This window comes from Brevibacterium marinum (genome assembly GCF_011927955.1).
Lineage (GTDB): Bacteria > Actinomycetota > Actinomycetes > Actinomycetales > Brevibacteriaceae > Brevibacterium > Brevibacterium marinum.
In genome coordinates this window covers 2,764,841-2,819,749 of the sequence record NZ_JAATJN010000001.1, presented here as the reverse complement: position 1 = coordinate 2,819,749, position 54,909 = coordinate 2,764,841, and the positions used below count along the sequence as shown (strand labels likewise).

At 65.4% G+C, this 54,909-nt stretch carries 58 protein-coding genes and 1 tRNA gene (2 of these 59 only partly in view); 40 read left to right on the top strand and 19 right to left on the bottom strand.

The window, feature by feature from the left end; genetic code table 11:
- Positions 1 to 909, bottom strand: the 5' portion of a protein-coding gene (locus BKA07_RS12540; protein WP_167951182.1) for an ATP-binding cassette domain-containing protein. It extends 18 nt beyond the left edge of the window; 909 of the gene's 927 nt are visible here — the first part of the coding sequence; it begins with the start codon at positions 907 to 909; its stop codon lies off the left edge, out of view.
- 103 nt (positions 910 to 1,012) lie between these two features.
- Between BKA07_RS12540 and BKA07_RS12535 the strand changes: the two genes are divergently transcribed.
- The 10 genes from BKA07_RS12535 to BKA07_RS12490 all read left to right on the top strand — a co-directional run bounded on the left by BKA07_RS12535 (position 1,013) and on the right by BKA07_RS12490 (position 10,104).
- Positions 1,013 to 1,732, top strand: coding sequence for a helix-turn-helix transcriptional regulator (locus tag BKA07_RS12535; protein ID WP_167951181.1), 720 nt, complete (start codon positions 1,013 to 1,015; stop codon positions 1,730 to 1,732).
- Entirely contained in the window at positions 1,729 to 3,159 is a 1,431-nt protein-coding gene (sufB, locus tag BKA07_RS12530) for a Fe-S cluster assembly protein SufB (protein WP_167951180.1), read from the top strand. The genes BKA07_RS12535 and sufB overlap by 4 nt, the downstream gene beginning before the upstream one ends.
- A gap of 35 nt (positions 3,160 to 3,194) precedes the next feature.
- Complete coding sequence (gene sufD, locus BKA07_RS12525) at positions 3,195 to 4,370, top strand: Fe-S cluster assembly protein SufD (protein ID WP_167951179.1); 1,176 nt, start codon at positions 3,195 to 3,197, stop codon at positions 4,368 to 4,370.
- A complete protein-coding gene (locus BKA07_RS12520; RefSeq protein ID WP_167951178.1) occupies positions 4,367 to 4,690 on the top strand; it encodes a Rieske 2Fe-2S domain-containing protein in 324 nt (107 codons plus the stop codon). The genes sufD and BKA07_RS12520 overlap by 4 nt, the downstream gene beginning before the upstream one ends.
- A 49-nt stretch (positions 4,691 to 4,739) precedes the next feature.
- A complete protein-coding gene (sufC, locus tag BKA07_RS12515; protein WP_167951177.1) occupies positions 4,740 to 5,498 on the top strand; it encodes a Fe-S cluster assembly ATPase SufC in 759 nt (252 codons plus the stop codon).
- A complete protein-coding gene (locus tag BKA07_RS12510; RefSeq protein WP_167951176.1) occupies positions 5,498 to 6,748 on the top strand; it encodes a SufS family cysteine desulfurase in 1,251 nt (416 codons plus the stop codon). Before sufC ends, BKA07_RS12510 begins: the two co-directional genes overlap by 1 nt.
- Before the next feature lie 10 nt (positions 6,749 to 6,758).
- A complete protein-coding gene (gene sufU / locus BKA07_RS12505; protein ID WP_167951175.1) occupies positions 6,759 to 7,226 on the top strand; it encodes a Fe-S cluster assembly sulfur transfer protein SufU in 468 nt (155 codons plus the stop codon).
- 2 nt (positions 7,227 to 7,228) lie between these two features.
- Positions 7,229 to 7,564 (top strand): metal-sulfur cluster assembly factor, encoded by a 336-nt coding sequence (locus BKA07_RS12500; RefSeq protein WP_167951174.1) that lies wholly within the window; start codon positions 7,229 to 7,231, stop codon positions 7,562 to 7,564.
- 255 nt (positions 7,565 to 7,819) lie between these two features.
- Positions 7,820 to 8,509, top strand: coding sequence for an RNase H family protein (locus BKA07_RS12495; RefSeq protein WP_167951173.1), 690 nt, complete (start codon positions 7,820 to 7,822; stop codon positions 8,507 to 8,509).
- Complete coding sequence (locus BKA07_RS12490) at positions 8,506 to 10,104, top strand: ABC-F family ATP-binding cassette domain-containing protein (RefSeq protein WP_167951172.1); 1,599 nt, start codon at positions 8,506 to 8,508, stop codon at positions 10,102 to 10,104. Before BKA07_RS12495 ends, BKA07_RS12490 begins: the two co-directional genes overlap by 4 nt.
- 45 nt (positions 10,105 to 10,149) lie before the next feature.
- Here BKA07_RS12490 and BKA07_RS12485 read toward each other — a convergent pair whose 3' ends face one another.
- The 3 genes from BKA07_RS12485 to BKA07_RS12475 are packed head-to-tail and all read right to left on the bottom strand — an operon-like array spanning position 10,150 to position 11,722.
- On the bottom strand, positions 10,150 to 11,055 hold the full coding sequence (locus BKA07_RS12485; RefSeq protein WP_245161942.1) for an SURF1 family cytochrome oxidase biogenesis protein: 906 nt from the start codon (positions 11,053 to 11,055) through the stop codon (positions 10,150 to 10,152).
- Complete coding sequence (locus BKA07_RS12480) at positions 11,052 to 11,264, bottom strand: hypothetical protein (protein WP_167951171.1); 213 nt, start codon at positions 11,262 to 11,264, stop codon at positions 11,052 to 11,054. Before BKA07_RS12480 ends, BKA07_RS12485 begins: the two co-directional genes overlap by 4 nt.
- Complete coding sequence (locus BKA07_RS12475; protein WP_245161941.1) at positions 11,261 to 11,722, bottom strand: DUF3099 domain-containing protein; 462 nt, start codon at positions 11,720 to 11,722, stop codon at positions 11,261 to 11,263. The genes BKA07_RS12480 and BKA07_RS12475 overlap by 4 nt, the downstream gene beginning before the upstream one ends.
- Positions 11,723 to 11,845: 123 nt before the next feature.
- On the opposite strand from BKA07_RS12475, the gene BKA07_RS12470 reads away from it, so the two are divergent.
- From BKA07_RS12470 to BKA07_RS12460, 3 genes are all read left to right on the top strand, one after another.
- A complete protein-coding gene (locus tag BKA07_RS12470) occupies positions 11,846 to 12,556 on the top strand; it encodes a 3-oxoacyl-ACP reductase FabG (RefSeq protein ID WP_167951170.1) in 711 nt (236 codons plus the stop codon).
- 90 nt (positions 12,557 to 12,646) lie between these two features.
- Positions 12,647 to 13,405 carry an enoyl-ACP reductase FabI gene (gene fabI / locus BKA07_RS12465; RefSeq protein ID WP_167951169.1) on the top strand — a complete coding sequence of 253 codons (759 nt, stop codon included), beginning with the start codon at positions 12,647 to 12,649 and terminating at the stop codon, positions 13,403 to 13,405.
- A gap of 3 nt (positions 13,406 to 13,408) precedes the next feature.
- On the top strand, positions 13,409 to 13,912 hold the full coding sequence (locus BKA07_RS12460) for a SixA phosphatase family protein (RefSeq protein WP_167951168.1): 504 nt from the start codon (positions 13,409 to 13,411) through the stop codon (positions 13,910 to 13,912).
- A 31-nt stretch (positions 13,913 to 13,943) separates the two neighbouring features.
- On the opposite strand, the gene serB is transcribed toward BKA07_RS12460, so the two are convergent.
- Positions 13,944 to 14,603 (bottom strand): phosphoserine phosphatase SerB, encoded by a 660-nt coding sequence (gene serB, locus BKA07_RS12455; RefSeq protein ID WP_342449056.1) that lies wholly within the window; start codon positions 14,601 to 14,603, stop codon positions 13,944 to 13,946.
- Positions 14,600 to 15,334 carry a hypothetical protein gene (locus tag BKA07_RS12450; RefSeq protein ID WP_167951167.1) on the bottom strand — a complete coding sequence of 245 codons (735 nt, stop codon included), beginning with the start codon at positions 15,332 to 15,334 and terminating at the stop codon, positions 14,600 to 14,602. The genes serB and BKA07_RS12450 overlap by 4 nt, the downstream gene beginning before the upstream one ends.
- Before the next feature lie 44 nt (positions 15,335 to 15,378).
- Between BKA07_RS12450 and BKA07_RS12445 the strand changes: the two genes are divergently transcribed.
- The 5 genes from BKA07_RS12445 to BKA07_RS12425 are packed head-to-tail and all read left to right on the top strand — an operon-like array spanning position 15,379 to position 19,712.
- A complete protein-coding gene (locus BKA07_RS12445) occupies positions 15,379 to 16,164 on the top strand; it encodes an ABC transporter ATP-binding protein (RefSeq protein ID WP_167951166.1) in 786 nt (261 codons plus the stop codon).
- 20 nt (positions 16,165 to 16,184) lie between these two features.
- On the top strand, positions 16,185 to 16,997 hold the full coding sequence (locus tag BKA07_RS12440) for a sulfite exporter TauE/SafE family protein (protein WP_167951165.1): 813 nt from the start codon (positions 16,185 to 16,187) through the stop codon (positions 16,995 to 16,997).
- A gap of 4 nt (positions 16,998 to 17,001) precedes the next feature.
- Complete coding sequence (locus BKA07_RS12435; RefSeq protein WP_167951164.1) at positions 17,002 to 17,928, top strand: TrmH family RNA methyltransferase; 927 nt, start codon at positions 17,002 to 17,004, stop codon at positions 17,926 to 17,928.
- Between the two features lie 42 nt (positions 17,929 to 17,970).
- The gene (locus BKA07_RS12430) at positions 17,971 to 18,909 is read left to right on the top strand and encodes a virulence RhuM family protein/type II toxin-antitoxin system death-on-curing family toxin (RefSeq protein ID WP_167951163.1); all 939 of its coding nucleotides are present in this window, start codon (positions 17,971 to 17,973) and stop codon (positions 18,907 to 18,909) included.
- A gap of 32 nt (positions 18,910 to 18,941) precedes the next feature.
- A complete protein-coding gene (locus BKA07_RS12425) occupies positions 18,942 to 19,712 on the top strand; it encodes a phosphatase (protein ID WP_167951162.1) in 771 nt (256 codons plus the stop codon).
- Positions 19,713 to 19,721: 9 nt separating this feature from the next.
- Here BKA07_RS12425 and BKA07_RS12420 read toward each other — a convergent pair whose 3' ends face one another.
- Complete coding sequence (locus BKA07_RS12420) at positions 19,722 to 20,273, bottom strand: YbaK/EbsC family protein (protein ID WP_167951161.1); 552 nt, start codon at positions 20,271 to 20,273, stop codon at positions 19,722 to 19,724.
- Positions 20,274 to 20,449: 176 nt separating this feature from the next.
- Between BKA07_RS12420 and BKA07_RS12415 the strand changes: the two genes are divergently transcribed.
- Positions 20,450 to 20,704: a type B 50S ribosomal protein L31 gene (locus BKA07_RS12415; RefSeq protein ID WP_167951160.1), complete on the top strand. Its 255-nt coding sequence runs from the start codon at positions 20,450 to 20,452 to the stop codon at positions 20,702 to 20,704.
- Between the two features lie 139 nt (positions 20,705 to 20,843).
- Here the strand turns inward: BKA07_RS12415 and BKA07_RS12410 are convergent, their stop codons facing one another.
- Genes BKA07_RS12410 through BKA07_RS12400 form a run of 3 tightly spaced genes read right to left on the bottom strand, consistent with a single transcriptional unit; the run spans position 20,844 to position 22,902 of the window.
- Complete coding sequence (locus BKA07_RS12410; protein ID WP_167951159.1) at positions 20,844 to 21,668, bottom strand: PfkB family carbohydrate kinase; 825 nt, start codon at positions 21,666 to 21,668, stop codon at positions 20,844 to 20,846.
- A 45-nt stretch (positions 21,669 to 21,713) separates the two neighbouring features.
- Complete coding sequence (locus BKA07_RS12405) at positions 21,714 to 22,178, bottom strand: tRNA (cytidine(34)-2'-O)-methyltransferase (protein WP_167951158.1); 465 nt, start codon at positions 22,176 to 22,178, stop codon at positions 21,714 to 21,716.
- A gap of 28 nt (positions 22,179 to 22,206) precedes the next feature.
- Complete coding sequence (locus BKA07_RS12400) at positions 22,207 to 22,902, bottom strand: class I SAM-dependent DNA methyltransferase (protein WP_167951157.1); 696 nt, start codon at positions 22,900 to 22,902, stop codon at positions 22,207 to 22,209.
- Positions 22,903 to 23,163: 261 nt separating this feature from the next.
- Between BKA07_RS12400 and BKA07_RS12395 the strand changes: the two genes are divergently transcribed.
- The 6 genes from BKA07_RS12395 (at position 23,164) to metX (ending at position 32,917) form a co-directional block, all read left to right on the top strand.
- On the top strand, positions 23,164 to 24,711 hold the full coding sequence (locus BKA07_RS12395) for an HNH endonuclease signature motif containing protein (RefSeq protein WP_167951156.1): 1,548 nt from the start codon (positions 23,164 to 23,166) through the stop codon (positions 24,709 to 24,711).
- A gap of 39 nt (positions 24,712 to 24,750) precedes the next feature.
- Positions 24,751 to 25,431, top strand: coding sequence for a DNA recombination/repair protein RecA (locus tag BKA07_RS12390; RefSeq protein ID WP_245161940.1), 681 nt, complete (start codon positions 24,751 to 24,753; stop codon positions 25,429 to 25,431).
- Positions 25,421 to 27,097, top strand: coding sequence for a Y-family DNA polymerase (locus BKA07_RS12385; RefSeq protein ID WP_167951154.1), 1,677 nt, complete (start codon positions 25,421 to 25,423; stop codon positions 27,095 to 27,097). Before BKA07_RS12390 ends, BKA07_RS12385 begins: the two co-directional genes overlap by 11 nt.
- Complete coding sequence (locus tag BKA07_RS12380; RefSeq protein WP_209043960.1) at positions 27,097 to 30,405, top strand: error-prone DNA polymerase; 3,309 nt, start codon at positions 27,097 to 27,099, stop codon at positions 30,403 to 30,405. The genes BKA07_RS12385 and BKA07_RS12380 overlap by 1 nt, the downstream gene beginning before the upstream one ends.
- A 153-nt stretch (positions 30,406 to 30,558) precedes the next feature.
- Positions 30,559 to 31,881: an O-acetylhomoserine aminocarboxypropyltransferase/cysteine synthase family protein gene (locus BKA07_RS12375; protein WP_167951153.1), complete on the top strand. Its 1,323-nt coding sequence runs from the start codon at positions 30,559 to 30,561 to the stop codon at positions 31,879 to 31,881.
- Entirely contained in the window at positions 31,814 to 32,917 is a 1,104-nt protein-coding gene (metX, locus tag BKA07_RS12370) for a homoserine O-acetyltransferase MetX (RefSeq protein ID WP_425339335.1), read from the top strand. The genes BKA07_RS12375 and metX overlap by 68 nt, the downstream gene beginning before the upstream one ends.
- A 147-nt stretch (positions 32,918 to 33,064) precedes the next feature.
- Here the strand turns inward: metX and BKA07_RS12365 are convergent, their stop codons facing one another.
- Entirely contained in the window at positions 33,065 to 35,131 is a 2,067-nt protein-coding gene (locus BKA07_RS12365; RefSeq protein WP_167951151.1) for an acyl-CoA dehydrogenase family protein, read from the bottom strand.
- Entirely contained in the window at positions 35,128 to 35,715 is a 588-nt protein-coding gene (locus tag BKA07_RS12360; RefSeq protein WP_167951150.1) for a TetR/AcrR family transcriptional regulator, read from the bottom strand. Before BKA07_RS12360 ends, BKA07_RS12365 begins: the two co-directional genes overlap by 4 nt.
- Before the next feature lie 58 nt (positions 35,716 to 35,773).
- Between BKA07_RS12360 and BKA07_RS12355 the strand changes: the two genes are divergently transcribed.
- The 5 genes from BKA07_RS12355 (at position 35,774) to BKA07_RS12335 (ending at position 40,940) form a co-directional block, all read left to right on the top strand.
- Positions 35,774 to 37,063 (top strand): acetyl-CoA C-acetyltransferase, encoded by a 1,290-nt coding sequence (locus BKA07_RS12355; protein WP_167951149.1) that lies wholly within the window; start codon positions 35,774 to 35,776, stop codon positions 37,061 to 37,063.
- Positions 37,060 to 38,412 (top strand): 3-oxoacyl-ACP reductase, encoded by a 1,353-nt coding sequence (locus tag BKA07_RS12350; RefSeq protein WP_167951148.1) that lies wholly within the window; start codon positions 37,060 to 37,062, stop codon positions 38,410 to 38,412. The genes BKA07_RS12355 and BKA07_RS12350 overlap by 4 nt, the downstream gene beginning before the upstream one ends.
- Positions 38,409 to 39,266, top strand: coding sequence for a MaoC/PaaZ C-terminal domain-containing protein (locus BKA07_RS12345; protein ID WP_245161939.1), 858 nt, complete (start codon positions 38,409 to 38,411; stop codon positions 39,264 to 39,266). The genes BKA07_RS12350 and BKA07_RS12345 overlap by 4 nt, the downstream gene beginning before the upstream one ends.
- Before the next feature lie 116 nt (positions 39,267 to 39,382).
- A tRNA-Leu gene (locus tag BKA07_RS12340) sits at positions 39,383 to 39,470 on the top strand.
- A 162-nt stretch (positions 39,471 to 39,632) separates the two neighbouring features.
- Entirely contained in the window at positions 39,633 to 40,940 is a 1,308-nt protein-coding gene (locus tag BKA07_RS12335; RefSeq protein WP_167951147.1) for a M20/M25/M40 family metallo-hydrolase, read from the top strand.
- On the opposite strand, the gene BKA07_RS12330 is transcribed toward BKA07_RS12335, so the two are convergent.
- Together BKA07_RS12330 and BKA07_RS12325 are read right to left on the bottom strand one after the other, a co-directional pair.
- On the bottom strand, positions 40,894 to 41,871 hold the full coding sequence (locus tag BKA07_RS12330) for a DMT family transporter (RefSeq protein ID WP_167951146.1): 978 nt from the start codon (positions 41,869 to 41,871) through the stop codon (positions 40,894 to 40,896). The two genes, BKA07_RS12335 and BKA07_RS12330, sit on opposite strands and share 47 nt — an antisense overlap.
- A gap of 11 nt (positions 41,872 to 41,882) precedes the next feature.
- Complete coding sequence (locus BKA07_RS12325; RefSeq protein ID WP_167951145.1) at positions 41,883 to 42,065, bottom strand: DUF5703 family protein; 183 nt, start codon at positions 42,063 to 42,065, stop codon at positions 41,883 to 41,885.
- A gap of 58 nt (positions 42,066 to 42,123) precedes the next feature.
- On the opposite strand from BKA07_RS12325, the gene BKA07_RS12320 reads away from it, so the two are divergent.
- The gene (locus tag BKA07_RS12320; RefSeq protein ID WP_167951144.1) at positions 42,124 to 42,828 is read left to right on the top strand and encodes a histidine phosphatase family protein; all 705 of its coding nucleotides are present in this window, start codon (positions 42,124 to 42,126) and stop codon (positions 42,826 to 42,828) included.
- Positions 42,829 to 42,858: 30 nt separating this feature from the next.
- On the opposite strand, the gene BKA07_RS12315 is transcribed toward BKA07_RS12320, so the two are convergent.
- Positions 42,859 to 43,692, bottom strand: coding sequence for an undecaprenyl-diphosphate phosphatase (locus BKA07_RS12315; RefSeq protein ID WP_167951143.1), 834 nt, complete (start codon positions 43,690 to 43,692; stop codon positions 42,859 to 42,861).
- A gap of 69 nt (positions 43,693 to 43,761) precedes the next feature.
- On the opposite strand from BKA07_RS12315, the gene BKA07_RS12310 reads away from it, so the two are divergent.
- Complete coding sequence (locus tag BKA07_RS12310) at positions 43,762 to 44,661, top strand: aldo/keto reductase (protein ID WP_167951142.1); 900 nt, start codon at positions 43,762 to 43,764, stop codon at positions 44,659 to 44,661.
- A 4-nt stretch (positions 44,662 to 44,665) separates the two neighbouring features.
- On the opposite strand, the gene BKA07_RS12305 is transcribed toward BKA07_RS12310, so the two are convergent.
- Entirely contained in the window at positions 44,666 to 44,947 is a 282-nt protein-coding gene (locus BKA07_RS12305; protein ID WP_167951141.1) for a hypothetical protein, read from the bottom strand.
- A gap of 57 nt (positions 44,948 to 45,004) precedes the next feature.
- Between BKA07_RS12305 and BKA07_RS12300 the strand changes: the two genes are divergently transcribed.
- The 3 genes from BKA07_RS12300 (at position 45,005) to mshC (ending at position 47,729) form a co-directional block, all read left to right on the top strand.
- Positions 45,005 to 45,568, top strand: a complete 564-nt coding sequence (locus BKA07_RS12300; protein ID WP_167951140.1) for a DUF3090 domain-containing protein — start codon at positions 45,005 to 45,007, stop codon at positions 45,566 to 45,568.
- 5 nt (positions 45,569 to 45,573) lie between these two features.
- Entirely contained in the window at positions 45,574 to 46,386 is an 813-nt protein-coding gene (locus BKA07_RS12295; protein WP_167951139.1) for an SCO1664 family protein, read from the top strand.
- An 83-nt stretch (positions 46,387 to 46,469) separates the two neighbouring features.
- Complete coding sequence (gene mshC / locus BKA07_RS12290) at positions 46,470 to 47,729, top strand: cysteine--1-D-myo-inosityl 2-amino-2-deoxy-alpha-D-glucopyranoside ligase (protein WP_167951138.1); 1,260 nt, start codon at positions 46,470 to 46,472, stop codon at positions 47,727 to 47,729.
- Between the two features lie 18 nt (positions 47,730 to 47,747).
- Here mshC and BKA07_RS12285 read toward each other — a convergent pair whose 3' ends face one another.
- Entirely contained in the window at positions 47,748 to 48,578 is an 831-nt protein-coding gene (locus BKA07_RS12285; protein ID WP_167951137.1) for a proteasome assembly chaperone family protein, read from the bottom strand.
- A 22-nt stretch (positions 48,579 to 48,600) separates the two neighbouring features.
- Here BKA07_RS12285 and BKA07_RS12280 point away from each other — a divergent pair, with 22 nt between their 5' ends.
- The gene (locus tag BKA07_RS12280) at positions 48,601 to 49,260 is read left to right on the top strand and encodes an HAD family hydrolase (protein WP_245161938.1); all 660 of its coding nucleotides are present in this window, start codon (positions 48,601 to 48,603) and stop codon (positions 49,258 to 49,260) included.
- Here BKA07_RS12280 and BKA07_RS12275 read toward each other — a convergent pair.
- Positions 49,238 to 50,047 carry a RecB family exonuclease gene (locus tag BKA07_RS12275; protein WP_167951135.1) on the bottom strand — a complete coding sequence of 270 codons (810 nt, stop codon included), beginning with the start codon at positions 50,045 to 50,047 and terminating at the stop codon, positions 49,238 to 49,240. The genes BKA07_RS12280 and BKA07_RS12275 overlap by 23 nt on opposite strands.
- 106 nt (positions 50,048 to 50,153) lie before the next feature.
- On the opposite strand from BKA07_RS12275, the gene BKA07_RS12270 reads away from it, so the two are divergent.
- The 3 genes from BKA07_RS12270 to arc are packed head-to-tail and all read left to right on the top strand — an operon-like array spanning position 50,154 to position 54,011.
- Positions 50,154 to 51,314 (top strand): site-2 protease family protein, encoded by a 1,161-nt coding sequence (locus BKA07_RS12270; protein ID WP_167951134.1) that lies wholly within the window; start codon positions 50,154 to 50,156, stop codon positions 51,312 to 51,314.
- A 46-nt stretch (positions 51,315 to 51,360) separates the two neighbouring features.
- Positions 51,361 to 52,362, top strand: coding sequence for a tRNA (adenine-N1)-methyltransferase (locus tag BKA07_RS12265; protein ID WP_167951133.1), 1,002 nt, complete (start codon positions 51,361 to 51,363; stop codon positions 52,360 to 52,362).
- Positions 52,245 to 54,011, top strand: coding sequence for a proteasome ATPase (arc, locus tag BKA07_RS12260; protein ID WP_425339334.1), 1,767 nt, complete (start codon positions 52,245 to 52,247; stop codon positions 54,009 to 54,011). The genes BKA07_RS12265 and arc overlap by 118 nt, the downstream gene beginning before the upstream one ends.
- A 40-nt stretch (positions 54,012 to 54,051) precedes the next feature.
- On the opposite strand, the gene BKA07_RS12255 is transcribed toward arc, so the two are convergent.
- On the bottom strand, positions 54,052 to 54,462 hold the full coding sequence (locus BKA07_RS12255; RefSeq protein WP_167951131.1) for a DUF3054 family protein: 411 nt from the start codon (positions 54,460 to 54,462) through the stop codon (positions 54,052 to 54,054).
- Between the two features lie 31 nt (positions 54,463 to 54,493).
- On the opposite strand from BKA07_RS12255, the gene dop reads away from it, so the two are divergent.
- Positions 54,494 to 54,909, top strand: the 5' end (the start) of a protein-coding gene (gene dop / locus BKA07_RS12250; RefSeq protein WP_167951130.1) for a depupylase/deamidase Dop. It continues 1,120 nt past the right edge of the window; only the first 416 of its 1,536 coding nucleotides appear in the window; its start codon is at positions 54,494 to 54,496; its stop codon lies off the right edge, out of view.

Below are 54,909 nucleotides of genomic sequence, written 5' to 3'. Positions count from 1 at the left end.
TGTGAGCTCGAAGAACACGTCGGCCAGCGACTGCGAGTGCATGTCGATGTCCGTGATCGCCAGGCCCGCCTCGGCGACGACCGTGCACAGGCCCGCGATCGCTGCACTGTCGAGGTCGCCGTCGACGACGAGGGCCGATCCCATCGCCGAGGTGGGGGCGATCGTGTTCATGGTCTCGATGAGTTCGCGAGGTGCGGCGTCGAGGTCCCGGTCGGTGGCGATGACGAGTCGGCGACCGGCGGGGGAGGCGTTGCGCAGGTCCTCGGGCGCTCCCTGGGCGATGATGCGGCCGCGATCGATGACGACGACCTCATCGGCGAGCTCCTCTGCCTCGGTGAGGTCATGGGTCGTCAGGACCACTGCCACCGAGGCGGCGGCCAGCTCGCGGATGTAGTCGTGGACGACGGCCCTGGCCTGGGGGTCGAGACCGGCACAGGGCTCATCGAGGAAGACCAGCCGAGGTCTGCCGATGAGCGCGGCGGCCAGAGCCACGCGCTGCTTCTGCCCACCGGAGAGGCGGCGGATCGTGCGCGAGGAGAATTCGTGTATGCCCAGCGGCCCGGCGAGTTCGTCGGCGGGGAGGGGGTCGGGATAGAGGGAGGCGAGGTGCCGCAGCACCTGCAGCGGCTTCGCGCTCATCGGCAGCCCCCCGTCCTGGAGCATGACACCGGCGAGCAGCGCTGTGCGCTCATGCTCGCGGTGGGGGTCGAAGCCGAAGATCTCGACCGTGCCGGCATCGGGGGCTCTGGTGCCCACCGCCAGTGAGATCGTCGTCGACTTGCCGGCACCATTGGGCCCGAGCACACCGAGGATGAATCCGGTGGCGGCTTCGAGGTCGATTCCGTCGACGACGTGGTGCGCGCCGTACGAGTAGTGAAGACCACGGATGGTGAGGGCCGATTCTGACACCAGTCCATTCTACGACGCGTCGAATGCTCCTGTACTTAGGCTCACCTAGTTTTACGAAACAAATTACGCAACAATAGTGTTGTGTTAGTCAAGGAGGTGGAGAATGGCAGCGAACGACACAGAAGACCGTCGGACACGGCAGAAGGTGTTCAGATCGGTGCTCGATGAAGGGCCGATCACTGCCTCCGAGCTTGCCAGGTTGCTCGACCTGACTCCTGCGGCGATCCGTCGCCATATGGATGCGCTGGAGAGCGAGGGGCTCATCGAGGTTCGCGAGCTCGCCGGCAAACAGGCAGGTCGCGGTCGACCGGCCAGGCACTATGTGGTCACCTCAGAGGGCCACGGCTCCGTCAGCCACTCCTACGACGAACTGGCGGTCAACATCCTCCGGTTCATGCAGGACCGCGTCGGGGCCGACGCCGTCGAGGACTTCACCGAGGACCTGATCGCGAAACTGCGCGACCGCCTCGGCGGGGAGCTGGACAGACGGGGAGGCACCACCGTGGCTTCCCGTTCCCGCGGGCTGGCCGCAGCGCTGACGAGGGAGGGCTACGCCGCCTCGGCGACCCCGGTGGCAGCCGGCACTCCCCTCGAAGCGATGCAGCTGTGCCAGGGCCACTGTCCGATCCAGGCGGTGGCATCCGAGTTCCCCGAGATCTGCGAAGCAGAACTTGCAATGTTCTCGGACTACCTCGGCGTCGATGTCCGCAGGCTTTCGTCTCTGGCGCACGGCGACCACGTCTGCACCACCCACATTCCGACCTCGGAACTCACCAGACCACTCATCCACAGCAATGATCGACCTCAAGGAGGTTCACGATGACTGACACAGGCAATCGGATCATCGATGCGAATCCCGAGCTCAAAGACCTCGGACAGTACGCATTCGGTTGGCACGACGAAAACGACGCGGGCGAGTTCGCGGAACGCGGGCTCTCGGAGGACGTCGTCCGCAACATCTCGAGGCTGAAGGACGAACCGGACTGGATGCTGCAGCGCCGCCTCAAGGCGCTCAAGCTGTTCGACAAGAAGCCGATGCCCAGCTGGGGTGCCGATCTCACGGGAATCCAATTCGAGGACATCAAATACTTCGTCCGTTCGACAGAGGGCCAGGCAACGTCCTGGGAGGATCTGCCCGAGGACATCCGCAAGACCTACGACAAGCTCGGCATCCCCGAAGCGGAGAAGCAGCGCCTCGTCGCCGGTGTCGCGGCTCAGTACGAGTCCGAGGTCGTCTACCACCAGATCAATGAGGAGCTCGAGGCTCAGGGTGTCATCTTCATGGACACCGACACCGGTCTGCGCGAGCACCCGGAGATCTTCGAAGAGTACTTCGGTTCGATCATCCCTGCCGGTGACAACAAGTTCTCGGCGCTCAACACCGCGGTCTGGTCCGGCGGGTCATTCGTCTACGTCCCCAAGGGCGTCCACGTCGAGATCCCTCTGCAGGCCTACTTCCGGATCAACACGGAGAACATGGGCCAGTTCGAACGCACCCTCATCATCGCCGACGAGGGCTCGTCGGTGCATTACGTCGAGGGTTGCACTGCACCGATCTACACGACCGACTCGCTGCACTCCGCAGTCGTCGAGATCGTGGCCAAGAAGGATGCGGAGGTCCGCTACACGACCATCCAGAACTGGTCGAACAACGTCTACAACCTGGTCACCAAGCGTGCGATCGCCGAAGAGGGCGCTTCGATGGAATGGGTCGACGGCAACATCGGCTCGAAGGTCACCATGAAGTACCCGGCCATCTGGCTGACCGGCGAACACGCCAGGGGCGAGACCCTGTCCGTGGCCTTCGCCGGTGAGGGACAGCACCAGGACACCGGTGCGAAGATGGTCCACGCCGCTCCGCACACACACTCTTCGATCGTGTCGAAGTCCGTGGCCCGAGGCGGCGGCCGCGCAGGCTACCGCGGACTCATCCATGTCCACCCGGGCGCCGAGGGTTCGTCGAACAACGTTCTCTGCGACGCGCTCCTGGTCGACAACGTCTCACGTTCGGACACCTACCCCTACATCGATATCCGTGAGGACGATGTGACTCTCGGTCACGAGGCCACAGTGTCGAAGGTGAGTGAGGATCAGCTCTTCTACCTCATGAGCCGCGGCATGGAGGAGACCGAGGCGATGGCGATGATCGTCCGCGGATTCGTCGAGCCGATCGCTCGCGAACTGCCGATGGAATACGCCCTCGAGCTCAACCGCCTCATCGAACTGCAGATGGAAGGTGCAGTGGGCTGACCAGGCCTGCCACCGACCGCAACAAGGAGTTTCAAGTGACTGATACCACCAATCCATTGGGCCTCGATGAGCACTCTCACGGCGCCGACGTGCAGGTCCCCGATTCGAAGCGTGACACACGCACACGCAGCTTCGACGTCTCCGCCTTCCCCGTCCCGACCGGACGCGAGGAGGAATGGCGCTTTTCGCCGGTGCGCAAGCTCGGTGACTTCTTCACCGACGCCGCCTCCGAGGCGAAGCTGAGCACGACGGGCGACCTGCCTGAGGGCATCTCGGTCGAGGAGATCTCGCTCGGGGCCGCTCAGGAGCTGGGAATCCTCGAACCCGAGGATCGGCCGGCTGCAGTGGCAGCCAGCCGCGCCTCGGCGGTGACCCACTACTCGGTTGCCGCGAACACCGAACTCGACGGTGCCGCCATCATCCATGCCGATGGCAACGGCAGCGACATCGCCCATGGGCACGTCGTCGTCTCCGTCGGCGCGAACGCCAAGGCGACCATCGTCGTCGAGCACGAAGGACTCGCCCGGTACTCCGAGCTCGTCTCCCTCGTGATCGGAGACGGCGCCGACGTCACCTTCGTGTCCCTGCAGCTCTGGGACGAGGAATCGCAGCATGTGGGCCAGCACGATGCGATCGTGGGCAAGGATGCGAAGTTCAAGCACATCAACATCAGCCTCGGTGGAGACATCGTGCGACTGAACACGAACGTGCGCTACTCGGCAGCCGGGGGAGAGGCCGAACTGCTCGGACTCTACTTCGCCGATGCCGGTCAGCACTTCGAACACCGCACCTATATCGATCACAACACGCCGAAGGCGAAGTCGAACGTCCACTACAAGGGTGCGCTTCAGGGCAAGGACGCACGCAGCGTGTGGATCGGCGATGTGCTCATCCGTCCAGAGGCCCTCGACATCGACACCTATGAGCTCAACCGCAACCTCATCCTCACGGACGGGGCGCGTGCGGACTCGGTGCCGAACCTCGAGATCGAAACCGGCGACATCGCCGGCGCCGGACACGCGTCGTCGACGGGACGCTTCGACGAGGAGCATCTCTTCTACCTGATGAGCCGCGGCATCCCGGAGGACGTCGCCCGTCAGCTCGTGGTCCGCGGATTCTTCACCGAAGTGATCCAGAAGATCAAGGTGCCTGAGATCGAGGAAGTCCTCAACGAACGAATCGAGGACGAACTCTCCCGGAGCGTTCTGTGACCATGATCGACGTTGCGGCCGCCGACGAGGTGGCCGCGGGCGCGACGATGCGGATCGACGTGGACGACTTCGAGATCTGCATCGCCCGCGACTCCGACGGCACGATCCATGCCGTCGACGATGTCTGCACCCACGGCGAGGTGTCCCTGGCCGAAGGCGAAGTGGAAGGTTGCGCCATCGAATGCTGGCTGCACGGCTCCCAGTTCGACCTGACTTCCGGTCGGCCGCTGAGCCCCCCGGCCTTCGAACCCGTTGCGGTCTACGACTGCAAAGAGATCGCCGGCCGCATCCTCCTTGACCCGAGCACAGTGGTCAACTGACCAACACGCTCGATTGATCACCACGCTTACCGAACTGAAAAGGATTGACATGTCCATTCTGAAAATCTCCGACCTGCACGTCAGCGTCAACACCGACTCCGGTCCCAAGCCGATCCTCAACGGCATCAACATGGAGATCAACTCCAACGAGACTCACGCCATCATGGGGCCCAACGGCTCCGGCAAGTCCACCTTGGCCTACTCCCTGTCCGGTCACCCGAAGTACCAGGTGACTTCCGGCTCGGTCACACTCGACGGTGTGGACGTGCTGGCGATGTCGGTCGATGAGCGCGCCAAGGCCGGACTGTTCCTGGCCATGCAGTACCCCGTCGAGGTTCCCGGCGTGACCGTGACGAACTTCCTGCGCTCGGCCAAGACCGCGATCGACGGTGAGGCTCCGAAGCTGCGTCACTGGACCAAGGATCTCAAGAACGCGATGGAGAACCTTCGTGTGGACCCGGAGTTCGCCAGCCGCAACGTCAACGAAGGATTCTCCGGTGGTGAGAAGAAGCGTCACGAGATCCTGCAGATGGAGATGCTGAAACCGAAGTTCTCGGTCCTCGACGAGACCGACTCCGGTCTCGACGTCGACGCCCTGCGTATCGTGTCCGAGGGAGTCAACCGGGTGCGGGAGTCGACCGACGTCGGCATTCTGCTCATCACCCACTACACCCGCATTCTTCAGTACGTCAAGCCCGATCACGTCCACGTGATCATCAAGGGCAAGGTCGCCGAAGAGGGCGGTCCGGAACTGGCCGATCGCCTCGAGAACGAAGGCTACGACCGTTTCCTGCAGGCCCCGGCCTGATGTTCTCCCGTCTGCGGAACGACTTCCCGATCCTCGACACGAGGATCGGGGAGTCGTCTCTGAGCTATCTCGACTCGGGTGCGACTTCGCAGAAGCCGCAGTGCGTGATCGACACGTTCACCGAGTACTATGCTCAACGCAATGCCGCCGTCCACCGCGGGGCGCATTCGCTCGCGGTGATGGCCACGGATGCGTTCGAAGCCGGACGCGAAGCCGTGGCGAACCTCGTCGGCGGATCACCGGAACAGGTGGTCTGGACGAAGAACGCCACCGAGGCGCTCAACGTGGTCGCACTCGGCCTCGACCGTGCCAGTCACGGTTTAGGGGGAGAGGCCGCACAGCGCTTCGCACTCGGACCCGATGATTCGATCGTCGTCACCGAGATGGAACACCATGCGAACCTCGTTCCCTGGCAGCAGCTGGCGCAATCGACCGGGGCCCAGCTCAGATGGATTCCGGTCACGGACTCCGGAGAACTCGATCTCAGTGATCTGGATTCCATCGTCGACGAGACCACGAAGGTCTTCGCCTTCACCCATGTCTCGAACGTCCTCGGCACCATCAACCCGGTCGAACGCCTCGTCGCCCGCGCCCGCCAGGTCGGTGCCTTCGTCGTCCTCGACGCCTGCCAGTCGGTCCCGCACATGCCGGTGAGCTTCGTCGACCTCGACGTCGACTTCGCAGCCTTCTCCGCCCACAAGGCGCTGGGCCCCACCGGCCTCGGCACCCTCTGGGGCAAGTCGGAGCTGCTGAATTCGCTGCCACCCGTCCTCACGGGCGGGTCCATGATCACCACGGTGACCATGGAGGAATCGCAGTTCATGGACGCTCCGCAGCGGTTCGAAGCAGGCACGCAGCCCGTGGCAGAGGTCGCGGCGTTCACCACTGCGGTCAACTACCTCGCCGAGGTGGGACTTGAGGAGGTCTTCGACCACGAGCGCGAACTCGCCGCCGTCCTCCTCGACGGGATCGCGACGATCCCGGGCATCACCGTGCTCGGATCCGCCGAGGACCGGATCGGGACGGTCGCGTTCGACGTCGACGGCGTCCACGCCCACGACGTCGGCCAGTACCTCGACTCCCAGGGAGTCGCGGTGCGCGTGGGCCACCACTGCGCCCAGCCGCTGCACCGGCGCTTCGGGGTCACCGCCACGACGCGGGCGAGCACCTATCTGTACAACAACACCGAGGACTGCGAGCGGTTCGTGAGCGCTCTGGCCGAGGTTCGCGGCTTCTTCGGGGCCGAGTGAGGGGCGTGTCATGAGCACCCAGATGCAGCAGCTTTACCAACAGGTCATCCTCGACCACTCGCGGGAGCGGATCGGCAACACCGACCTGCTCGGCGACGCGACCCAGGGCCCGCACGGCTCCTCTCATCAGATCAACCCCACGTGCGGGGACGAGATCGAAGTCGAAGCCGAACTGGGCGCCGACGGCGTCATCGCCGTGCGCTGGACCGGCGACGGCTGCTCGATCTCCATGGCGTCGGCATCTGTGCTGTCGGACCTCGCGGCCGAGAACACCGTCGAGGGAATGCTCGACATCGAAGCGAAGTTCCACGAACTCATGCACTCCCGTGGGACACTGGAAGGGGACGAGGAAATACTTCGCGACGCCGCTGCGTTTTCCGGAGTGTCGAAGTTCCCGGCCAGGATCAAGTGCGCGCTCCTGTCCTGGGTGGCGTTCAAGGACGCACTCAACCAAGCCCAAACGTCTCTGAAGGAGTAGAAATGCCCGACGTGATAGACGCACCGCAGAATGCCAGCATCGACGAGGTGCGCGAAGCCATGATGGACGTCGTCGATCCGGAGCTCGGCGTCAACATCGTCGACCTCGGTCTCGTCTACGGACTCTCCGTCGAAGACGACGGGACCGCCGTCGTCGAAATGACGCTGACGTCCGCGGCCTGCCCGCTCACCGACGTCATCGAGGATCAGACGGCCCAGTGCCTCGAGGGCATCGTGCCGGCCTACCGGATCAACTGGGTCTGGATGCCGCCATGGGGCCCGGAGAAGATCACCGAAGACGGACGCGAGCAGATGCGGGCGCTGGGGTTCAACATCTGAGTCCGGAGAAACTCTACAGCGACATCCCCGCGGGGACGTCGCAGGACGCGTGCAAGACGTCCGACCACCACCTCGCCGAGGTGGGTGTGCCGTTTCCGGCGCCCCCACCTCGGCGATGTTCATGGGCGGGGTCGTGGGCCGGGTACGGTGCAGCAGGTACGTGAGTCGGGGCGGGGTCGCGGAGATCACCCGCCCTGAATGCTGACGCGGGACGTCGGCGTGAAAGAATGAAGACCGACTTTCCAAGGAGAACCATTGACGATCATCGCGGCCGCAGACGGCTCTGCCCTCGGCAACCCCGGACCGGCGGGCTGGGCCTGGTACGTCGACGACGACTGCTGGCATGCCGGCGGGTGGAAGGAATCGACGAACAACCGTGGTGAGCTCATGGCCGTCCTCGATCTGCTGAACTCGACGGCCGACGCCGATGAGGACCTCAAGGTCTTCTGCGACTCCAAATACGTCATCAATGCGCTGACGAAGTGGATGCCCGGCTGGAAGCGCAAGGGATGGAAGAAGGCCGACGGCAAGGACGTGCTGAACAAGGACCTCCTCGCAGACCTCGATTCCGCTCTCAGCGGTCGCGACGTCGAATTCGAATGGGTCAAGGGCCACAGCAACCACGCGATGAACGAAGCGGCCGACGACCGTGCGCGGGCTGCGGCCACCGCCTTCCAGTCGGGTGCGAGCGTTCCGACCGGGCCGGGGTACGTCCCCTCGCGGACGTCGCTGTCGATCACCGCAGAGACCGAACCGGCCCCGGCAGCCGCCGATGCTGCGACAACGGCAGCGGCAGCCGATGATGCACCGGCGTCGACGACGCTCGTGTCCTGTCGCGTGCCCACACATATCGCAGACGAACTCGTCTCCCGGGCCCAGGCTCGGGGAATCCACCCTCAAGAATTCTTGGCCGAGATCATCGGTCGCAGTTTGGAGAACGAATGATTCAGGCATCCGACCTCGAGGTCGCCGTCGGGGCCCGCACGCTCATGTCCGAGGTCTCCTTCCGTGTGGACAAGGGCGACCGGGTCGGCCTCGTCGGACGCAACGGGGCGGGCAAGACCACCCTGACGAAGGTGATCATGGGAGGACACTCCGCCACGGCGGGCAATGTCTCCGTCTCCGGAACCGTCGGCTACCTGCCGCAGGACCCGCGCAGCGGTGACCTGCAGGCCACGGGCATGGAGCGCATCCTCTCCGTCCGCGAGCTCGATGTCCTCGTCAAGCGCCTGCGCAAGGCCGAACACCAGATGGCCTCCTCCGACGGGAACGTCGCCGCCAAGGCCCTCGATCGCTACCCGCGCATCGAATCCGAATTTCTCGCCGCTGGTGGTTACGCAGCGGAGTCCGAAGCCTATGCGATCGCTGCGAACCTCGGTCTCGACGAGGACCTCATCAACCAGGAGATCGGCACCCTCTCCGGCGGCCAGCGACGCCGGGTGGAGCTGGCACGGATCCTGTTCTCGGCCCCGGACACGATGATCCTCGATGAGCCGACGAACCACCTCGACGCGGAATCCGTGCTGTGGCTGCGCGACTACCTCAAGGGCTATGCCGGCGGTCTCATCGTCATCAGCCACGACCTCGACCTCATCGACGAAGTCGTCAACAAGGTCTTCTTCCTCGATGCCACCCGACAGACCATCGACATCTACTCGATGGGCTACCGTCTCTACCTCAAGCAGCGCGAGGATGATGAGCGCCGTCGCCGTCGCGAACGTGCCAATGCGGAGAAGAAGGCCTCGGCGCTGACGGCCCAGGCGAACAAGATGATGGCCAAGGCCACGAAGACCGTCGCCGCCCAGCAGATGGCCAAACGCGCCGAACGCCTGCTGTCCGGACTCGAGGACGAACGCAGCTCGGAGAAGGTCGCGAACCTGCGGTTCCCCGCTCCCGCCGACTGCGGCCGAGTGCCGCTGACTGCGGAGGGACTGTCCCGCAGCTACGGCTCCACCGAGGTCTTCACCGGAGTCGACCTCGCCGTCGACAAGGGCTCACGCGTGGTCATCCTCGGCTACAACGGTGCCGGCAAGACCACCCTGCTGCGCCTGCTGGCCGGCCTCGACGAACCCGATTCGGGTGACGTCGTCCCGGGCCACGGCCTCAAGCTCGGCTACTACGCGCAGGAGCATGAGACGCTCGATTTGGAGCGCAGCGTGCTCGAGAACATGAAGCGCAACTCGCCGCATCTCGACGACACCGCCGTGCGCAATGTGCTCGGTTCGTTCCTGTTCTCCGGCGATGACGTGCATAAGCCGGCGAGCGTGCTCTCCGGCGGTGAGAAGACCCGATTGGCCCTGGCCACGCTCGTGGTCTCCAGCGCGAACGTCCTCCTCCTCGACGAGCCGACGAACAACCTCGACCCTGCCTCGCGTGAGGAGATCCTCTCCGCCATCCGCCGCTACGAGGGTGCGATCATCCTCGTCACCCACGATGAGGGAGCGGTGTCCGCACTCGACCCCGACCGTGTGCTGCTGCTTCCCGACGGCGACGAGGACCTGTGGAACGACACCTACCTCGACCTCGTGACGCTGGCCTGAGGCTCAGCCACACCGGTCCGAGTCTCACTCACGCCGACCCGAGGCTCAGGAGTGCCTGAAGCGGTCCTCGATCAGTTCGTCCTCCTCGGCCTCGTCCCGCCCGTGCACACCTGGTGATCTCAGGCGATGGCGCCCGTAGCGGTTGCCCGGCTGCGAGACCTTCGCCCCTGCTCCCAGGGCCGCCTTGTCCACCACGACGTATTCGACGTCGTCCGTGGGACTGCCGGCAGCCTCGGCGGCGGCTCTGCGCTCCCGCCTCGCGGAGATCGTCACGGCGATGATGATCATGATGCCGAAGGTGAACCACTGGAGCATATAGGACAGGTGGTTGCCCGGATCGAGGTCGGGCGGGGGCAGGGGCATCAGCCCCGCATCATCGTCGGCACCGCCGCCCGTGTGGACGACCTCCGCATAGACGTTGTCGTATGCGGATCCCATGCCGGGGATCCGAGCGGGATCGATGGCCTTGATCAGCCCGTCCGGATTCTTGTCCTCCGAACCGTCCTGAGCCGGTTGCAGACGTGCGTCGATGGTCTGCTCTCCGGTGGGGGTCGGCGGAATCTGGTCCGGTTCGGCGATCCACCCCCTGACGAGGGCGATCGTGTCGCCGGACGTGAGCTCGAACGGCACGACGACGTAGTAGCCCACCTTGTCGTTGACCGTGCGGTTGCGGGCGAAGACGGTGTCCGCAGTCTGGAATTCACCGGTCAGGGACACCTGCTGCCACTCATCGGATTCGTCGAGAGTCGCCGAGGTGGTGGGCAGGACGCTGTCGATGTCGACCGGCTCCGAGGCATAGTTCGCGTTGATCGTGTCGATCTCGTGCTGCCGCTGATCCTGCCGGTCCTTCTGCCACAGTGCGAGGAAGATGCAGGCGATGACGACGATGATGGTCATGGCGATGTATTTCAGCCATCGGGGGCTGATGAGGAAGGAGTAGCGGGACTTCAACCGGCGTCCTCCGGGATCTCGTCGATGGAGACGTCGCTCAGGTAGAAGCTGCGCATGGTGAGGAACTCGCGCAGGTAATCGAGATGTTCGTCACAGGCGAGCCAGGTCTTGCGGCGTTTGGGCGTGTGCAGCCTCGGGTTGTTCCACAGAATCGCGCGTGTGGCGTTCGCTCGGCAGTCCTTCGCCGAGCACTGGAGCCTCTCGGTCATGAATCCTCACCTCGTGTCCGTCCCTCGGACCGGTCTGCGTCGTCTGCCGGTGCGGTGTCGGTGTCGTGCGCAGACGGTGCGTCCCCGGCCGACGCGCCGTCATCGGTCTCGCCGGCGATCGTGTCGCCGGAGACGGTGTCGCCAGAAGCCGGCGGAAGTTCGTCCATCGGTGCAGCGTCGAGCAGAGCCGTATCGTCATGGCGGGTGCGTTCCCGGCCGGCGTTGGCGAAGATCACGGCGGGATAGGGGAGGAACACGGCTCCGGCCACGCAGATCCACATCAGCACGACGAGATCCGCCCGGAACATGAAATAGGCCGCCACGAAGCAGAGCGTCCGAATCCCCATGGTGATCGAATATTTGATGATCCGCGACTTCATGTCGTCGTCAAGGGCCGTGTCTGCCGTGGTGATCTGCTGCGGGTGCTTGGACATAACCTTCTTCGCTCGATTACTCATACAAAATCATACTCTTCGTTTGTGTGAGTCGTATCGACACCCGATCGGACACGATAGGTTAGTCACGGTACGTTTGATCTCAATCGTCGATCAATCTGAATTGTCCACCAACAGGAGAGAGTCGTGTCAGAACCACGCACAGTCCTCGTGACCGGAGGAAACCGCGGAATCGGTCGCACCATCGCGGAGGAGTTCCTCGCCCAGGGCGACACAGTGGCGGTGACGTCCCGCAACGGCGACGCACCCGAAGGTGCACTGGCCGTGTCCGCCGACGTCACGGACGCCGAATCCCTCGATCGGGCCTTCTCCGAGATCGAGGAGAAGCTGGGCCCCGTCGAGGTGGTCGTGGCCAACGCCGGGATCAACCGCGACAACCTGCTCATGCGGATGAAGGACGATGAGTTCGAGGACGTCGTCGACACCAACCTCACCGGCACCTTCCGCACCGTCAAGCGCGCCATCACCTCGATGATCCGGGCCAAGAAGGGCCGCATCGTGCTCATCTCGTCCGTGTCCGGACTCTACGGAGTCCCCGGGCAGTCGAACTACTCGGCGTCGAAGGCCGGTCTCGTCGGGCTGGCCCGGTCGATCACCCGTGAGCTCGGTTCACGCGGCATCACTGCCAATGTCGTCGCCCCCGGCTTCATCCGCACCGATATGACGGACGAACTGCCGGAGAAGCAGCAGAAGGAATACCTCGCGACCATCCCCGCGAAGCGATTCGCCGAGCCGGACGAGGTCGCGAAGGTCGTACGCTGGGTGTCCTCGGACGAGGCCTCCTACATCTCCGGAGCCGTCATCCCCGTCGACGGCGGATTGGGGATGGGGCACTGAGCGCCCGCACCGCCTAGACTTCACAGCAAGGACGTCGACGCCAGCGGTGTCGACGACAATGATTCGTTCGAACAGTCTGAAAGGACCACCATGGGAATTCTCGATGGAAAGCGCATCCTCGTCACCGGCGTTCTGACGGAGGCGTCGATCGCCTTCGCCGCCGCCCGTCTCGCCCAGGAGCAGGGGGCCGAAGTCATCCTCTCCAGCTTCGGCCGCCAGATGAAGATCACCCAGGTGATCGCCGAACGTCTGCCCGAGACGCCGAAGGTCATCGAACTCGACGCCACCAACGAAGAGAACCTCGCCGCACTGCCCGAACGGCTCGAAGGCAACATCGACGGCATCGTGCATGCGATCGCCTTCGCACCGAAGGACGCCCTCGGCGGCGTCTTCCTCGACACCCCGTGGGAGTCTGTCTCGGCCGCGATGGAAGTCTCCGCGTTCTCCCTCAAATCCATCACGGTGGCCGCGAAGCCCGCACTCAACAAGGGCGCAGGAGTCGTCGGGCTGACCTTCGATGCTACGATCTCGTGGCCGGTCTACGACTGGATGGGCGTGGCCAAGGCCGCCTTCGAGTCCACTGCCCGCTACCTCGCGAAGTACGTCGGCGAGGACGGGGTCCGCGTCAATCTCGTCTCGGCCGGACCGCTGAAGACCACGGCCGCCACCTCGATCCCCGGATTCGGGACCCTCGAGGACATGTGGGGCGACCGTGCACCGCTGGGCTGGGACCAGACGGACACCACTCCGGCAGGCAAGGCGATCGTCGCCCTGCTCTCGGACTGGTTCCCCGCGACCACCGGCGAGATGGTCCACGTCGACGGCGGATTCCACTCCACCGGAGCCTGAAACATGCCTGTGCTCATTCTCGCCCGCCACGCGAAGGCCGAGGCCGAAGGACCGACGGACTTCGAACGCTCGTTGAACGCCAAGGGCCTGGCCCAGGCCGTCGAAGCCGGGGCCGAGGTCGCCGAGCGGTGGTCACCCGATGTGGCCATCGCCTCGGCGGCCAGGCGCACCGTCCAAACCGGGCAGGCCGTCGTCGAGGCCGTCAACCGGCACAACGGTGAACCCGAATCCGGGCAGGGCCTCGAGCTGCGTCAGGACGGGGCCCTCTACCAAGGCGGAGTCGAGGATTGGCTGGATGCGATCAATTCGATCCCGGCCGAGTCGACGTGTGCCTATATCGTCGGCCATCAGCCCACCGTCGCCGAGGTGGTCGGTCACCTGAGTCCGGCCACCGGCGTCCCAGGGGCGTTCCGTCCCTCCTCGCTCGCGGTCTTCGAGCTCGAGAGCTGGGACGTCGAGCCGGGGCAGTATCCCGAACCGGAGATCCGGGTCTTCCTCGGCACCTGAGGCCCGCATCCACGCCGGACGGGCGCCTCGATCAGGCGGGAGCGTGGGCCTCGATCAGGGCCAGGACCTCACGCAGATCCCGAACCGTGACCGAGGCATCGGCGGCGGCGACGAGTGCCGGCTTGGCGCAGAAGGCGACACCGAGGCCGGCCGCTTCGACCATGCCGATGTCATTGGCCCCGTCGCCGACGGCCACCGTCCGGGCCGGATCGAAGTCATAGGTTCGCGAGAGCTGGGCGAATATCTCCGCCTTCGCGCTCGGGTCGATGACCCGACCGCTGGTGAAGCCGGTCAGCAGCCCGTCGGCGGAGGCGAGACCATTGGCATGGACCTCGGTGATGCCCAGCTCGGCTGCGACCGGCGCGATGATCGGAGTGAAGCCCCCGGAGACCAGGGCCACCACACCACCGTCCGACTGCACGGCGGCGACCAGCTCGCGGGCGCCCCTGGTCAGGGTGATCTGAGATCGCACCTCGTCGAGGACGGTCTCCGGCAGTCCCCTGAGCAGCGCCACCCGTTCGGCCAGGGAGGCGGCGAAGTCCAACTGCCCGGCCATGGCCCGTTCGGTGATGTCGGCAACTTGGGCTCCGACTTCGGCGTGGACGGCGATGAGGTCGATGACCTCCTCATTGATGAACGTCGAATCGACGTCCATGACCAGGAGCTGGATGGCGTTCTTTGAGTCATTCACCCCTTCATCGTAGCCACTGCCATGATGTAGTCGGCGGCGGCGGGGTGCAGACGGGACAGCAGATCGCCGAACTCGGGCGGCTCGACGGTCGCCGGTGCCAGCACCGTGCGCATCCGCTCATGGATGTCGAGGGCGGCATAGATGGCCCGAGCGTCGGCGGACGAGGGGATGAGCCGGGAGATCGGATGGTGCGTGCTCAGCTCCTCCTGCCAGTCCCGCCACGGCCCTTCCCGCCAGACGGGCGGGACCTCGATCGACTCGATGAGGCTCAGTCCCTCCATGACGAGCAGACGCAGTCGGCGCAGCGCCTCGGCGGGTGTGCCCACGGTGACCGGGCGGAAGACGGTGTCGCGGCACGCGATGGCCTCGACGTTCGCCTCGGCGCCGAGGAGGAGGACCCCGACCTGGTGCGCACCGGAGTGCAGGACGATCGGGGCGGTGTGCCGACCCACCCGGAGACGGTCGCCCCTGTCGACCGGAGGGGTGGTGTGCGGCAGCGAAGGGTGGTGCAGCGCCAGCCGCGCATGCGTGACTCCGGCCGCAGCCGTCTCGGCGGTGAAGAGCAGCAGACCCGTCGGCGGTGCGGTGTCGAAGACCTCGTCGGAGACGATGAGAGGGACATCACGGTCATCGTCGAGGAACGCGGAACTGACCTCGTCAGGGGCGAGGCTGGAGTGCAGACGGTGGTTCATCGCCAGGGTCAGCAGCAGTGAGTCGGTAGTCAAGTCCATGTCGAACCAGAATAGACGCCCTGCCTGCGATAGAGTTGGCAGATATGAGTGATGTCCTGACTTTGGATTCCGTTTCCGTGCGCCGAGGAGAGAATTTCCTCCTCCAAGATTTCTCCCTGACCGTCTCCGAAGGTGAGCACTGGGCCGTTCTCGGGCCCAACGGTGCCGGGAAGACGACTCTGCTGGAGCTGGCAGCGGGACGCATGCATCCGACGACGGGCACGGTCGGGATCCTCGAGGAGCGCCTCGGGCGCGTCGACGTCTTCGAGCTGCGTCCGCGCATCGGCTACTCCTCGACGGCCCTGGCCAATCGGATTCCTCTGTCCGAAGCCGTCCTCGACACCGTGCTCACCGCCGCCTACGGCGTGACCGGTCGGTGGGTCGAGGAATACGAAACCACGGACCTCGAACGGGCCAAGGACCTCCTCGCCGCGTTCGACATCGCGCATCTGGCCGAACGCACGTTCGGAACCCTGTCCGAGGGCGAGCGCAAACGCGTGCAGATCGCGCGGTCCCTGATGACGGATCCGGAGCTGCTGCTGCTCGACGAGCCGGCCTCCGGGCTCGACCTCGGCGGCCGTGAGGAGCTGCTCGGCGCGCTGACGGAGATCCTGTCCTCGAAGTGGGCACCGGCGACGATCATGGTCACCCACCACGTCGAGGAGATCCCCGTGGGCATCACCCACGTGCTGCTGCTGGCCGAGGGCACCGACCTCGCCGCCGGCCCCATCGATGAGACGCTGACCGCCGACAACCTCTCGGCGACCTTCGGGATCGACGTGAAGCTCACCCGCGACGGGCAGCGGTTCCATGCCCGATCCGCCCACTGAGCATGGACCCAGTTCTCGGAATGGAACTGTGGCAGATTGCGCTGATCGTCCTGGCCGGAATCGGTGCCGGCGGGATCAACGCCGTCGTCGGTTCCGGCACGCTCATCACCTTCCCGGTGCTCGTCGCCTTCGGCGTGCCGCCGGTCGTGTCGACGATGAGCAACGCGGTCGGCCTGATTCCCGGCAACATCGCCTCCTCATTCGGCTACCGGGAGGAGCTGCGCGGCCAATGGCGTCGGATCCTCGGCTTCGTCCCGGCCTCCATCCTGGGCTCACTGACCGGTGCCTATCTGCTGCTGCACCTGCCGGAGGATGCCTTCGAGACGATCGTTCCGGTCCTCCTCGTCGTCGCACTCATCATGGTCGTCGGCCAGCCCGCGCTCTCGCGTTATCTCAAAAGCCGCTCGGTCCGCCGCGCCCAGAAGGCAGGGGAGGAGCATGTGGCTGCCTCGGTCGGAGACAAGCTCACGACGGGACGCTATCTGCTCGTCCTCCTCGTCGTCTTCCTGACGGCAGTCTACGGCGGCTACTTCGCCGCGGCACAGGGCATCATCCTCATCGCCCTGCTCGGGCTCCTGCTGCCCGACGACCTGCAGCGCCTCAACGGGCTGAAGAACGTTCTGGTCCTCGTCGTCAACACGGTCTCGGCGAGCACCTACATCATCGTCGGACACGACCGGATCAACTGGATCGCCGTCATCTGCATCGCAATCGGGTCACTCATCGGCGGCTACTTCGGTGCCCGCGTGGGACGGAGATTCTCCCCCGTCCTGCTGCGCTCCGTCATCGTCATCCTCGGCCTCGTCGCCATCTGGCGCATCCTCACACTGTGATCGCATGAATACCCCCGCCAAGGCACCACTGACACAGCAGCAGGTCATCGATCGTGCGGCCGAGGAGGGGATCGCCGCGGAGCGACTGCACTTCTTCGACGAGGAGACGCTGGTCGGAGGTGAGCATCGCGACGGCAGCCCTGGCGGCAGAACCTCTGCAGCGGACCTGCACGACTACACCCGGCTGACCGATGTCGCACTGCGCAGCGTCCGCGAACCGGCCGAGGGCCTGTTCATCGCCGAATCCTCGAAGATCATCCGCCGTGCCCACGCCGCCGGCATGGTGCCCCGCTCGTATCTGACCAGCCCCAAATGGCTCTTCGACCTGGCCGACCTCATCGCCGCCAACGAGGCGCCGATCTACATCGGCACCGACACGGCAGTCGAATCGCTGACAGGATTCCACCTCCACCGAGGAGCGCTGTCCGCCATGCAGCGGCCGCAGGCGTCCGATGTCGCCGATCTCGTGGCCGGGGCCAAACGCATCGTCGTCATCGAGGACGTCGTCGATCACACGAACGTGGGAGCGATCTTCCGTTCCGCCGCAGCGTTCGGCGTCGACGCAGTCCTGGTCACGCCGAGGTGTGCCGACCCTCTCTACAGGCGGTCGATTCGCGTGTCGATGGGCACCGTATTCCAGGTGCCGTGGACGCGCATCGAATCCTGGCCCGCTGGCATCGACTCCCTGCGTGAACTCGGTTTCCATGTCGCCGCCCTGGCCCTCGACGAGGACTCTGTGGCGATCCGGGAGTTCGCCGCCGATTCGCCCGAACGTACCGCCATCGTCTTCGGCACCGAAGGTGACGGTCTGCGACGGTCGACGATCGCCGCCTGCGATTCGACGGTCATGATCCCGATGAGCGGGGGAGTCGATTCGCTCAACGTCGCAGCCGCCTCGGCGGTGGCCTGCTTTGCACTGCAGACCGACTGAGGTGGGCCAGGCTGTGTCCGTGGCTCAAGTTACGGTGTGACCATGAGTGACTCGATCGAGATCTTTCAATCAAACGATGGCGGAATCCAGTTGGATGTCCGCACTTCGAACGGAACTGTCTGGCTGACTCGGCATCAGCTTGCGACTTTGTACGGCAGGGACGTCAAGACGATCGGCAAGCACATCGCGAATGCTCAGCGCGAAGAACTTGCGGGCACAGCAGTTGTCGCAAAATTTGCGACAACTGCTTCGGACGGCAAGACCTACCAGGTCGAACATTACGATCTCGACATGGTGCTGTCTGTCGGCTATCGGGTGAAGTCTGCGCAGGGTGTGCGTTTCCGACGGTGGGCGAACGACGTTCTGCGGCGATATGCGCTCGAGGGCGCGGCGCTCAATGAGCGGCGGCTGTCCGAAATCGGCAAGATCGTGACTGTGCTCGCACGTTCGGATGATGAGTTGCTCGCGGGCGTCGCGGATGTGCTCTCAGACTACATGCCGAGTTTGGCCTTGCTTCGCGATTTTGATGAAGGGACCATCGATGCGCTGCCTGCCGCGGCCCCCGCTTGGACACTGACACTCGACGAAGCTCGCAGCATCATCAATCGTCTGGCAGCGGAATTTCCCAACGATCGTCTGCTGGGCCACGAGCGTGGCGACGCGTTGGACGCTGTTGTGGGCGCGATCTATCAAGGAATTGGGGAGCAGGAACTGTATCCGACAGTCGAAGAGAAAGCCGCGAACCTGCTCTACTTCGTGGTGAAGGACCATCCGCTTGCCGACGGCAACAAGCGCAGCGCCGCAGCGCTGTTCATCACCTTTCTCGACCACAATAACGCTCTGCTGAACAGTGATGGCAGTATGAGAATTGCGCACAATGCTCTCGCCGCGATCACTCTCTTGGTTGCCATGAGTGATCCGACGGAAAAGGATCTGATGATCGCGCTCATCATTCGCATGATCGTCCCCGAAACGCAGTGACACGATTCGAAGCAGAGAACGAGAGGAGACCAGTGGACCGCACCACGCTCGCCCACGCCCTGGAGACAGCTCACATCACCGGTGAGGTGGCGACTCCCAGAGAGAACAATCTCTCTCACATCCACCGATTCCTCGCCCACGAGAGGCAGTTCGACTTCGGTGTGGAACTGCCCCGGGACTGGGACTTCGATTCGGTGCTCGCGCTCATGATCGACCGTGCCGGCCTGCGCCCTGACAAGAAGTTCCTCGAAGGCGTCGACACGATCTCGACCGAGGCCTGCATCGACGCGCTCAACCGGATGGCGACTGTGATCGGTGATGTCGCTCGCGCGGGTGGAGAGATTCTCTTCGCCTCCGGCCATCCTGCCGGTCTGCTTCCGGTGCACATGGCGATCGCGGCCGCGGCCGCATCCCACGGAGCACGTATCAGTCGTCAGACCAACGCGGTTCCCGTGCCCGGAATCGGCGGCGACTGTCGGCAGATCAATCGGGTGTGGATCTGGCACCAGCACGGCGGGAGCCCGCATACGCACCTGGCCGAACCCATGCACGCACTCCTCGACGACATCACCTGCCGAGGCGGCTCTGTCCCGGACCTGGTCGTCGCCGATCACGGCTGGGCCGGTGCCGCAGCAAGCCGGGGGCTGCGCACGGTCGGCTACGCCGACTGCAACGATCCGGCTCTCTTCGTCGCCGAGGCGCAGGGCACCATCGAGGTCACGGTCCCCCTCGACGATGACGTCGTGCCCCACCTCTACGAACCGCTCATCGAATTCGTCCTCGACCGGGCCGGGCTGAGCTGACGTGCGAACTCAGCCGATCTCGTTCGCGAGTCCCTCGACCACCTCGGCGGTGGGAAGCGACGCCAGTGCTGGACCCGAGAGGATGAGCTTGGACCCGCGGATGCCCGAACCGATGATGAGCTCATCGGCCTCGGCCACACGTGAGTCGACGAGGATCCGGTAATTGGCCGGCAGACCGATCGGGCCGATGCCGCCGTACTCCATCCCCGATTCCGAGACCGCGCGCTCCATGGGCAGGAATGAGGCCTTGCGCACGTCGAGGATCTTCTTCACACGCTTGTTCACATCGGCACGCGTATTGGCCAACACCATGCAGGCCGCGATTCTCTCCTCCCCGGAACGAGTTCCGGAGACGAGGACGCAGTTGGCCGAGGTCTCCGGCCCGAGCCCGGTGGCGTCGAGCAGGGCAGCGGTGTCGGCGATCTGCGGATCGATGGCGAACGCCTTCACATCACCGGTGATCGTCGGTATCGCCTCGGCGGTGGGACCGGCCATGAGTTCGGGAGCAGATGCAGCAGGTGCGAGGTCGAATTGAGTGGAGATGCGTTCCTTGGTGTACATGGACACAGTTTAGGAGACCGTGTGGGAATCGCTTTGGACGAGTCCATCAGATAGACTGGACTGTCGCTTCGTGTCCGGTTCCTACGGTGCGGGGCGTGTCCAGCAGACGAATTCGGGCACTGGCGGATGGGTCGACCCATACCAGGCGCCTGAGAGGATTCAGCAGAGGTAAGAATATGAAGAAGGACATCCACCCGGAATACGCTCCGATCGTGTTCAACGATCTGTCGTCGGGAACCAAGTTCCTCACCCGCTCGACCGCGACGAGCGACAAGACGATCGAATGGGAAGACGGCAGCGTCTACCCGGTCATCGACGTTGAGATCTCGAGCGCATCGCACCCGTTCTACACCGGAAAGCAGCGCATCCTCGACTCCGCAGGCCGCGTCGAGAAGTTCAAGGATCGCTACAAGGGCTTCGGCAAGCGCTGATTCCCCCTCGGTTTCGACCGACCCGACGGTTCCGGCCGTCACGCATGACCCATGCGAACTGCCCCGCACTCCGTTTCAGGTGTGCGGGGCAGTTCTGTTCGTGCACCTCGGCCGTCCCCGCGGGGACGCTTCGTGCCACTCAATCCACGCTGACCGAGACCTTGGCGGAGGGCTGTGTGCGTGCCGCCGGATGGAACAGCGAAGCCACGCCGGTGGCATTGTCGAGGCAGTTCGCGATGCCGTGAGCGACCTTCTCCTTTGCAGAGACGACGGCGTCCCGGATGTTCATGCCGGTGGCGATTCCGGCGGCGATCGATGAGGCGAACGAGCAGCCGGCACCATTGACGAGCTTCTCATTGACCTTGCGCGAGCGCAGCGTCGTGATCGTCTGTCCGTCGAAGAGGATGTCGATCGCATCGTCGCCGGCCAGGCGCGCTCCGCCCTTGACGACGACGTTCTTCGCGCCTTGACCGTGGATGATCTTCGCCGCCTCGACCATGCCCTCGACCGAATCGATCGGGTCGATATCGGCCAGCGTCGCCGCCTCTTCGAGGTTCGGGGTGATGACGGTGGCCAAGGGGACGAGGTTGTCGACGAAGAGGTCCTTGAGATCGACCATCGTGCCCACTCCCTTGCACACGAGGACGGGGTCGAAGACATAGGGAAGCTCATTGGTCCCCAGCTTCTCGGCCAGCACGAGCGCGTTCTCCACGGAGCCGAGCATGCCCGACTTGAGGGCGTCGAACCTGTGCACGGCCAGCGTCGACTCGAGCTGTCTGGTCACCACCTCGGGGTCGATGAATTCGACGACGTGGCTGAAGCCATCGGCCGGATCGAAGGTGACGATGCAGGTCACGGCGGCGGTGCCGAACGCGCCGTACTCTTCGAACATCTTCAGGTCGGCCTCGAGGCCTGCTCCGCCGGAGACGTCGGAGCCGGCGATCGTGAGCACTTTGGAGGTCATGATGGTCCTTTCGCGAATTGCTGTCGGGCAGAAGTCTACGCGCGTTCAGGCGCCGCTGTATCCCTGCTGTCGCCACGCCTCGTAGATCGCGATCGACGCGGAATTGGCCAGGTTGAGCGAACGGCGCGAGGGCAGCATCGGGATGCGCACCGACCGATGAACATGTTCGTCGTCGACGACGGAGTCGGGCAGACCCGTCGACTCCTGGCCGAAGAGGAGGACGTCGCCGTCACGGTAGTCCACCTCGGCGAAGGAATCGTCGGTGTGGGTGGTGAACGCGATCACCCGACGTTCGCCGAGGTGGTCCCACAGGTCCGCCAGAGACGCATGGATGGTGACGTGGGCAAGGTCGTGGTAATCCAGCCCTGCCCGACGCAGCTTCGCATCGGAGAGATCGAAGCCGAGGGGCTCGACGAGGTGGAGGTGGGCGCCCGTGACCGCGGCCAGGCGAATGGCGTTGCCGGTGTTGCCGGGGATCTCGGGCGAGTGGAAGACGATGTCGATGTTCATATGAGATCCATTTTGTCACCGATTCGATTCATCGCTCCAAGCGGACGAGCAGGTACCCCTGACGCGTCGCCTCCGGGAACCGGCCTCCCCTGTCGGGTTCCCGTTCGAGCCGGGTCGCGGGCGCGAAGCCATGGGCCTCGAGTGCGGTGAGAACCGAGTCGAGAGAGCGGCGGTGGAAGTCGAGGTCCACGTCGATTCCTCCCGCATCGGACTGATGGTCGACGCGGTTGCCGAGCTGGAAGGCCAGCTGGAACCATCCGCCCGAGCGCAGGACACGCGCCGCCTCGGCGAAGACGTCGTCGAGGTCCCCATCGCCGACATGGATGATCGAGTACCAGGCGACGAGTCCGGAGAAGCTGGCGTCGTCGTAGGGCAGTGAGGTCATCGACCCGGTAGCGAAGTCGAGATTGGAATAGTGGTGGTCGGCCTGAGCGATCATGGCGGAGGAGAGGTCGAGGCCTGTCGGCGTCAGCCCGAGGGCGGCAAGGAAGGCCGTGATCCTGCCCGGGCCGCACCCCAGTTCGAGCGTTTCGGACCGACCCGTCCGGAGCACGAGTTCGGAGAATGCGCCGAGGACGGCCCGATCATGGGGCTTTGCCGTGAGCTCGTCGGCGATCCATTCCGTGTAGAGCTCGGCGATCGCATCGTAGCTGGCCCGCGTGGCAGCCTCGCGATCTGGTTCCGCTGCGCGAACGCTGTCCGTCTCATCGGTGCCATCGGTCATCCGGTCAGCATACCGCCGCGGTCGAAGGCGGGGGAGGGACGAGGTGTGGGGAGATTTGCCCCCGACGTCCCCGCGGGGACGTTTCGCAGGACCGTCCGACAGGTCGAATGTGAATCGAACCCAGTGGGTGGTCGGATCGACTTGGCAAGTGATGTTCGTGGTCTCGTGTCAGTGGCACCCCGTACGGTGAAAGCACGGTTCGAGGTCATGGGGACTCACGGACCGAATGGTCGCAGAGACCGAAAGGGGAAGGTGGGAACCATGGTGGAGAACACAGACGAGGGCGCCGGGGCGAATGCAGGTACGGGACTGAGCGATCTCAGCCCCGAGGAGCTGGTCGCCGACATCCGACGCAACATCTCGTGCATCGCCTTCTGCCACGCACGCGTCATCGCCCTCATCGACGAGGTCGAGCAGCGCGGCCTGTGGGCGCAGTGGGTGGGTGTGACGTCCCTGGCCCAGTGGGTCATGCACATTGCCGCCGTGAGCGCGCACACCGCCCGGGAGTACGTGCGCGTGATGATGGCGCTGCGCGAAATGCCGAAGGTGAAGGAGGGCCTGGGGGAGGGTGATGTGAGCTTCTCCAAAGTGCGGGAAGTCACCAGACTGGTGGGACGGATCCCGGACGAGGACGCGCTGCGCCTGGCCGATGTGTCGACCGGAAGTCAGATCGGCGTGGTGGCACGCAGCTATCTCCAGCTCTCCGACGCGAACGGAGCCGGAGATGCTCCCCGCTTCCTGCCGAGTGACAGCATCAGCACGCGAACCACCGAACCCGGACGAACTCGCATCACGATCGACCTGGGCGAGGACGAAGCCGCCGAGATCTTCTCGATGCTCGACGCCGCACGTCATGTCCTCGAGCAGCGGACCGTCACGGGCGATTCCGACAGCGAGGAGAGCGCGCAGCGTGTGGACACGACGACTGCCTCGGAGGAGAAGACTCCGCATGAGCCGCTCTCGCAGGTCATGTGCCTGATGGAGATCATCCATGCCTTTCCGCGAGCGGAGATCGACGGCACCGTCGACGTCGATCGCGCCCGCATGCTCGTCCACGCCTCCGCCGAGGTGGTGACTCGATCCGGTGCCCGTGTCGTTGCCGTTGATTCCACCGCGTCCGAGTCGGAGACCGCCGACGTCGTCCTCGACGGCGTCCCCGCGGGGACGCCCCCGGACGAGAGCGGCAGCGGAGAGGTGAAGGCGGACCTGACCTGTCGGGTCGATGGCTTCGGCGGCATCACCGCGGCCACAGCAGAGCGACTGACCTGTGAGGCCCTGATCAGCGGTGCGATCAAGGACGGCGACGGCGACGTGCTCATGCTCGGCCGATCGAAGAGGTTGGTGAGCAGACGCCAGCGCCTGGCATTGAGTGCGCGGGACATGGGATGTCAGTTTCCCGGCTGCCGCGCCCGCAGGCGATGCGATGCCCACCACATCCGCCCCTGGTCGCAGGGCGGGGCGACGGACATGGACAATCTCATTCTGCTCTGCCGCACCCACCACACGGCGGTGCACAGATATGAGTTGGATATCTCACGGACTTCGGCTCCATTCGCCGGAACACTGGGCGGGCAGGCCGCGTTCGCGTTCTTCCTGCCCGACGGATCACAGCTGCTTCCGCTCGAGAGCGGACAGCGGGGGCGCCAGGTCTTCGACACGGCACTGCTGGTGAAGGTCGTGGAGCAGGCGGTGGCAGAAGCGGATCCGAGCACCTTCGGCGGTGGCTACGGGTTCCACCTGGACTATTGCATCGCCTGGATGTTCGAGGCGGAACGACGACACGCTCGGGTGAACAATGCGGCCGCTTGAATCTTGCCTATTTAGAACACTAGTTCGATAATGGGTGTCATGTCCGCAGTGCCACTCGTTGAACAGCTCAGCCGGGAGATGGGTATCTCCACGGCCACTGCTCTGTTCGATGGGATCCCGCCCCGGCCCGTGGACCCGGTGCTGACACCGCTGTTTCGCCGAGGCGGTCTTCCCAGAGGTGAGATCGTGACCTTGACCGGGGGGCAATCCCTGAGCTGTGCCCTCGCCACGATCGCGGCTGCGACCCAGGAGCAGAAGTGGTGTGCCGGCATCGGACTCGGCGAACCGGCGGTGGCGTCCATCGCCGATCTGGGCGTCGACCTCGACCATTTCGTCAATCTCGTCACCCCGCCCGAGGACTGGCTGCGCGTGGCCTCCATCCTCATCGAATCCTTCGACGTCCTCGTCGTCGACCCGGGCTTTCTGCCCAGCGCAGGCGAGCGCGCCAGACTGCTGGCGAAGGTGCGCGAACGCAAGATCAGCTTCATCAGCCTGACCTCGATGCCCGGCAGCACGGAGCAGATCGAGATCACCGACACGCGGTGGTCGGGTACGCAGCACGGCCGCGGGCGTCTCCGCTCCTGCCTCGTTTCGGCCCGGTCGCAGACCGGAGTCCACCGATTCCTGCTGCCCGGGCCGCAGGGAACTCCCGCCGAGGAGCCGACACCGACCTCTGCGGAGGGCGCTTTCGAACGGCCGGTGATCCGCAGTGTCAGCTGATTCCGTCGCCGGGCACGAGAATCGCCGACGCACGCTCGTCCTGACCGTTCCCGATTGGTCAGCAGTGGCGGCCGCGGCCGAGCACGAGCTCAGCCCACGGACCCCGGTGGCGGTTCTCCATGCGGGCAGGGTCGTTGCCGCCAATGCCCCTGCCCGGGCAGCCGGGGTCGCGGTGGGCAACAACAAGCGCGCGGTCGGCTACCGCTGCCCCGAAGCGCACGTGATGGCCTGGGACGAGGAGGTCGAGAACAAGCACTTCTCTGCAGGTGTCGGAGCGCTCGAAGGGCTCGTGGCTCGATTCACCCTGCTCGGTCCCGGTACGCTCGCGATTCCCCTCGACTCGCTCCGGCACGGCTATGCCGATGAGTCCGGCGCCGTCGAGGCCCTGATCTCCGCACTCGTGTCGGAGACCGGGTGGGAGTTCTTCCCCGGCATCGCCGACACCGTCTTCGCCGCCGTGCTGGCCGCGGGGCAGGCCCGGCGGGTCGAACCGGGGGCGACCGTGGATTTCCTGACCGCTCAGCCGATCAGCACCCTCGAGTACGTCGGCGCCGGTGCCACCGAACTCATCGACACCTTCACTCAGCTGGGTCTGCGCACCCTGGGCGACCTGGCCGCCCTCGACGTGCGGGACGTGAACTCACGGTTCGGGGCACTGGGTGCGCATGCGCATTCCCTGGCCGCAGGGGCTGAATCGGCGCCCCTGCACGACCATGTCCGCGAGGACCAGCTCAACGTCGAACTCGGTCTGGACACGCCGACCACCCGCAGCGACACACTGGGGTTCCTGACCCGTCAGCTCGCCGCCGACCTGCTGGCCAAGGTGCGTGGTCGGGGGCTCGTGTGCACACAGATCACGATCGAACTCCTCGCCGTATCGGGGCAGTCTTCGCAGCGGACCTGGCGGATCGATGACATGAACGAGAACACCATCGCCGATCGTCTCCGCTGGCAGGCTGAAGGCTGGCTGGCCGGAGCCGCTCGAAGGGCCGTCTCGTCTCCTGTCCGAACGAACGGCGAAGCACCCCGTGCCGAACGGCCCGCCCCTGACCAGCCTGCCCCTGACCAGCCCGGCGTCGATCAGCCCGGTCCCGATCCGGAGGATTTCTCCGAGGAGGGCATCAGCGCAGTCGCCCTCGTGGCCGCGGAGCTGACCACCCCCATCGGTGCGACGAAGAGCCTGTTCGACGAGAACACCGGCCAGGTCACCCACACGCTGGAGCGGCTGCAGGGGCTGTTCGGCCCTGACTCGGTGCTCGTTCCGGGCCTGCAGGGCGGATGGGACCCGGCCGAGACGAATCTGTGGACACCGTGGCAGCAGGCGGCATCACCTGTGCGCAGCCCCGGAGCACCGTGGCCCGGAGCCCTGCACGCGCCTCGGCCGACGACGGTCGAACACCTGCCCGTCGACGTGCTCGCCGCAGGAGGACGACCGGTGGGGGCTCGACCCGCAGGCCTGGAAGCGGCGCCGCATGCGATCCGCTTCCCGGCCGGGACCACCGAGGCGATCGTCGACTACTCGGGTTCCTGGCCCATCGAATCCGGTTGGTGGGACCCCGAGGGGGCGACGTACCGGACCCGTCTGCAGGTCGTCACCGAATCCGGGCAGGCGCTTCTGCTGAGCAAAGAGAACGGCCAGTGGCATCTCACCGGCAGGTACCGCTGATGGGCTTTTCGAATCCGCGCACTCCCTGGTCCCAGCTGGCTCAGCGGCTGGAGGGAAAGCCCGTCGTCGACAAGCACGCCGATGGATCCGACGCGCCCGCCTTCTCCCGTCCCGACCGCCACCGGGTGTCGGTGGGACCGGGCGGCTCCGACGGCCCCAACCGGTATTCGGGACCGGGTCAGGGGCCCCTCCTGCGCACTTCGACCGTCGAGTGGGCGGAGCTGCATGTCCACTCCCAGTTCAGCTTCCTCGACGGGGCCTCCGACCCCGAAGAGCTCGTGGCCGCCGGTGCCGCGGCAGGGCTGACGTCCTTGGCCCTGACCGACCACAACGGACTCTACGGCGCGGTCCGGTTCGCGAATGCCGCCGCCGAGGCGGGCCTTCCCAGCGTCTTCGGAGCGGAGCTGTCCGTGGGGTTGGAGGAGAAGATCCCCGGCCAGACCGATCCCGACGCCACTCACCTGCTGGTCCTCGCCCGTGGGGTCGAGGGGTACCATCGGCTGTCGACGGCCATCACCGAGGCCAACCTGGCTGGGGAGAAGAACCGGCCGGTGTTCGGTCTCGAAGAGCTGGCCGCGATGAGCGGGGACTGGATGATCCTCACCGGCTGCCGCAAGGGGCCTCTGCGCAGGGCTCTGAACGATCCCGACGGTGGGCTGGGAACCCTGCGGAGACTCATCGCGCTCTTCGGGCGCGACCGGATCGCGGTCGAACTCAGCCGGGACGGAGCTCCCGATGACGACGAACGGCTGCGCCACCTCGGCGAGTTGGCCGAACAGACTCATCTGCCCGTCGTGGCCAGCAACAGCGTCCACTTCGCCACCCGGGCGCAATGGAAGTCGGCGCAGGTGAGAGCCTCGGTGAGGTCCCGGCTGTCCCTGGACGAGTTGGCCGGATGGCTGCCGGCGACGGCGAACGCCCGGATCCACACGGGAGAGGAGATGGCCGCACGCTTCCCGCGCCGGGCACTGGAGAACGCCGTGGCCCTCGGCAGGGAATGCTCCTTCGTCCTGAATTCGGCCCGTCCGGATCTGCCGCGTGCCCCGAAACCCGATGCCCGTGGGGCCGAAGAGTATCTGCGCGAGCTCATCGAGGATCGTGGTGCGAAGCGCTACGGGTCCCGGGTCGCGAACCCGCGGGCGTGGGCGCAGCTGGATCGGGAGATGAACATGATCGCGAAGCTGGGGTTCTGCGGGTACTTCCTCATCGTCTACGACATCACCGAGTTCTGCCACCGGGCGAGCATCTTCTGCCAGGGGAGAGGCTCTGCGGCGAACTCCGCTGTCTGCTATGTCCTCGATATCACCGCCGTCGACGCGGTCAAGCACGAACTCCTCTTCGACCGCTTCCTCTCACCTGATCGCAAGGGCTACCCGGACATCGACATCGACATCGAATCGGGGCGGCGGGAGGAAGTCATCCAATACGTCTACGATCATTTCGGCCGTGAACGGGCCGCCCAGGTCGCGAACGTCATCACCTACAGGGCGAAGTCGGCGATCCGGGACGCGGCCTTCAGCCTCGGTTACGAACCCGGCCAGCAGGACGCGTTCTCGAAGGCCAGCAACCGCTGGTCGTCCCTGCCCGCCGCCGAGGACTCCCCGGTGCCCGCACCCGTGCTCACGATCGCCGACGACCTCCTCGGCTCACCCCGTCACCTGGGAATCCACTCCGGCGGCATGATCCTCGCCGATCGACCCATCGGCGAGGTCGTTCCGATCGAGAAGGCCACGATGGGCCATCGCACGGTCGTCCAATGGGACAAGGACGATTGTGCGGCCATGGACCTGGTGAAGTTCGACCTGCTGGGGCTGGGCATGCTCACGGCCCTGCACGAGATGGTCGACCTAGTCCACCGGCATACAGGCGAACTCATCGAACGCGCCCATATCGACGACGAGGACGAGGCCGTCTACGAGATGCTGCAGAGGGCCGACGCAGTGGGGGTCTTCCAGGTCGAATCGCGGGCTCAGCTGGCGACCCTGCCGCGTCTGCGGCCCGAGACGTTCTACGATCTCGCCGTCCAGGTCGCCCTGATCAGACCCGGGCCGATCCAGGGCGGGTCCGTCCATCCCTACATCCGCAGGAGGCAGGGCCTCGACGAGGTCGAATACCTCCACCCCCTGTTGGAGAAGTCCCTGGCCAAGACCTACGGGGTGCCGCTGTTCCAGGAGCAGCTCATGCAGATGGCCATCGACGTCGGCGGCTTCACCGGAGCCGACGCCGACCAGCTGCGGCAGGCGATGGGATCACGGCGGTCCGAGAGGCGGATGGCCGAACTGGCGCAGAAGTTCCAGGCCGGGGCAGCGGTCAAAGGCGTCGACGCCGAGACAGCGGAATCCATCTTCTCCACGATCGCGGCATTCGCCAACTACGGGTTCCCCGAATCCCACGCGATCAGCTTCGCCAACCTCGTCTACCAGTCGGCCTGGTTCAAATACCACCATCACGCGGCCTTCACAGTGGGCCTGCTGCGCAGCCAGCCGATGGGCTTCTACTCACCGCAGTCGCTCGTCGCCGACGCCCGCCGTCACGGGGTGACGATCCTGCCCGTCGACCTCCGCCGCTCGATGGCCGGCAGCGATCTCGAGCGAACCGAGGACTCGGGCGAGTTCGGGATCAGGTTGGGGCTCGATTCCGTGACCCATGTCGGATCCTTCGCCGAGGTGATCGTGACCGAACGCGCCAAGGAACCGTTCACCTCGGTGGCGGACCTGGCTGAGCGGACCGGGATCGGCAAGCAGGCGCTCGAAGGACTCGCGACGGCGGGAGCGCTGAGCTGCTTCGACCTCGACCGCAGGCAGGCGCTGTGGCTGGCCGGGGGAGTCGCGGGGGCGCACCCAGGGGTGCTGCCGGGAACCGCCACGCTCACCTCGGCGCCGGCCCTGCCGACGATGGATGCCTTCGACACGACCCTGGCCGAGCTCTTCTCGACCGGGATCACGGTCGACGGGTACCCGACCGAGATCCTGCGCCGGTCCCTGATCGAACGCGGCTATGCCTCGACGGCGGATGCCGCGGCGGCTGCCGATGGGACCCGGATGACGGTGGCCGCCATCGTCACGCACCGGCAGCGCCCGGCCACCGCCTCGGGAATCACATTCATCAACCTCGAGGACGAATTCGGGATGCTCAACGTCGTGGCCACGGCCGGGCTGATGAAGCGGTTCCGACCGATCGCGACCTCACGCAACGCCCTCGTGGTCACCGGGCTGATCCAACGCGGGGGAGAGGTGGTCAGTCTCTATGCCCACAAGCTCATCCCGCTCGAGGTGCAGCTGCCGACCAAGGCCCGCAACTTCCGCTGAATGACCGGGTGGTGTGACGAAACATGACGCCAGGTGACACGAACATGACGAGTTCGCATGCTTCCAGCCTGAGAGTCGAAGACAGTGGACACATCACCACAATCACTCGCGCGAACGACCACGGGCGAATCAACCGCACCCGAAGGAGACACCATGACTCAGTCATTCGACACCCGCCAGATCCATGCCGGCCAGACACCGGACCCGACCACCGGGTCCCGTGCGCTGCCCATCCACCAGACCACCTCGTTCGTCTTCGACAGCAATGAGACGGCGGCGAACCGCTTCGCCCTCAGCGAGCTCGGCCCCATCTACACCCGCATCACCAACCCGACCACCGAGGTCGTCGAGAACCGCATCGCCGACCTCGAAGGCGGCGTCCACGCCGTGCTCACAGCCTCGGGACAGTCGGCGGCTCTGCTGGCGATCACGAACATCGCCGAGGCGGGAGACCACATCGTGGCCAGCTCCAGCCTCTACGGCGGAACCTACAATCTGCTGCATGTGACCCTGCGCAAGCTCGGCATCGAGACCACGTTCGTCGACGTCGACGACCACGACGCGTGGAAGGCCGCGGTCAAGGACAACACGAAGCTCTTCTTCGCCGAGGTCGTCTCCAACCCCCGCTCCGATGTCCTCGACATCGCCGCCGTCGCCGACATCGCCCACCAGGCCGGTGTTCCGCTGTTCACCGACAACACGCTGGCCACCCCCTACCTGGTCCGCCCCATCGAGCACGGCGCCGACGTCGTCCTCCACTCGGCCACGAAGTACCTCGGCGGACACGGCACCTCGATCGCCGGCGTCCTCGTCGACAGCGGAAACTTCGACTACGCCACGCAGCCGGAGAAGTTCCCCGGCTTCAACACCCCGGATGAGTCCTACAACGGTCTGGTCTACGCCCGTGACCTCGGCGCCGATTCGCCGTTCGGCGCGAACGTGTCTTTCGGGCTCAAGGCCCGCGTGCAGGGTCTGCGCGACCTCGGACCGGCCGCCAGCCCGTTCAACGCCTTCCTCATCGCTCAGGGGCTCGAGACCCTGAGCCTGCGCATCGACCGTCACGTCGACAACGCGAACAAGGTCGCCTCCTACCTCGAGAACCACGAGCAGGTCTCCCGGGTCGCCTTCGCCGGACTCGAGTCCAGCCCCTGGCACGATCAGGCGAAGAAGTACCTGCCGAGCGGCGTCGGATCGGTCCTCGCCTTCGACATCGCCGGTGGCTACGACGCCGCCGTGGCATTCGTCGATGCGCTCGACCTGCACTCACACGTGGCCAACATCGGCGATGTCCGCTCCCTGGTCATCCATCCGGCGTCAACGACTCACTCCCAGCTGGGAGAAGAGGCGCAGGTCGCCGCGGGTGTCAACCCGGCCCTCGTGCGCCTGTCCGTGGGACTCGAAGGCATCGATGACATCATCGCCGACATCGACAAGGGCTTCGCCGCCGCTGCGGCAAAGACGTCGGCCGCCGCCTGACATGCCCACACAGAGCACTTCCGTCGAGCGAATTCTGGGCTTCGTGACAGAATCCGGACACACGTTCGGAACTGTCGAGGTCGCCTACGAAACCTTCGGCACACTCAATGCGGACCACAGCAACGCGGTCCTGATCGAACACGCCCTGACCGGCGACACCCACGTCACCGAATGGTGGGCAGGAGTCGTCGGACCGGGTGAGGCGATCGACACGAACGAGTTCTTCGTGGTGTGCGCGAATTCGCTCGGCGGGTGCTCGGGGACCACCGGCCCCCAATCGCTGTATGACGACGGGCTGCCCTACGGGTCCAGGTTTCCCGCGGTCACCATCCGCGACATGGTCCGTCTGGAACACCATCTCACTCAGATCCTCGGAATCGAGTCCTGGCACGCGGTGATCGGCGGGTCGATGGGTGGGGCCAGAGCCCTCGAATTCGGTCTCCTCGACAGACACAAGGTGAAGAAGTGCGCGGTCATCGCCGCACCGGCCTTCTGCGAAGCCGACCAGATCGCCTGGGCGATGATGCAGGAACGTGCGATCGAGCTCGACAGCGACTACTACTCCGGTGACTACACGGCCGTCGGCCGATTCCCCAGCCAGGGCCTGGGCCTGGCACGTCAGATCGCCCACCTGACCTACCGCAACGACGCCGAGCTCAACCAGCGGTTCTCGCGCCGGCTGCGATCGCCCGATTACTACGAGGTCACTTCGTACCTCGACCACCAGGCGAAGAAGCTCACCGCCCGCTTCGACCCGCACAGCTACGTCGTGCTCACCCGCGCCCTGCGCGACCACGATGTCCGCGTCGGCCGTTCGCACGACCTGACCACTGCTCTGGCCGAAGGCTGCACCGACAACCTCGTGGTCTCCGTGTCCTCCGATCGTCTGTTCCCGCCCACGCAGGTCGAACTGCTCGCGCAGAATCTGCCCGGTGCCGTGACTCATGACGTCATCGAGTCGGATGTCGGCCACGACGGCTTCCTCACCGAGACCGCGGCGATCTCCGCGGCGCTGGAAAGCTTCCTCCACGCCTGAGCTCCGACGGTACGCCTGAGCTCCGACGGCATCTGCCCCTGACAGCGGGGCCCTGACAGAAGGCACCTGACAGAGGGCACCTGACAGAGAGAGGGTCGCACGACTGATTCGTCGTGCGACCCTCTCTCGTCTCTTCATCCGGTTCGACTACTTTCCGGACTTCGCCTTGTGACCGTCCTTCTCGGCGGCCTTGCGGGCGGCCTTCGCGGCCTTGCGCAGCTGCTTCTCCGGCACCGGATAGTCCTCCTGCGCACGGGAGTGACGGTAGTGGTCGGCGGCTTCGGTCTGACGTTCTGCCTCGACTCCCGTGGCGATCGTGGCACGGCGGTGGTCGTCGCCGTACCCGAAGGCCTCCACCAGGTCCAAGGAGTTGGCCGCAAGCTTCGCGCACAGGCGATTCAGCGTCTCGTTGAGCTGACGTGCCCGCAGCATCGGCAGGCGACCGTACATGAGGTGCCAGCCCACGTGCTTCTCGATGAGACTGAGTCCGTAGGTGTCGCGCAGGCGCCGGAACAGTTTGTTCTGATCGGGATCCGCCTGCTCCCTCATCGCCTCGTCGAGGGCCTTCCACTTCTCCAGCTCGACGTATGCACGTGCCATCTCGATGAACTCGTGCTGATTGGTGTTGAACACGTCCGCGGCGTCCGCGGCCGACATCTTCGCCGCCGGACGCAGCGCCTGAGCGAGGTTGGAGAGCATGACTTCGAGTCTGGTTTCGAGCAGCGAGCGCTGCAGGCGACCCGAGCGGATCCTCTTCTCGCTGAGATTGAGGGTGAACACGTCGGAGATCGCGAGCCCCGCGTTGGCCAGGCCTGTGCGGTAGAGCGTGTGCTCGGCCGCCTGGGTGCCGATGTAGCGGGCGGCACCGCCGACGTCGATATTGGCCAGTTCCTTGGCATAGTCGCCGAGGAGACGCTTGCCCGCCAGCTGCAGGAGGACCGTGTTGTCGCCCTCGAACGTGGCATAGATGTCGAGGTCGGCGCGCAGTCCCACGAGGCGGTTCTCGGCCATGTAGCCGGCCCCGCCGCAGGCTTCCCGGGATTCCTGGATGACGTCGAGGGCCATCCACGTCGTATCGGCCTTGAATGCCGCGGCCCGCGTTTCGAGCAGGGCACGATTCTCCTCGCTCTCGTCGGCGCCGGAGAACACCTCCTCGAATGAGGTGAGCAGCTTCTCGTGGGCGAAGGCCGAGGCGTAGACCGAAGCGATGGCCGGCATCAGTCGCCGCTGATGCTGCTGATAGTCCAACAGAGTGGTCTCATGGATGTCGTCGGCGCCGGTGAACTGTTTGCGTTCGAGTCCGTAGCGCACGGCGATGTCGAGGGACAGCTTCGAGGCGACGATGGCGGCACCGTCGAGGGAGACCCGTCCCTGGACGAGGGTTCCGAGCATGGTGAAGAAGCGTCGTCCGGGGGAGTCGATGGAGGAGGAGTACTCGCCGGCCGCGTTCACGGCGCCGTAGCGGTCGAGCAGGTTGAACCGCGGAACGCGGACCTGCTCGAAGTCGATCCGCCCGTTGTCGACTCCCTTGAGGCCGCCCTTGTGCCCGTCGTCCTCGATGCCGATGCCCGGCAGGGGCGTCCCGTCCGCGTCGCGGATCGGCACGACGAACGCGTGCACACCGTGGTTGACCCCGCCGGTGATCAGCTGGGCGAAGACCACGGCGGCATGAGCGTCGCGTGCGGCATTGCCGATGTATTCCTTAGTGGCGGCGCGGAACGGGGTGTCGATGACGAATTCCTCGTCCTCGGGCACATAGGTCGCGGTCGTGCCGACGGCGGCGACATCGGATCCGTGGCCGATCTCCGTCATCGCAAACGATCCCAGCAGCTCACCCTTCTGGGCCGCCAGCAGCCAGGCATCGTGCTGCTCGGCATTGCCCAGGTGCAGGATCGCCCCACCGAAGAGTCCGAACTGGACTCCGGCCTTGACTTGGAGGCTGGGGGAGGCGGTGACGGTCTCCTCGAAGCTGGCGACATTGGTCGCATGTTCATTGCGTCCGCCGAGCGCCGCCGGCAGCGCCACCAACGGCAGCCCGGTATCGGCCATGAGCTGGACTCCGGTCAGCGTCTTCGCCCGAGCGGTCTCGAGGTCGTCGGCCGGATCCTCGTGTGTGATCTCGTCGAGTGCCAGCGTCCGCCCGCGGCGTCGGGCCTCGGCCCAACGACCGTCGACGACGGCGTTGATCGCCTGGGGGTCAAGGGAAAGCTTCATTCGTCTACTCCTAGTTTTGCGGGCAGCGAGGCCCAGAGCCATTGGCTGATTGCGCTGGCGAACTCCTCTGGGCGACCGGGATCGGCCAGCCAGTATTCGGTCGCGGCACGCACGAACCCGATCGCCCCGGCCGCCCACAGTCGGCCCTGTGCGCCCTCAAGGGCAAGGCGATCGGCGAGCAGGCCGGCGATCGAGTTGAAGAAACCGCCGGCCTCTGTGGGAGCGAACCGGTTGACCGCGGTGTCGCAGAAACGGTAGATGTTCGGCGATTCGGCGGCGAGCGCGACGAAGGCGTGGATCATCTCCGTCAGGGCGTCCTCCGCCGAGGTGGCTGTGGCGTCATCGAGTGACTTGGAGATGACGTCCATCGCCCATTCGCCCATCGCCGCCTGGAGTCCGGCACGGTCCGTGAAGTACCGGTAGAGCACGGACTTCGTCGTACCAGAATGCTCGGAGATCTGATCCATGGACAGTTCGTCCCCATGCTCGTCGACGACATGTCGGACGGCTCGCAGCAGCTCCTGGCGCCTGAGGTCCCGATGCTTCTGCCACCGAGTGGACCGACCATCTGTGAGCGATTTCATGTGACAGACAGTATCAGGTACTGTCGGTAACAGTTAAATCCATATACCGGAGGTGCAAATGTCCACTCCCACTCAGCGTGCCGTCATCCTCGGCGGCAACCGCATTCCGTTCGCGCGTTCGAACAAGCAGTACGCCAAGGCCAGCAATCTCGATATGCTCACCAGCGCCCTCGACGGGCTCGTGGCTCGCTTCGGCCTCGCCGGAGAGAGCATCGGGGAGGTTGCCGGCGGCGCCGTCCTCAAACATTCGAAGGACTTCAACCTCACACGCGAAGCGGTGCTCGGCTCCGCCCTGGCACCGACGACTCCGGCCTTCGACGTCGGCCAGGCCTGCGCCACCGGCCTCGAAACCGTCGTCAGCCTCAACAACAAGATCAATGCCGGTCAGCTCGAATCGGGCATCGCCTCGGGCGTGGACTCCGCCTCGGACGCACCGATCGTGATCAACGACTCGATGAGGGAGATCCTGCTGGAGCTCACCCGGGCGAAGACCCTGGCCCAGAGGGCGAAGATCGCCGCCCAGATCCGCCCCGCCTACCTGGCTCCGCAGGCCCCCTCCACGGGTGAACCGCGCACCGGGCTGAGCATGGGCGAGCACCAGGCGATCACGACGGCCGACTGGCAGATCAGCCGACAGGCCCAGGACGAACTGGCGATTGCCTCTCACCACAACCTCGCCCGCGCCTGGGACGAAGGCTTCTTCGACGACCTGTCGACCCCCTACCTCGGTGTCAGTCGCGACACCAACATGCGCCCGGACTCCTCGGCCGAATCACTGGCGAAGCTCTCGCCCGTGTTCGGCCGGAACCTGAGCACACCGGCGACGATGACCGCCGGAAACTCGACCCCGCTCACAGACGGTGCCTCATCCGTCCTCCTCGGCAGCGAGGACTGGGCGAACGAGCACGGGTACACTCCCTTGGCCCGCCTCGTCGACGCCGAAGCCGGAGCCGTCGACTTCGTCGACGGCTCAGAGGGGCTGCTCATGGCCCCGGCCTACGCGGTCCCACGCCTCCTGTCCCGCAACGGACTGACCTTCGACGACTTCGATGCATTCGAGATCCACGAGGCCTTCGCCTCGACCGTGCTCAGCCATCTGGCGGCATGGGAATCGGAGGAGTTCTGCCGCGACAAGGCGGGCCTCGACGGAGCCTTGGGCGCCATCGACCGCTCCAAGCTCAACCCGCTCGGTTCGAGCCTCGCCGCCGGACATCCGTTCGCGGCGACCGGTGGACGCATCATCGCCTCCACCGCGAAATACCTCAAGCTCACCGGCAAGAAGAGGTCGCTGGTCTCGATCTGCGCAGCAGGCGGCCAGGGACTCACCGCGATTGTGGAGGCAGCATGAACGACACGTACCTGAGCCTGGTCAACGGCCCCCTCAAGCAGGTCGCGAAGACACTCGGACTGCCGCAGCCCGTCGAACTGCACCGCTTCGACTCGACCCCCGCCGACTATCGCAGGAAGCCCGTCCTCGTCCTCGGCTCCGGGTCCGGCGCGCAGCAGCTCGCCGACCTGCTGCTCGACAACGGTCTCGAGGTTCGGCGCCACGCGAACTCCGGAGAGTCGCTGCGGGCGATCATCGCCGTCCTCGACGACGCCGGCGCACCCGCCGACCTCTCGGCGACCGTGCTCGAGATCGGAACCGCTTTGCGCTCGCTCGCGAAGTGCGGGCGCGTCATCACCGTCTCCGCCGCACCGAAGACCGAGCAGCAGTCCCCGGAACTCGCGGCCGCAACGCAGGGAATCACGGGCCTGACCCGCTCCATGGCACACGAGATGCGCCCCGGAGCGACCGCCAACGGCATCCTCCTCGATGGAGTCGACGTGCAGGCTCCGTCTGTGGCCACGGCACTGTGGTTCCTGCTCTCCGGCAAATCGGCCTACGTCTCGGGACAGTTCATCACCGTCTCGACCCAGGCCGGGACTCCGATCGGGATGCGGGAGTTCCTCTCCACAGGAGATGCCGGCCCATTGGCCGGACGGACCGCCGTCGTCACCGGCGCGGCCCGCGGAATCGGTGCCGCGATCGCCCGCAACCTCGCCCGTGACGGAGCCCAGGTCATCGGCGTCGACATGCCCCAGGCCGGACAGGCCCTGGCCGAGGTGATGAACGAAGTGGGAGGCAAGACCCTCCAGCTCGACATCACCACGGACACCGCCGCCGAGAAGATCGCCGAGGCGGTCGGGGGACAGGTCGACATCCTCATCCACAACGCCGGGATCACCCGGGACAAGATGCTGGCGAACATGGATGCTTCCCGCTGGGACTCCGTGATCGCGGTCAACATCGCCTCCCAGGCCCGGATCAACGCTCACCTGAGCGAGAAGGACCTCTTCGCCGAGGGCGCGCAGGTCGTGTCCCTGGCCTCGACCTCGGGCATCGCCGGCAACCGCGGGCAGACGAACTATGCGACGACGAAGGCCGGAGTCATCGGACTCACGGCCGCCTCGGCGTCGGACTTCGCCACACGCGGAGGCACGATCAATGCCGTGGCTCCCGGGTTCATCGAAACCGATATGACGGCGAAGATGCCGACGCTGACCCGACAGGTCGCGCGTCGGCTCTCCAGCCTCCAGCAGGGAGGGCACCCGGTCGATGTGGCCGAGACCATCGGCTTCCTCGCCTCGGCGGGGGCTCGGGGGATCAACGGCTCGACGCTGCGGGTCTGCGGTCAGAACATGGTGGGTGCATGATGGCGAAGGATTCGATGCTTCCGCTCTATGCCAAGGCCGTGCTCAAGGCTCTGCCGTTGGGAGCCCGGACGAGCCCCGACCTGCCCCGGCGGGCTCTCGACCGGAGCATGCCGATCGAGGCCGATGCCTACGCGGGATTCACCACCGTCATCGGAGCGGGCCTGGGCAACATCGTCCATCCCGGTTATCTGCATGTGCTCGCATTCCCCCTGAGCATGCAGCTGCTCAGCGACCCGGAGGTGCCGCTGCCGATGATGGGCATGGTCCACGTCCACAACCGCATCGACAGTCTCGGCCCGGTGCAGGTCGGTGACAGCGTCGACTTCCACGTGGAGCTGGCCGGGCCCTTCCAGCATCCGTCCGGGACCACGATCGAGGTCATCGTCGCAGCGAAGGTCGAGGGTGAGCTGAAGATGCGCGAGACCACGACCTATCTGGCCAAGGGCAGGAAGCTGCCCAACGCGGAGCCGAAGCCGCAGCCGCCGCGGGAGGAGTTCACGGCTCCCACCCCCACCGCGCTGTGGCGATTGGATCCGATCATCGGCAAGCGCTATGCTCACGCGTCGGGTGACTACAATCCGATCCACCTCAACGGTCTCGCGGCGAAGGGATTCGGTTTCCCGCGGCTCATCGCCCACGGAATGTACGGAGCCTCGCGCGCCCTGTCAGCCGTCGATACGCGGCTCGACTCGTACCGGTGGGACGTGTCGTTCGCGAAGCCCGTGCTGCTGCCCTCGACCGTCGGCTTCGCCATCACCGAAGGGCACCGACACGAGGCTGCGAAATTCGCCGTCTTCGACCTCAGATCGGGCAAACCGCATATCCTCTCCGAGGTCTCTGAGCTGGGCGAATGAGCTTCGCAGGGTCGACTGAGACCGCCTCGGCGGATGCGGCGAAGTGCCGTGCATCACAATCGGCGAATCCGATTTTGCGCGGCCGAAACTCGCGTGTAAAGTTATCTCTGTTGCCAGCGCGAGTGGCGGAATTGGTAGACGCGCTAGCTTGAGGTGCTAGTGCCCAACTTATCGGGCGTGGGGGTTCAAGTCCCCCTTCGCGCACAACAGAGGAAATGGCCTCCGGATCTGATCCGGAGGCCATTTCGCATACCCGCCCTTCCCGGGCACGACACCGCGTGCGTCCGACATCGGCGGGTGGCAGCGCCGCTGTTGCTATAACGTGGATCACGTCAGCATCTTTCCACCGACCCGACGGGAGACACCGTGTACGATTTCAGCGCTGCAGAGGCCGAAGTCACGTCGCTGTGCCAGCAGCTCATTCGCATCGACACTCAGAACTGGGGAGGCAACGAGGTCAACCCCGAGCGACCGGCAGCCGACCTCATCGCGGGTTGGTTCGACGAGGTGGGCCTGAAGTCGACGATCCACGAATCCGCACCGGGTCGGGCATCCCTGGTGGCCCGGATCGAGGGCACCGACTCCGATGCGGATGCTCTCGTCGTCCACGGCCACACCGATGTGGTCCCGGCCGCCGCCGAGGATTGGAGCGTCGACCCCTTCGCCGGTGTCATCAAGGACGAGCTGCTCTGGGGCCGTGGCGCCGTGGACATGAAGGACATGGACGCGATGATCATCGCCGCCGCCAGGGACATGCTGGCCCAGGGGCTGCGACCCCGCCGCGACCTGATCATCGCCTTCTTCGCCGATGAGGAGGCCGGAGGCAACTACGGCGCCCGCTACATGGTCCGCAACCATCCGGAGCTCTTCGCCGGCGCCACCGAGGCGATCTCCGAGGTGGGCGGATACTCCGTGGACGTGCGCGGCCAGCGGGTCTACCTCGTCCAGACCGCGGAGAAGGGCCTCGCGTGGCTCAACCTCATCGCCCACGGTACGGCGGGGCACGGCTCGCAGCGCAATGACGACAATCCCGTCACCAGGCTCGCAGCGGCCATCACCCGCATCGGTGAGCATGCCTGGCCCCAGGAGATCCCGGTCGCGACCAGACAGCTGCTCGAAGGCGTAGCGGAGATCACGGGCATCGAGTTCCGGGCCGAGACCATCGGGGCGCTGCTGGCCGAACTCGGCTCGGTCGAGAAGTTCGTCGCGCCGACCCTGCAGAACACTTCGAACCCGTCGTTCCTGAACGCCGGCTACAAGCACAACGTCATTCCGGGCACGGCCACCGCCTACGTCGACTGCCGGACGCTTCCGGGCCAACACGAGGATGTGATGCTCAAGATCAAGGAGCTGGCAGGGGAGGGCATCGACATCGAGGCCAACGACGAGGGCAACGCGCTCGAAGCGCCCTTCGACACCCCGCTGGTCGCGCAGATGCGCAACAGCCTGCTCGACGACGATCCCGCGGCGAAGGTCCTGCCGTACACGCTCTCCGGCGGCACCGACAACAAGTCCATGGCCGAATTGGGCATCATCGGCTACGGGTTCGCCCCGCTGCAGCTGACCGGGGACCTGGACTTCCCGGCGATGTTCCACGGCGTGGACGAACGGGTGCCGATCTCCGCACTCAAGTTCGGCGCGCGGGTCCTGGGTGATTTCCTGATGAGGGCATGATCGTGATCGCGATTCCGGCGAGCACCAGGGCGGCGCTGACGACCGTCGTGGTGCTCACCAGGGATCCGGGAATCGGGAGGAGGAGATCGAGCAGCAGCGCGCCGAGCAGATTCCCGAACAGAGAGAACAGGCTCAGCAGGAGCACCCCGAGCCTCGCCACGGTCAGTGCCGTCAGCCCGATGAAGACGACCCCGAACGCCCCGCCGAGGAGCATCCACCACCGAGTCGGCTCCGTCGGGAAGCCGGTCCACACGACCCCGGTGGCCATGATGATTCCGGCAGCGGCCAGCAGGGCGAGGAATCCGATGCTGAAGTTCACTGTCGTGGCCACGACGACCGATCCGGTGGCGGACTTGATCCGACCGTTGAACGCCTGCTGGACCGAGGTCAGCGCCCCCGAGACGAAGGGCAGCAGCGGTGCCCAGAGCGGGACTCCGAGGGTCAGTCTCTCCGAAGCTCCGTAGACGAGGGCGGCGATGACGACGAGGACACCGAAGACTCGGAGGAACGTCAGGCGCTGCCTGCCACCGGGCGGCAGGCGAGTGGAGTCGACGACGAGTCCGCCGGTGACCTGACCGGAGACGAAGGCCATGGTGAACATGGCCACACCCATGATCGGCACCGTCGAGGCCTGGGCGATGACGACCAAACCGCCGCTGAGACCCCCAAGAAGCATCCACCACGGCATCGCCTCGTTGCGCACCAGCCCGATCAGCGTCCGGGCACCGGCGCGAGAGCGGGAGGAGCAGAGCAGCGCCGATCCCACGATGACGAGACCGACGAGGAAGGAGACGAGCGCGGCGAAGACGGCGTGGCCGAGCACCGGACCGAGCAGACCGTTCGCGCGGCCCTGCAGAGACATCGCAGAGCCGGCTGCGATCGTGACGAGACCGGCGAGGAGGACGGGGACGAGCGCGGAGGGTGACTTCACTGACGCCGGTGTCAGCTGCTCAACGTCAAGGGCATGATCTTCCGGCGCAGCCAGACCGTTCTCATCCCGCTCTCGGAGATTCGCGTCCGGGCCAGCTCCCACTTGCCGTACTCCGCCTCGTCATTGAGTTCCTGGAGGCTGACGGACCGCGGTGTCTCCTTGGTGAATGAGACCTTGCGAAACTCGTAGGTCATGGCCGGACGCTGACGTTTCATAGGCCCACTGTAGACGATCTGGGCTAGGGTTGATGTCATGCCCGTCATCGTTCTCCTCCGGCACGGCGTCTCCACTGCGAATACGGCAGGGACACTCGCCGGACGTGCACCCGGCGTGTCATTGACCGAGCAGGGAGTCGGTGCGCTCGAAGACACCCTGCGGATGCTGCCGCAGCGCCACTTCTCGCACCTGCTGCACTCGCCGCTCCTGCGCTGTGAACAGACAGCACGGATTGCCGCGTCAACGATCGACGCAGATTCTGTCGAGGCCGTCGATGACCTCATCGAACTCGACTACGGCGAATGGACCGGACGGAGTCTGAAGGACCTCGGCTCAGAAGAGCTGTGGAAGACCGTCGTCGAAGAGGCGTCGAAAGCGCGTTTTCCCGGCGGAGAGTCCATCGCCGAGGCGGCAGAGCGTGCCGTGTCACGTGTGAGAACCGTCGTCGACGGCCTCCGCGCAGACGAACACAGCGACGAGGAGCAGCGAGCCCGGAGCGAGGACGACAGGGAGGGCAGTGTCACCCGATGGGCGATGCTCGTCTCCCACGGGGACATCATCAAGGCCATCATCGCCGACGCCCTGGGCATGCCGCTCGACGACTTCCAGCGCATCAGCGTCGCTCCCGGCTCATTCACCGTCATCGACTTCTCCGGACCGCGTCCGATCCTGACCGCGATGTCCGTGACCGCTGCCGGGCTCTCCGAGGGGAGCGCACCCGGCGGTGGCGGTCTGAAGTGACGCGCGGCCGCTGAAGCGAGGCGGCGCCGATCAGGTCGCGGCGAGGACTCCCGTGCCCAACAGGACGTAGAGCGTGATGCCCAGTGCCACGCGATACCAGACGAAGATCGCGAACGACCTGGTCTTGACGTACCCGAGGAACCAATGGATGACGAGGAGCCCGAGTCCGAAGGCGATGATGGTCGCCAGGATCGTCGGCCCCCAGCCGATGACCATATCGGCGCTGCCGAGCGACTGGAAGACGCTGTAGAAGCCGGAGCCCAGGACTGCCGGAATGGCGAGCAGGAACGAGTAGCGGGCGGCGGCAGGCCGGTCGAAGCCCATGAACCGCCCGGCCATGATCGTGCCGCCGGACCGCGACACGCCGGGGATCAGAGCCAGCGCCTGCGCGAAGCCGTAGGCGATGCCCTGCCCCCAGGTCATGTCTTCGAGACTGCGCTCCCTCTTGCCCACCCAGTCGGCGAGTCCGATGATGAGACCGAAGACGATGAGCATGGTCGCGGTGATCCACAGGCTGCGCAGCGCGCCTTCGATGGCGTCCTGGAACAGCAGACCGAGGATGACGATCGGAATCGAGCCGACGATGATCAGCCAGCCGAGTCTGACCTCGGGGTCTCTTCGGTCGTGCCTGCCGACCAGTGCCTTGCACCATTTGGAGATGATGGAGACGATGTCGCGCCAGAAGTACACGACGACTGCCGCCTCGGTTCCGATCTGGATGATGGCGGTGAAGAAGGCGCCGGGGTCTTGGCCCGGCAGCATGAATTCACCGACGATGCGCACATGCGCCGACGACGAGATCGGCAGGAATTCCGTCAGTGCCTGAACGATGCCGAGCACTGCTGCGACCAGCCAGTCGTACATGCGTCTCCTTGAGAAAGTGGGGTGGGAACGAAACCACGGTAGTCGCCGAATCAGGTAACCTCAACAACCATGAAGCAACAACGCCTCGGCAGCACCGGTCTTGAAGTCAGCGATGTGGGTCTCGGCACATTTGAGTGGGGGCATCGGGTCGATGCCCCGGTCGCACAGCGACTCGTCGATGACTTCGTCTCTGCTGGTGGGAACCTCGTAGAGCTTCCCAGCTCGGGGACCCATGCGGCCGGAGTGGTGTCCCAGCTGAGACTTCCAGAACAGATCGTGCTGATTGCCCGCGTCGGTGTGTCCATGAGTGAGCCATCCCACATCGACGTGGGCCTGGGACGGGCTCGCATCCTCACCCAGGTCGACGCGCTGCTGGCCGCCACCGGACGCACCCACATCGACGTGCTCGTCCTCGACGTCTTCGACGCGGAGGTGGATCGGGCGGAGACCGCCTCGGCGATCGAGACCCTGCTGACTCTGGGCAAGGTCCGCTACGTCGGCGTGTCTCACCATGCCGGATGGCAGCTGGCGGAGATGCGTGGGGCCGGTGTGCCGATCTCCTGCGCCATCGCCGAGTACTCCCTCCTCAACCGGGAAGCAGAACAGGACCTGCTTCCGGCCGCGGACTACGCAGGGGTGGGTCTCATCGCCGGCGCCGGACTGGGCAGGGGAGTCCTCAGCGACAAATACCGAGGCGGAACCCCACAGGACTCACGCTTCGCCGGCGAACTCTCCGATTACGTCGGCGCCTACCTCGATGAACGCTCGGCCCGAGTGCTGGCGGGAGTCCGCAAGGCCGCTGCGGCGCTGGGTGTGACCACGACCGACATCGCCCTGGCGTTCAACCGGCACCGGGGCGTGGCCGCGTCACTGGTCTCCGCCCGCACGCCCGAGCAGCTGGCGCAGGTAATCGGCAGCGATGTCGAACTCGAACCCGAGATCGCCGAGGTGCTCGACCAGATCTCCTGAGGGCTCAGTCGTTCCCGTCCTCGTCATCGATTGTGAAGTCGTCGTCGAGGTCGTTGTCGTCATCGTCCTCCTTGGCGTCTTCGACATCGTCGAAGAGCTCGAACGGAGTGACCTCATCATAGGCGGTGTAGATCGCGTCTTCGTAGATTTCGAAGGCGTCGGCCAAGGCCATGTAGGCGGCCTCGACACGAGGGTCTTGGTCTCCATTGCGGTGCGCGGAGGCAGCGAAGTGCTCTCCCACTGCTTCGAGGAATGCGTCCAGGGCCTCACGAGGATCAGTGCTCATGACTCAAATGTATCCCAGGGACGTCGGACATGTAAGTCTTTGAACTAGGCTGAAGGCATGGCAGCTTTGTACGACCACCCCACACCTGAACGATTCGTCGTCGGCACGATCGGTCTGCCCGGCGAGCGAACGTTCCTCCTGCAGGCGAAATCAGGGTCCGCGCTGACCACCGTGGTGGTGGAGAAGGAGCAGGTGGAGATCCTCGCGGATCGGGTCACCGAGCTCCTCGACATGGTCATGGTCAAGGACCCGGCTGCACGAGTGCCTCAGACGGCGATCGACGAACGCATCGACAACGCGAGCCTCAACGTTCCCATCGAACCCGAATTCCGAGTCGGCACCATGAGCCTCGGGTGGGACACGGTCGCCCACGAGCTCGTGGTCGAATGCTTCGAACTCACAGAAGAGGACGCGCAGTCGGGGACCTCGGCGGACCCCGACGACGATGCCGTCGAACGAGATGTGCTGCGCATCGTCCTCGATGCCGCCGGCTCCCGCGAATTCGCCCGCCGCGCCGACCAGGTGGTGTCCGCCGGTCGCGGCGACTGTCCTTTCTGCTCGCTGCCGCTCGAGCCCGAAGGGCATCTGTGCCCCCGCGCAAACGGCATTGCGCGCACCTGAGAGTCATGCACGCAGCATTTGTCCAAGAGGCACTGGAACAGGGCACCTGCACGGTGATGGGATCGATCCCACGGGCCAGCAACGACACCCGTCTCGTCGTCGTCGAACACGAAGGCGTCCATCTCAAAGCCGTGTACAAACCCGCATCAGGTGAACGACCGCTCGTCGACTTCCCTCCGCAGACTCTGTCACTGCGGGAGACGGCGGCGTACCGACTCAGCGCCCACCTCGACCTCAACGTGATCCCGCCGACCGTACTGCGCGGAGACCTGGGAGCGGGGCCGGGCTCCCTCCAGGCCTACGTCGAAGACTCCGGAGACACCGAGTCCGTGGCTTTGACAGCAGTCGAGGCCATTCCCTCCGACCACATCCCGATGTTCGCCCTGAGAACCGAAGACGGCACCGACCTGGTCCTGTCCCACGACACCGGTGACGGGCTCCGGGCGATCTCCTTCTTCGATCTTCTGTCGAACAATGCGGACAGGAAGGCCGGCCACATCATCACCGGCAGCTGCCTGCCCGGCGGCGGACCCGGCAGCATCGCCACCTACGGCATCGACAACGGGCTGTCCTTCCACTCTGACGAGAAGGTGCGCACCGTACTGTGGGGTTTCTCTCAGGCATCGTTCGGCTACGAGGAGATCGACGCCCTCGACGAGGTGTCCCGGATGTCCGAAGACCTGCGCTCGACGTTGGAGGAGTGTCTCAGCGATGACGAGATCGACAGTCTGCGACACCGGGCCGAACACCTCGGCGAGGCCGGAGCCTTCCCCGAACCACCCGAAGATCGGACCGTCATCCCTTGGCCGCCGATCTGAGCCCAGAAAGGAAGCCGACCTGCGATGAGCACGACACGATGCAGGAGGTGCCCTTCTGCGGTGACTCGGATAGGCTGGTCTGCGTGAAGTCATGGTCCGAACCTCAGCTACCCCGCCTCACCAGCTCCGGAAAGGTGCCGACAGTCTTCGACACCAGCACTCGGAGCCCACGCAGACTCAAAGGGCGTGACCAGGCGGCAGGTCTCTATGTATGTGGAATCACCCCGTACGACGCCACCCATCTCGGCCACGCGGCAACCTACGTTGCCTTCGACCTGCTCAACCGGGTCTGGCGCGACGCTGGACTCGACGTCGTCTACGTGCAGAACACGACCGACATCGATGACCCTCTCCTCGAACGAGCCGATGCCACGGGAGTGGATTGGCACGAACTCGCCGAATCGCAGATCGAACTCTTCCGCGAGGACATGGCCGCGCTGCGCGTGCTGCCTCCTCGCGACTTCATCGGCGTCGTCGAATCGGTGGAACAGATCGTCGAGGCCGTCGAGGACCTCGTGGAGACGCGCGCCGCATACACCCTCGACAACGGCGACGTGTACTACAGGGTTTCGACCCCGATCCATCCGCCATTCGGCAGCGTCAGCCACGACGACCGGTCCACGATGGCCAAGCTCTCCGCCGAACGCGGAGGCGACCCGGAGACTCCGGGCAAGGACAATGAGATCGATCCCCTGCTGTGGAAGGCCGCTCGCGAGGGCGAACCGTCCTGGGACGGGGGCAAGCTCGGCCCCGGACGTCCTGGCTGGCACATCGAATGCACTGTCATCGCGAACAACTACGGCGGGCTGCCCGTCGACGTCCAGGGCGGCGGCAGCGACCTCGTGTTCCCACACCATGAGATGAGCGCGGCGCACGCGGCGGCGTGGAAGCAGACACCGCTGGCCCGGACCTACATGCACACTGGCATGGTCGGCTATCAGGGCGAGAAGATGAGCAAATCGAAGGGCAACCTCGTCCTCGTCTCGAAGCTGCGCGAACAGGGTGTCGACCCGATGATCATCCGCACAGTGCTGCTGTCCAACCACTACCGCAGCGACTGGATCTTCACCGACGATCTGCTCGAATCCGCCTCGGCGCGACTGCAGGCGTGGAAGCACGCGGCGATGTGCGAAGCCGAATGCCGGGAGGGACTGCGGGACCACATCATCGGTCTGCTCCGTGAATCTCTGGCCGATGACCTCGACAGCCCCCGTGCGCTGGGCATCCTCGACGAATGGGCCGAGCACTATGCCGACTCGCCCGCGGCCGAGACCGCTCCGGTCTGCGGCGATCGGGTCGCAGACGCCGTCGATGCCCTGCTCGGCATCGATCTGCACGCCTGACCCGGCCGCTTTCCGAGACTATCTGTCGCGACCGCGCTTGCGCAGATAGCGTTCGAACTCGGCGGCGATCGCGTCACCACTGGCCTCGGGCAGCTCCGTGGAGTCATTGAGCTGCTCGAGGCCCTTGAGCAGCTCCACGAGGTGGGGGTTGAGGGCAACGAGTTCATCGGCGCCGAGCTCCCAGGCCCGACTCTCCTCCTCGAGGATGGGGATGTCGATCTCGAGTCCCGTGATCCGCTCCACCGCAGACGCCAGCGCCAGTTCAGCCTTGGGCGACGGGGAATCGGTGAGATAGTCGGGCACGCCCACCCACAGGTTGACCGCATGCAGGCCTCTCCTGTCGCATTCGACGCCGAGGAGGCCGAGAATGCCGATCGGCCCTTCGTAGCCGTTGACCTCGATGCCCAGCTTCGCCGCGAGACGTGCATCCTCAGTGTTGGTCACGACGGGCAGTGGTCGCGTGTGGGGAACCTCGGCGTGCAGGCCGCCGAGCAGGACCACCGAATCTTCGGCCGTGACGTCGGAGAGGACCAGCGACAGGAACTCCCGCCATTTCAGGCCGGGCTCGTGCCCATGGACGACGGTGACCGGCGTGCCCAGATGGTGTCCGCGATGGACTTCGATTCCCGGCCAGGCAATCGAGGCTCGATTCGCTTCGTCGCGCACGATCTCAGGTTCTGAGAATCTGAACTCGTAGAACCCGTCGGTGTCCAAGATCTCACTGTCGTTGAGGCGCCATGCCTCGATGATGTCCTTGACCAGCGAACTTGCGGCCTCAGAGGCATCCGCGTCCTGTCCCTCGAAGGCGATGAACACGAGTGCCCCGGACCCTGATGGAAGAAATGTCATGCTTCAAGATTACGCTGGAATCATGACGAATCCTGCCGCAGTCCTCTGGGACATGGACGGAACTCTGGTCGATACGGAACCGTATTGGATCAGGGCCGAGACCGAACTGATGAACGCACACGGAATCGAGTGGAGCGAAGAGCAGGGCCTTGAGTTCGTGGGCAACGATCTGCTGACCTCGGCGGCGATGATGCAGGACGCCGGGCTCGACCTTCCAGCTGGGGTCATCGTCGAGACTCTCCTCAACGAGGTCGTCACACAGATCACGGAAAGCGTGCCGTTTCGGCCCGGTGCACTTGAGTTCCTCGAAGCGATCGTGACCGCGGACATTCCGTGTGTCATGGTCACGATGTCCTATCGACGACTCGCCGAGGCGGTGATCGCGGCGTGCCCGACCGGCAGCTTCGCCGGGCTCGTCTCCGGCGATGAGGTCAGTGTCGGCAAACCCGACCCTGCCCCCTATCTCGAAGGTGCGGCACTGCTTGGCCTCGAACCCGGAGCCTGTGTGGCGCTCGAGGATTCGAAGCCCGGTCTCGCCAGCGCGGAGGCGGCAGGCACGATCGCGATCGGCATCCCGCACCTGGTTCAGCTCGAGGCCCGGCCCGGCCGAATCCTGTGGTCGAGTCTCGAGGGGCGGACCGTGGACGATCTGAGAGAGCTCACGTCCCGACTATCCGTGTGATCTCCGGCGTCGGTGGGGGAGTGTTGCCCCATGCCGGGCACAGCGGTTTGAACGTGCACCAGTTGCACAGGGGAGACTTCTTCGGACGCCAACGATCCGTTTCGGCAGAGGCGATGATGTCCTTCCAGATCGACTCGATCTCGAACTCGGTGCGTTCGATGTCGCTCATCGTGGGGTGGGACTTCAGGATGGACTGCGAACCCAGGTACATGAGCTGGAGGGTGTGCACGAGCTCACCGGTGAGGCGGTATTCGACGAGGGCGTAGAAGCCCATCTGAAAGTTCGCCTCGCGGCCGTACTGGGGTTTGGGCTGCTTTCCGGTCTTGTAGTCGACCAGGCGCTTCTCTCCGCCCGGTGCCACGTCGACGCGATCGATGAATCCACGCAGTTCGAGACCGTTGTCGAGGTGGGTGCGAACGTACTTCTCCGTCTCGTCCGGTTCGAGATGCTCGGGGAACTCGAGTGTGAAGTACGACTGCAGCAGCCTGCTCGCACTTGTGAAGAATGTCTCCTTCTCTCCTTCGTCGTTGAAGATCTCGAGCACGTTCGGGTCCTTCTCCACCAGTTCGTCCCAGCTGGGGCGCAGCAAGGACTCGGCGACGTCCTGCGTCCGCTGGGCCGCTGGACGCTCGAAGAGCTTTTCGAGGACGGAGTGGACGACGGTGCCTCTGAACCCGGCCTGCGAGGGCGGCTCCGGCAACTTGTCGATGCTGCGGAAACGAAATTTCAAGGGACATTGTACGAAGTCATTGGCCCGGGAGGGCGAAAGACTGATCAGCTCGGCCATACGACCCACTCTAACGACTTGCTCTGACACGACGCGTCAGAGCACGTCGGAGGCCTTGTCGCTGTTAGGCTGAGTGGACCCGACCCCAAGCAGAGGAACTCCTTCGATGGCCGCGAAAAATCACCAGACAGGTGCCTCTTCGGGCTTGCGCCTGGGGACTGTTCTCGGCGCCCCGGTGATCCTGGCCTGGTCGTGGTTCCTGGCCGCCATCGTCATCACGATCCTGTTCGCCCCATGGCTGAACACCGTCCGTCCCGACCTCGGCGTCTGGGCCTGGTTCGTGGCCTTCGCATACGCGGTCCTGCTCTTCGCCTCCGTCTTCCTCCATGAGCTGGCGCACGGCGTGGCGGGCCAGTTCTACGGGCTCAAGGTCGCCGCGATCGAATTGAATCTCTGGGGCGGATTCACACGGTTCGAACCGCAGGTCGAGAATCCACGCGACAAGGCAGCGTTCACGAGCTTCGTCATCTCCATCGTCGGCCCGATCGTCAACATCGTGCTGGCGCTGCTGGGCTGGTGGTGCTTGAGCGCGGTCACGCCGACCTCGGTGCCGTGGCTGCTGCTCATCGCCGTGACCTTCGCCAACGTCGCCCTCGGCGCCATCAACCTGCTGCCCGGAATCCCGCTCGACGGCGGCTGGGCGCTGCAGGCGCTGATGTGGCGCCTGACCGGTTCGCAGTACCTGGGCACGATCGTGGCGAGCTGGGTCGGTCGGGTCATCGCCGTCGGATTCATCGGCTGGTCGGTCATCACACCGCTCCTGGCGGGAGAACGTCCGGATCCGCTGCAGGTGGCTTGGATGTCACTCATCGCCATCATGCTCTGGTTCTCCGCGGGTGACGCCGCAACGCATGCAAAGCGGGCCCGGAAGATGGAGACCTACGAGCTCTCACAGGTCATCCAGCCGGCTATCGCCGCCACCTGGGACGCCGATCTCGCCGACACGCTCGACTACGCGAACACGCTGGGCAACGCGAAGGAACGCACCCTCATCGTCGTCCTCGACCAGAAGGGCCTGCCCTACGGACTCGTCGACCGGCACGCCGCGGCGGGACGCCTGGCCGAGTCATTGGAGCCGATTCCCGCCGGAGAAGTCGCCCGACAGCTGGCCGGCTGGATCGGCGTGCCCAAGGACATCACCGCACCCCATCTGCTCGAGTCGCTGACCCACCGCCCCAAGGCGCAGTTCAGCCTGGTCATGGACGGAAACACCCTCGTCGGCGTCATCGACCTGCAGGAATTCTTCGACGAGCTTCTCGCAGCCTGAGCCGGGTGTGCCCAGACACTTCTCACCAGCGTAGAGTGGACACATCATGACTGAGGCAAGCCATACCGAACCCCGCCGGGCTCTGAAGACCGGCGAGAAGATCCAGCTCACCGATCCCAAGGGCCGAATGCACACCATTGTGCTCGCTCCCGGAGAGCTGTTCCACACGCATAAGGGACTCATCGAGCACGACGACATCATCGGCCGGACCGAGGGCATCATCGTGACGAACACCGGAGGCATCGACTTCCAGATCTTCCGTCCACGGTATGAGGACTTCGTCCTGTCGATGCCGCGCGGTGCCGCCGTCGTCTACCCCAAGGACTCCGGGCTCATCGTCACCCTCGGCGACATCTTCCCCGGGGCGGTGGTCGTCGAGGCCGGGGTCGGGTCCGGGGCGCTGTCCATGGCGCTGCTGCGCGCCGTCGGCCCCACAGGCGGCGTCCATTCCTTCGAACTCCGGGAGGAGTTCGCCCACATCGCCGCCGGCAACATCGCCGACTTCTTCGACGGCCGCCCGGACAACTGGTCCGTGACCGTCGGGGATCTCTGCGACGAGCTTCCGGCCGCCCACGAGCCCGGCACCGTCGACCGCGTCGTCCTGGATATGCTCACCCCCTGGAACACCCTCGAGGCGGTGACCGAGGCACTGGCCCCCGGGGGAGCGGTCATCGCCTATGTCGCGACCGTCCCGCAGCTCTCACGCTTCGTCGAGGCGCTTCGAGCCACCCGGTGCTTCAGCGAACCGCAGTCGATGGAGGCCATGATCCGCGGCTGGCACGTCGACGGACTCGCCGTGCGACCGGACCACCGGATGATCGCGCACACGGGCTTCCTGGTCATGGCACGCCGTATGGCACCCGGAGTGGCACCCCTGGAGAAGAAGCGACGGCCCCAGGGCTCCCCGGCCGCGAGCGAAGACGTGGACGCATGGACGCAGCCGGAAGTCACCGAGGAAGCCGTCGGTGCACGAGTCGCCAAGGGAAAGAAGCTGCGACGCGTGATGCGCGAGGCGGGAAAGCGTTTGGACCAAAAGGAGGATCAATGACCGAAACCACGACCGAAGTCAAACGACTGCGCGAGGACACGGCGTCATTGCGCCAACAGCTCTTCAGCGCCGGCAAACGCAACGAGGCCCTCTCGAAGACCCTCCGCACGGCGCGAGACGAGCTGAACCGGATCAAGGAAGAGGCCCGCCGCCTCACCGAGCCGCCCAACAACTGGGGCACCCTCGTGGCGCTGAGCGAGAACGGAGTGACCGCGGACGTCATCGTCGGCGGACGCAGAATGCGTGTGGCGGTCGGACCCGAGGTGGAACCGGCGCAGTTGCGAGCGGGAACGGACATCCTTCTCTCGGAGGGCCTGGTCATCATCGGGACCGGCTCCTTCCCCCCGGTCGGCTCCGTGGTCAACGTACGCGAATTCGTCGACGACACAAGGATCCTCGTCGGTGCTCCCGGAGACGACGAACAGGTCTTCGTCCTCGGCGAGGACCTCATCGATGCGGGTCTTCGCGTCGGTGATGCCGTGGTCGTCGACACGCGCACTCACTATGCCCTCCAGGTGGTGGAGAAGCCCGAAGTCTCCTCACTGCTGCTCGAAGAGGTCCCGGACATCACCTACTCCGACATCGGAGGCCTGGCCGATCAGATCGGTCAGATCAAGGATGCCGTGGAGCTGCCCTTCGAACATCCGGAGCTCTACACCGAGCACGGACTCAAACCGCCGAAGGGCATTCTGCTCTACGGTCCTCCCGGCTGCGGCAAGACCCTGATCGCGAAGGCCGTGGCCAACTCACTGGCCGACCGGACGGGTGCCGGGCAGTCCCGGAAGACGTACTTCCTCAACATCAAGGGCCCCGAGCTGCTCGACAAGTACGTCGGAGAGACCGAACGCCAGCTCCGTCTCATCTTCGCTCGCGCCAGGGAGAAGGCCTCGGCCGGTTTCCCCGTCGTCGTCTTCTTCGACGAGATGGAATCCCTCTTCCGCACTCGCGGCACCGGCAAGTCCTCCGATGTGGAGACGACCATCGTGCCGCAGCTGCTGACCGAGATCGATGGGGTCGAAAAGCTCGACAACGTCATCGTCATCGGTGCCTCGAACCGTGAGGATCTCATCGACCCGGCGATCCTGCGGCCCGGCCGTCTCGATGTCAAGATCCGCATAGAACGTCCCGACGTCGCTGCAGCCCGCGACATCTACGAGAAGTACCTCACCGACGAGCTGCCGCTGCATGCGAGCGTGCTGTCCGGTCACGAGACCTCCGCCGAGGCGGTCTCGGCTCTGATCTCGTTCTGCGTCGATCGCATGTACGCACAGTCACCGGAGAACGAGTTCGTCGAGGTGACCTATGCCGACGGGTCGCAGGAGGTCCTCCACTTCTCGGACTTCGCCTCCGGGGCCATGATCCACAACATCGTCGACCGGGCGAAGAAGGCCGCGATCAAATCGCTGCTCGAGACCGGTGAGCGTGGCCTGCATCCGGAGCACTTCGAAGAGGCCATCGCGGAGGAATTCAGCGAACACGAGGACCTGCCCAACACAACGAATCCCGATGAGTGGGCGCGGATCTCCGGCCGCAAGGGCGAACGGGTCACCCACCTGCGGATGATGCACCTGGACACGACCCGTGGTGCACCTGCGGTGCCGCTGGAGACCGACATCGTCGAGGTGTCCCCGGACTCCGATCTGGTCTGAGGCGAGCAGCTCTCCGACCAGATCGGATCCGTGGCTCTGGTCAGTGGCGGCGGCGACGCCGAGTGCCGGTTCCGCCACCGGTCACGGCCGTGGCGATGATCCGCCAGCCGAGCAGGGTGATGAGATTGAAGCTCGTGGCTACGATCATGAAGCTCACGGGAACCACACCAGGGTCGCCACCGGCACCGGTGGCGCCGCGGATGACGAGCCCGAGCAGGATCGTGATCGCCCAGACGCCGGCTCCCGTGGCCAGCGGAGCGATCGGACGGTCCCAGACCGCTGAGAGCAGCCAGGCCAGGACGAGTCCGGCCAGGAACGGCCACGCTGTGGTCAGGAGCCCCTGAGGGTCGAGATTATGAGAATGTGTGTAATGACCGATGATGGTGAATAGAACGACCAGGATGAGGTCGACGATCAACGCGATCGGGAGATGAGATTTCTTCGCAGCCACATCCCGAGTCTAAACGTTAGAGGGAGTTCAGATGCTCAGTGTCCACCGTGTGATGGGGTCCGAGACCGAGTTCGGACTCAGCCAGCCGGGCAACCCGGGGGCGAACCCGATGCGTGACTCGGCGCGTGTCGTCGATGCCTATGCGGGGCCGCGGGGGTTGAAGTCGTCTCAGAACTTCTGGGACTTCGCCACCGAGTCACCGCTGGCCGATGCGCGCGGCTTCTTCATGAATGTCGCCGATGCCGACATCTCGCAGCTGACGCACATGCCGCAGGAGTCCGTCGAAACGCAGTATCTGGCCAATGTCGTGACTGAGAACGGGGCCCGCTACTACGTCGATCATGCACACCCGGAGTACTCCTCACCGGAGGTGCTGACTCCGCGTGACCTCGTGACCTACGACCGAGCGGGAGACCTCGTGGCTCTGGCCTCGGTCCGCAGCCTCGA

What these genes read in the sequence shown, in the direction of transcription:
- BKA07_RS12535 (WP_167951181.1), top strand. Translation starts at nt 1,013, where the DNA reads ATGGCAGCGAACGACACAGAAGACCGTCGGACACGGCAGAAGGTGTTC.
- sufB (WP_167951180.1), top strand. Translation starts at nt 1,729, where the DNA reads ATGACTGACACAGGCAATCGGATCATCGATGCGAATCCCGAGCTCAAA.
- sufC (WP_167951177.1), top strand. Translation starts at nt 4,740, where the DNA reads ATGTCCATTCTGAAAATCTCCGACCTGCACGTCAGCGTCAACACCGAC.
- BKA07_RS12510 (WP_167951176.1), top strand. Translation starts at nt 5,498, where the DNA reads ATGTTCTCCCGTCTGCGGAACGACTTCCCGATCCTCGACACGAGGATC.
- sufU (WP_167951175.1), top strand. Translation starts at nt 6,759, where the DNA reads ATGAGCACCCAGATGCAGCAGCTTTACCAACAGGTCATCCTCGACCAC.
- BKA07_RS12500 (WP_167951174.1), top strand. Translation starts at nt 7,229, where the DNA reads ATGCCCGACGTGATAGACGCACCGCAGAATGCCAGCATCGACGAGGTG.
- BKA07_RS12490 (WP_167951172.1), top strand. Translation starts at nt 8,506, where the DNA reads ATGATTCAGGCATCCGACCTCGAGGTCGCCGTCGGGGCCCGCACGCTC.
- BKA07_RS12480 (WP_167951171.1), bottom strand. Translation starts at nt 11,264, where the DNA reads ATGACCGAGAGGCTCCAGTGCTCGGCGAAGGACTGCCGAGCGAACGCC.
- BKA07_RS12475 (WP_245161941.1), bottom strand. Translation starts at nt 11,722, where the DNA reads ATGAGTAATCGAGCGAAGAAGGTTATGTCCAAGCACCCGCAGCAGATC.
- fabI (WP_167951169.1), top strand. Translation starts at nt 12,647, where the DNA reads ATGGGAATTCTCGATGGAAAGCGCATCCTCGTCACCGGCGTTCTGACG.
- BKA07_RS12460 (WP_167951168.1), top strand. Translation starts at nt 13,409, where the DNA reads ATGCCTGTGCTCATTCTCGCCCGCCACGCGAAGGCCGAGGCCGAAGGA.
- BKA07_RS12450 (WP_167951167.1), bottom strand. Translation starts at nt 15,334, where the DNA reads ATGGACTTGACTACCGACTCACTGCTGCTGACCCTGGCGATGAACCAC.
- BKA07_RS12445 (WP_167951166.1), top strand. Translation starts at nt 15,379, where the DNA reads ATGAGTGATGTCCTGACTTTGGATTCCGTTTCCGTGCGCCGAGGAGAG.
- BKA07_RS12440 (WP_167951165.1), top strand. Translation starts at nt 16,185, where the DNA reads ATGGAACTGTGGCAGATTGCGCTGATCGTCCTGGCCGGAATCGGTGCC.
- BKA07_RS12435 (WP_167951164.1), top strand. Translation starts at nt 17,002, where the DNA reads ATGAATACCCCCGCCAAGGCACCACTGACACAGCAGCAGGTCATCGAT.
- BKA07_RS12430 (WP_167951163.1), top strand. Translation starts at nt 17,971, where the DNA reads ATGAGTGACTCGATCGAGATCTTTCAATCAAACGATGGCGGAATCCAG.
- BKA07_RS12420 (WP_167951161.1), bottom strand. Translation starts at nt 20,273, where the DNA reads ATGTACACCAAGGAACGCATCTCCACTCAATTCGACCTCGCACCTGCT.
- BKA07_RS12415 (WP_167951160.1), top strand. Translation starts at nt 20,450, where the DNA reads ATGAAGAAGGACATCCACCCGGAATACGCTCCGATCGTGTTCAACGAT.
- BKA07_RS12410 (WP_167951159.1), bottom strand. Translation starts at nt 21,668, where the DNA reads ATGACCTCCAAAGTGCTCACGATCGCCGGCTCCGACGTCTCCGGCGGA.
- BKA07_RS12405 (WP_167951158.1), bottom strand. Translation starts at nt 22,178, where the DNA reads ATGAACATCGACATCGTCTTCCACTCGCCCGAGATCCCCGGCAACACC.
- BKA07_RS12400 (WP_167951157.1), bottom strand. Translation starts at nt 22,902, where the DNA reads ATGACCGATGGCACCGATGAGACGGACAGCGTTCGCGCAGCGGAACCA.
- BKA07_RS12395 (WP_167951156.1), top strand. Translation starts at nt 23,164, where the DNA reads ATGGTGGAGAACACAGACGAGGGCGCCGGGGCGAATGCAGGTACGGGA.
- BKA07_RS12390 (WP_245161940.1), top strand. Translation starts at nt 24,751, where the DNA reads ATGTCCGCAGTGCCACTCGTTGAACAGCTCAGCCGGGAGATGGGTATC.
- BKA07_RS12380 (WP_209043960.1), top strand. Translation starts at nt 27,097, where the DNA reads ATGGGCTTTTCGAATCCGCGCACTCCCTGGTCCCAGCTGGCTCAGCGG.
- BKA07_RS12375 (WP_167951153.1), top strand. Translation starts at nt 30,559, where the DNA reads ATGACTCAGTCATTCGACACCCGCCAGATCCATGCCGGCCAGACACCG.
- metX (WP_425339335.1), top strand. Translation starts at nt 31,814, where the DNA reads ATGACATCATCGCCGACATCGACAAGGGCTTCGCCGCCGCTGCGGCAA.
- BKA07_RS12365 (WP_167951151.1), bottom strand. Translation starts at nt 35,131, where the DNA reads ATGAAGCTTTCCCTTGACCCCCAGGCGATCAACGCCGTCGTCGACGGT.
- BKA07_RS12360 (WP_167951150.1), bottom strand. Translation starts at nt 35,715, where the DNA reads ATGAAATCGCTCACAGATGGTCGGTCCACTCGGTGGCAGAAGCATCGG.
- BKA07_RS12355 (WP_167951149.1), top strand. Translation starts at nt 35,774, where the DNA reads ATGTCCACTCCCACTCAGCGTGCCGTCATCCTCGGCGGCAACCGCATT.
- BKA07_RS12350 (WP_167951148.1), top strand. Translation starts at nt 37,060, where the DNA reads ATGAACGACACGTACCTGAGCCTGGTCAACGGCCCCCTCAAGCAGGTC.
- BKA07_RS12345 (WP_245161939.1), top strand. Translation starts at nt 38,409, where the DNA reads ATGATGGCGAAGGATTCGATGCTTCCGCTCTATGCCAAGGCCGTGCTC.
- BKA07_RS12325 (WP_167951145.1), bottom strand. Translation starts at nt 42,065, where the DNA reads ATGACCTACGAGTTTCGCAAGGTCTCATTCACCAAGGAGACACCGCGG.
- BKA07_RS12320 (WP_167951144.1), top strand. Translation starts at nt 42,124, where the DNA reads ATGCCCGTCATCGTTCTCCTCCGGCACGGCGTCTCCACTGCGAATACG.
- BKA07_RS12315 (WP_167951143.1), bottom strand. Translation starts at nt 43,692, where the DNA reads ATGTACGACTGGCTGGTCGCAGCAGTGCTCGGCATCGTTCAGGCACTG.
- BKA07_RS12310 (WP_167951142.1), top strand. Translation starts at nt 43,762, where the DNA reads ATGAAGCAACAACGCCTCGGCAGCACCGGTCTTGAAGTCAGCGATGTG.
- BKA07_RS12305 (WP_167951141.1), bottom strand. Translation starts at nt 44,947, where the DNA reads ATGAGCACTGATCCTCGTGAGGCCCTGGACGCATTCCTCGAAGCAGTG.
- BKA07_RS12300 (WP_167951140.1), top strand. Translation starts at nt 45,005, where the DNA reads ATGGCAGCTTTGTACGACCACCCCACACCTGAACGATTCGTCGTCGGC.
- BKA07_RS12295 (WP_167951139.1), top strand. Translation starts at nt 45,574, where the DNA reads ATGCACGCAGCATTTGTCCAAGAGGCACTGGAACAGGGCACCTGCACG.
- BKA07_RS12285 (WP_167951137.1), bottom strand. Translation starts at nt 48,578, where the DNA reads ATGACATTTCTTCCATCAGGGTCCGGGGCACTCGTGTTCATCGCCTTC.
- BKA07_RS12280 (WP_245161938.1), top strand. Translation starts at nt 48,601, where the DNA reads ATGACGAATCCTGCCGCAGTCCTCTGGGACATGGACGGAACTCTGGTC.
- BKA07_RS12275 (WP_167951135.1), bottom strand. Translation starts at nt 50,047, where the DNA reads ATGGCCGAGCTGATCAGTCTTTCGCCCTCCCGGGCCAATGACTTCGTA.
- BKA07_RS12270 (WP_167951134.1), top strand. Translation starts at nt 50,154, where the DNA reads ATGGCCGCGAAAAATCACCAGACAGGTGCCTCTTCGGGCTTGCGCCTG.
- BKA07_RS12265 (WP_167951133.1), top strand. Translation starts at nt 51,361, where the DNA reads ATGACTGAGGCAAGCCATACCGAACCCCGCCGGGCTCTGAAGACCGGC.
- arc (WP_425339334.1), top strand. Translation starts at nt 52,245, where the DNA reads ATGGACGCAGCCGGAAGTCACCGAGGAAGCCGTCGGTGCACGAGTCGC.